Here is a 52,311-nt window from a genome sequence, read left to right as displayed (position 1 = left end):
GTGGAAGAGAAAGTCCGCGAATGCCTGGAAGCCGACCGCGCTCGCGTGCAAGTCGGTCGCATCTCGCGCTTCGGCCTGCTGGAAATGTCCCGTCAACGCCTGCGTCCATCGCTTGGCGAAAGCAGCGGCATCGTTTGCCCGCGTTGCAACGGCACCGGCATCATCCGCGACGTTGAATCGCTGTCGCTGGCGATCCTGCGCCTGATCGAAGAAGAAGCCCTGAAAGACCGCACCGCCGAAGTTCGCGCACAAGTGCCGATCCCGGTGGCCGCGTTCCTGCTCAACGAAAAACGCAACTCGATCACCAAGATCGAACTGCGCACCCGCGCTCGCATCGTCATTCTGCCGAACGATCACCTCGAAACGCCGCACTTCGAAGTTCAGCGTCTGCGTGATGACAGCCCGGAAGCCCACATCAACCAGTCCAGCTACGAAATCGCTGCTGCCGCTGCCGAAGTGGAAGAAGTCCAGCCAGCCGCCGCGACCCGCACCCTGGTTCGCCAGGAAGCCGCGGTCAAGACTGCACCGGCCCGTGCCAACGCACCGGTGCCGACTGAAGTCGTCGCTGCCGCGCCAGCACCTGCACCGGTCGCCGCGCCAGAGCCAAGCCTGTTCAAAGGCCTGGTGAAGTCGCTGGTCAGCCTGTTCGCTACCAAAGAAGAGCCAGCTGCTCCGGTTGTGGTTGAAAAACCTGCGACCACCGAGCGTCCGGCCCGTAACGAAGAGCGTCGCAACGGTCGTCAACAGAGCCGCAACCGTAACGGTCGCCGCGATGAAGAGCGCAAGCCTCGTGAGGAACGTGCACCGCGTGAAGAACGCGCACCACGTGAGCCACGCGAAGAGCGTGCACCGCGCGAAGCCCGTGAAGAGACCACCGCTACCCCGGTAGTCGCTCGCGAAGAACGCGCACCACGCGCCCCTCGTGAAGAACGTGCACCGCGCGCTCCTCGTGAAGACCGCAAACCACGTGGCGACCGCGAAGAGCGTCCGGTACGTGAACTGCGCGAGCCACTGGATGCTGCTCCTGCCGCACCAGCCGCTGCCGTTGCCGTTGCCGCGACCACTGAAGAGCGTCCAGCCCGTCAGCCACGTGAAGAACGCGCGCCACGCCCACCGCGTGAAGAGCGTCAGCCACGTGCCGAACAAGCGGCTGCCGCCTCTGAAGAAGAACTGCTGACCAGCGAAGAGCAGCAACAGGAAGACGGTCAGGAAGGCGCCGAAGGCGATCGTCCACGCCGCCGCTCCCGTGGCCAGCGTCGTCGCAGCAACCGTCGCGAGCGTCAACGTGATGCCAACGGCAACGTGATCGAAGGTTCGGAAGAGTCCGAGTCCGCCGACGGTAGCGAAGCCAGCGAAACCAACGAAGCGCCAAGTGCTGCCGATCTGGCCGCCGGCCTGGCTGTTACCGCAGCCGTTGCCAGCACCGTGATCAGCGCGCCTGCCGAAGCCCAGGCTCACGAGCAAGCCGAACGCGCCACTGCTACTGTTCAGGAAACTGCACCAGTAGAAGCGCCGGTCGTTGAAGCGACTACTCCGGTAGAAGCAACAGCCGCTCCGGAAGTTGAAGTAGCGCCGGTTCGTGAAGCACAGCCTGAATTCCAGGCCGCTGCCGAGCCTGCTTTCGTCGCCGAGCCAGTGGTTGTCGCAGAATCGGTTGTCGAAACATCGACCGAAACCGTGACCGAAGCTGTCCGCGAAGTGCGCGAAGAGCAAACCGCGTTCAACTGGGTTGCCGAGCCAGTAGCCGCCGAGCCAGTCGTCGAAGCTCCAGCGCCAGTCGCTGAAGCACCGGCGGTTGAAGCGATGGTCTCCGAGCCAGTGGTTGCCGCTGCCGAACCTGCTTCAGTGGTCGAAGCTCCGGTTGTCGCGCAGGTCGCTGCACCGGTGGTCGAAGCCGCCCCTGCCAGCGCCCTGACCGAAAATGGCCGCGCGCCGAACGACCCACGTGAAGTGCGTCGCCGCAAGCGTGAAGCCGAGCGTCTGCAGAAAGAAGCCGAACTGGCTGGCGCTGCTGCTCCGGCTGTTGCCGAGCCAGCACCGGTTGTAGCTGAAGTCGTCGAGGCAGCTCCTGCCCCGGCCGCTGAAGTCGCTGCCGACCCGGTTGAATCCGCGATCGACGAAGCACCTCGCTCCGTTCAGGAAGCGGTACAGCAACACGAAGAAGCCCAGGAAAAAGAACACGAGCCTAAACCCCTCGTCTGATTCCATCGGCTACTAAAAAGCCCCGCCTGGTGATCCAGGCGGGGCTTTTTTTATGCTCGTGATCCTCAGCGCAATCCCCTGTGGGAGCGGGCTTGCTCGCGAAAACGGTTTAACATTCAACATTCATGCAGGCTGATCCACCGCATTCGCGAGCAAGCCCGCTCCCACAGGGAATCTATGCCGGCGGGTAGATCAACTTCTCGGGCACATCCACATCCCACAACACACCGGGATCGTCCACCGCTACCTCGACCACCCTCGCCTGCGCGAACAACGGCTTGGCCCCGCGATCACCGGACAACCCCATCAGCCCCGGCCCAAAGCGCCGGCCGAAACCCACCGGATGCCCGAACTCGCCCGCGTGCACCGGCACGCTGATGCAATCATCCGCAATCGCCGCGACTACTTGCTCGATGCTCGACGGCAAGATGAACGGCATATCACCCAACACAATCAGCCACCCGCCGAGCTGCGAACAAGCCACCACACCCGCCGCAATGCTGTCGCCCATGCCGGTGGACTCGATCAGCACAATCTCGTAACCGTAAGCCTGAGCCATGCGAATCACCTGGGGGCGATCCTCGGTGGTGACCAGCACGCGCTTCTCAATGCTGGGCGGCAGGTTTACCAACACCTGCTCGATCACCGAGCGTACGGCGCCGTCGCGACCGGTGCAGTCGGCCAGCAACTTGTCCTTTTCGGCGCCAGCGACCTGTCGAAAGCGGCTGCCCTGCCCCGCCGCCAACACGATGACACCGATGGGCTCGCTCATACGTCCTCCCGCAACGGCTTCTTCTGCTTCAGCTCGACGCCGTTCTTGATCGCCACGATTTCGGCCAGCAACGACAAGGCGATTTCCGCCGGGGTGTGGCTGCCGATGTGCAGACCGATCGGGCCGTGCAGCCGCTCGATGGCCTGTTCTGACAAGCCTAGCTGAGCCAGGTTGTCCCGGCGCTTCAGGCTGTTGACCCGCGACCCCAGTGCGCCGACGTAGAACGCCCTGGAATCGAGGGCTGTCAGCAGCGCCATGTCATCCAGCCGTGGATCGTGGGTCAAGGCGACGATGGCAGTGCGTTCGTCGGTCTGGATGTTCAACACGGCTTCGTCGGGCATGCCCGGCACGAAACGACCGTGCTGTTCTTCCCAACCGTAGACGAACTCGGTACGCGGATCGCAGATCAGCACTTCGAAATCCAGCAGTCGCGCCATTTCCGCGACATAGCGCGACAGTTGCCCGGCACCGATCAGCAACAAGCGCCAGCGCGGACCGTAGATCGCGCGCAAGGTGTTGCCGTCAAAACTCAGCACATCGGTCTTGTGCGCCGGTTGCAAAACCACTTCGCCGCTCGTCAGATCCAGCGAACGGGCGACGATTTCATGGGCTTCGCAGCGGGCCAGCAACTCGGCGACCCACGCCGGGTCACCGACTCGCTCTTCAGTCAGGCGCAAGGTGCCGCCGCACGGCAAGCCGAACCGCGCCGCCTCTTCGCGGGTGACGCCGTAGGTGATCAATTGCACGGGCGGCCCATCAGCCGGGATCCGGCCATCGTGCAGCCGCGCGATCAGATCATCCTCGACACAACCGCCCGACACCGAGCCGATCACTACGCCGTCCTCACGCAACGCCAACATGGCGCCCGGTGCCCGGGGCGCGGTGCCCCAGGTCTGGACCACGCTGTACAACACCACCCGCTGACCGGCGCGACGCCAGTCGAGCACGCTGCGCAGGACGTTCAGATCGACGCTGTCCATCAGGCCTGCGCCTTCTGCCAGCCCTGCAGTTGATAGCGAACCGGCAGACTGCGGATACGTTTGCCGGTGGCGGCAAAGATCGCGTTGCACAGCGCCGGCGCAATCGGCGGCACACCCGGCTCACCGACCCCGCCCAACGGCACTTCGCCCGGCGGCGTGACCAGATGCACAGCGACTTCTTTCGGCGCGAGGGACATGCGCGCCACTTCGTACATGTGGAAGTTGTCCTGCTGGACCTTGCCGTCCTTGAAGCTGATTTCGCCGAGCACCGCGTTGCCCAGGCCCATGACGCAGGCACCTTCGAACTGCGAGCGAATCCGCTCGGGATTGATCTGCGGACCGCAATCCACGGCGATGTCGGCCTTGTGCACGATCAGGGTGCCGTCGTCCTTGACTTCGACTTCGATCACCGCCGCCACATAGGTGACGAAGCTGTAATGCACCGCCAACCCCAGGCCTCGGCCCTTGGGTAGCGTGCGCCCCCAACCAGCGGCTTTGGCGGCGGTTTCCAGTACGGTGCGCATGCGGGCGGTATCGATCGGATAACGCTCGGGAGACTCGCCGTAGTTCCACTCTTCACTCAAGGTGCGCGGATCGATCTGACGGTCCGGGCCGAGCAACTTGATCTGATACTTCAGCGGATCCTGCCCGGCTTTGTGGGCCAATTCATCGACGAAGGTCTGAATCGCGAAGCCGTGGGGAATGTTCGACACCGAGCGATACCAGCCGACCCGGGTGTGGACTGTCGCTTCCGGGTTTTCCAGGCGCACGTTGGGGATCGCATACGCCATATTGGTGAAACCCATGCCCAACTCGAACGCCGCCTCGTGGTTCATCCCCGGGGCGAACAGCGCGGTGATGCTCGGCGCCACGGTGCGGTGCAACCAGCCGGAGGGCAAGCCGTCCTTGTCGAGGCTGGCCTTCAGGTATTCGGCGGACACGGTGTGGAAGTAGGAACAGTGGATGTCGTCTTCACGGGTCCATTGCACGCGCACGGCCTTACCGGGGAATTCCTTGGCGAGGATCGCGGCTTCGATGACGAAATCCGGTTTGGATTTACGCCCGAAACCACCGCCGAGCAAGGTCACGTTGAAGGTGACGTTATCGAACGGCAGGCCCAGGCGTTCGCCGATCCGCTCACGGGTAACTTGCGGCGCCTGACTCGGTGCCCAGGCTTCGCACACGCCATCCTTAAAGCGAGCGATGGCGACCATCGGTTCCATCGGCGCCTGTGCCAGGTGCGGCAGATAGTAGGACGCTTCGAGGGTGCTGCCGGCGCCGGCCAGGGCCTTGTCGATATCGCCGGTGTTGCGCACCACTTTGCCGGGTTTGAGCGAGGCCGCTTCCAGTTCCTTGCGGTAGGCAATCGAGTCGTAACTGGCGTTGGGGCCGTCGTCCCACTCGATGTTCAGCGCTTCGCGGCCCTTGATCGCGGCCCAGGTGTTGCTCGCGACCACGGCCACGCCACCCAACGGCTGGAACTCTGATGGCAGCGGACGGCTTTCGATCTGCAAGACCTTGATCACACCCGGGACTTTCATTGCCGCATTGGCATCGAAGGATTTGACCTTGCCGCCATACACCGCAGGACGTGCGATGGTCGCGTAAAGCATGCCGTCGAAATGCACATCCGCGCCGTAGACCGCACGACCGTTGACGATGTCGGCACCGTCGATGGCGCGCACGCCTTCCTTGCCGATGTAGCGAAATTCCGACGGCTGCTTGAGCCGCAGGCTGTCACGGGCCGGCACCGCCAGCGCACTGGCTGCGGCGGCGAGTTCGCCGTAACCGAGTTCACGCTTGGTCGGTTGGTGAATTACTTTGTGCAGTTGCGCGCGGCACTCACCGACCGGCACTTTCCACTGCTCGGCCGCAGCCTGTTCCAGCATGGTCCGCGCGGCGGCACCGCAACGCCGCATCGGCTCGTACCAATGACGCATGCTGCGCGAACCGTCGGTGTCCTGGTTACCGAAGCGCACTTCGTCACCCGGCGCCTGTTGCACTTTGACCAGCGCCCAGTCGGCGTCCAGTTCATCGGCCACCACCATGCTCAGGCTGGTGCGCACGCCCTGGCCCATTTCCGAACGGTTGCACACCACGGTCACCGTGCCGTCGGCAGCGATGCTGACGTAGACCTTCGGATCGTCGACCCAGCCATTGGGCATGCCATCGGCGCCGAATTTCTTCGGTTTGTCTTCAGCGAAAGCGTCTTGCCAGCCCCAACTCGCGGCGATTACCAGCGCACTGGTGGCGCCGACGCCTTTGAGAAAACCGCGACGGCTGAGGTTGCTCAGATTGCTCAGGGCGAAATCATTCGGGAGCTGGCTCATGCCTTGGCCTCCTTCAGATGAGTGGAGGCCTGGCGGATGGCGGTCTTGATGCGGTTGTAAGTACCGCAACGGCAGATGTTGCCGACCATCGCCTCTTCGATTTGCTCGTCGCTCGGGTTGGGATTGGTCTTGAGCAACGCAGTGGCGGACATGATCTGCCCGCCCTGGCAGAAACCGCACTGGGCCACGGCGGTGTCGAGCCAGGCTTGCTGGACGATTTGCCCGACCGGGTCGGCGTGCAGATTGTCGATGGTGCGCACGTCCTGGCCGACCACCGAACCAATCGGCGTGATGCAACTGCGCGCCGGCAAACCGTCGATATGGATGGTGCACGCGCCGCACAGGCCCATGCCACAGCCGAATTTAGTACCGTTGTAACCGGCCACGTCGCGGATCGCCCAGAGCAGCGGCATATCCTCGGTCACGTCGAGTTGATGGTCTTGGCCATTGAGTTTGAGGGTAATCATGGGCACGCCCGCATAGTTGTTTCGGTTATGGGGTCGAGCAATCTGCCGCCAGGGGGTAGCGGTGGGTTCACGCAGATCGGCTCAGGCTAATCGGCTCTCTTACGCGGACGGCAATGTCTGCGTCGGGCCTTTGGTGGAGCAAATGCTTGCATCGTTAGGTGGCTAAGTTAACCCAGCATTAACAAAAAAGCCCTGCACAATTGAAGTTGTGCAGGGCTTCGAAATTCGCCTGTTTAAAGCGTAGCTTCAATATCGATTGGGTTCCATTTCCAGCTCGACGCTGAAGCGTTGCGCAATGTCTTTCTGGATCCGTTGCGCCAAATCCAGTAACTGCAAACCGGTCGCGCCGCCGTAGTTGACCAGCACCAGTGCCTGCAATTTATGCACGCCAGCATCAGCCTCACGGAAACCTTTCCAGCCAGCCTTCTCGATCAACCAGCCCGCCGCCAGTTTCATTTGCCCGTCGGCTTGCGCGTAGGCCACCAGATCCGGGTATTCAAGCTTGAGCCGAGTCACCAGCGCCGCTGGCACCAACGGGTTCTTGAAGAAGCTGCCGGCATTGCCAAGCACGGCCGGGTCCGGGAGTTTTTCGCTGCGGATGCTGCAAATCGCCTGGCTGACATCGGTCGGCGTCGGGTGGTCGATGCCCTGCTCGGTCAGGCGCTGGCGCACCGGGCCGTATTCCAGATGCAGGTGCGCAGTGCGATTCAGGGTGAAGCGGACCCGCAGGATCAACCAACGCCCCGGCTGCTGTTTGAACAGGCTATCGCGGTAGGCGAAGTTGCATTCTTCCAGGCCGAAATCCCGCAGCTCGCCGGTCTGGCGATCCAGCGCGGTGAGGCCGGCGAATACGTCCTTGATCTCAACGCCATACGCGCCGATGTTCTGCATCGGTGCCGCGCCAACAGTGCCTGGAATCAAGCTGAGGTTTTCCAGCCCCGACAAGCCTTGGGCCAAGGTGTGTTGCACGAACGGATGCCAAGGCTCGCCGGCCTCGGCTTCGATCACCACCTGACTGCCATCATCGCTCAAAACACGAATGCCACGCGTGGCCATGCGCAGCACCAACGCCTGGATATCCGCAGTCAGCAGCAAGTTGCTGCCGCCACCGATCACCAACAGCGGCACCGCGTTCGAAGCGGCATAAGCCAGTGCTTCACGGACCTCGGTGTCGTTATGGGCTTCGGCAAACAGCTGCGCTCGAACGTCCACGCCAAAACTGTTGAACGGCTTGAGGGAAACCCCGGGGTGGACCTGCAAACTCATAACCGTCCCTTCAACTCGATCACCAGTAAATCACTGGCGCGCTCGATCAAATCCAACACTTGCTCAAAGCCTTGGTCGCCGTCGTAGTACGGGTCCGGCACTTCATCGATTTCCGACTGATAGCGACGCAGGAACAGGTCCAGCTCAGCCTTGCCCTTGGCCGGTTGCAGGGCCTTGAGGTTGCGCAGGTTGCTGTTGTCCATGGCCAGGATCAGGTCATACGTGGCGAAATCCGCACGGCTGACTTGTTGGGCACGCTGGGCCGACAGGTCGTAACCGCGCAGTTTGGCCGCGGCCTGGCTGCGCTTGTCCGGGGCCTTGCCGACGTGCCAGTCACCGGTGCCGGCGGAGGCCACTTCGACTTGATCGGCCAGACCGGCCTCACGCAATTTATGCCGCAACACGCCTTCGGCCGTGGGCGAACGGCAGATGTTGCCCAGGCAGACGAACAAAACCCGCATCAGGCCTCCAGCAGGCGACGAACGCGCTCGAGGTCTTCGACGGTATCGACGCCGGTCGGCGGTGCGATCAACGCATCGGCAACGTGAATCCGCACGCCATGCCACAGGGCGCGCAGTTGTTCCAGGGATTCGGTGTTTTCCAGCCAGCACGGGCCCCAGCTGACGAAGTCATGCAGGAAACCTGCGCGGTAGGCATAAATGCCGATATGGCGACGATACGGCACGCCTTGCGGCATTTGCTCGCGAGTCTTGGCAAATGCGTCCCGGGCCCATGGCAGCGTGGCGCGGCTGAAGGTCAGCGCCAGGCCATTGAGGTCGCTGACGACCTTGACCACGTTGGGATTGAACAGGGTTTCCACATCCTCGATCGGCTCGGCCAACGTGGCCATGCGCGCTTCGGTGTGGGCGGCCAGGTTGGCGGCGACCTGATCGATCACGCTCGGCGGGATCAGCGGCTCGTCACCCTGGACGTTGACCACGATCGCGTCGTCCGCCAGGCCGAGTTTCGTCGCCACTTCGGCCAACCGGTCGGTGCCGGAATTATGGTCTTCACGGGTCAGCACCACTTCGGCGCCAAAGCCTTTGCAGGCCTCGACGATGCGTGCGTCGTCCGTGGCGACCACCACGCGCTGGGCGCTGCTTTTGCTCGCCTGTTCCCAGACGTGCTGGATCATCGGCTTGCCGGCGATCAGCAGCAGCGGTTTGCCCGGCAGGCGGGTGGAGGCGTAACGCGATGGAATCACAACGGTAAAGGCTGTGGTCATTTATCCAGGCGCTCGTCGGTAGTCAGGGTGCGCGCTTCGGTTTCGAGCATTACCGGGATGCCGTCGCGAATCGGGTACGCCAGGCCGGCGCCCTTGCTGATCAGCTCGGTCTTGTCGGCACTGAGCTTGAGCGGGCCTTTGCAGACCGGGCAAGCGAGGATATCGAGCAATTTGGTGTCCATGAGCATTCCCTGGATAAAAACGGTTTTAAGGCAAAAGACGATTCGGCAACAGGCGCATCAGCTGCGTATCGAACCAGGCCACGAAGGCCGGCGAAGGCACAGCATCGACTGCCAGGTACCACCAGTCGGCAGCGGCAAAGGTACGGCACTTCACCGCATCCTTTTCGGTCATCACCAACGGCAATGACGGTGTGAAATTCAAGGCCTGCACGCTGTATTCGGCGTGGTCGGCAAACCCATGGGGGATCGGCTGCCAGTGTAGCGTTTCGAGGGTGTTGAAGAAACGCTGGGGATTGCCGATCCCGGCCACCGCGTGCAGCGCCTGGCCTGGGGGGAAATGCTCGAACGACTTGCGTTCGCCGCTTTTCAGATTGATCAGGGCGGTGGGTTGCAGTTGAAAGGCAAAACCGTCGTCGCTGTCATGGGCCGCGCCGTTGTAGAGCACGGCATCGACACTTTGCAGACGCTCGATCGGTTCGCGCAACGGCCCGGCGGGCAGGCAACGTTTATTGCCCAGGCCACGGGCCGCGTCGATGAGCACCAGCTCCAGGTCCCGGGCCAATCGATAATGCTGCATGCCGTCGTCGGACAGGATCAGGTCCAGCGGTTCACTGGCCAGCAGGGCTTTGACCGCACTGCTGCGGTCCGGGTCGATCATCAAGGGCACGCCGGTGCGCTGCACGATCAGCAACGGCTCGTCGCCAGCAATGTCGGCGCCTTGATCGGCCTCGACCCGCCACGGCAGTTGCGGCGGCTTGGCGCCATAACCACGACTGACAACGCCGACCCGCAAACCACTGCGCTGGCAATGCTCGATCATCCACAGGATCATCGGCGTCTTGCCGGTGCCGCCGACGGTGATATTGCCGACCACGACCAGCGGCACCGGTGGCTGATAGATCTCACCCTCACCCGCGAGAAAGCGATTGCGCTTGCCGATGACCACCCGCCGATACAGCCATTCCAGCGGCTGCAACAGCTTCAGGGCCGGATGACCGGCATACCACGCGGCGAGCAATCGATCGGACATGGCCATCAGTGCGTCGGCGCTGCCTCGACGGTGGTCATGCGCAGATGGCTGAAACCGAGCTTGCCGGCGGCGTCCATGGCGGTGATGACGGATTGATGCTGGGTCTTGCCGTCGGCGGTGATGGACAGCGGCAGGTTGGTGTCGCCGTTGGATTCTTTCTGCAACGCGTCCATCAGGCTGCTCAGGTCATTCTTCGGCAACAACTGATTGTTGACCGAAAACACCCCTTCGGCGTTGATGGCGATGTCCAGTTGCTTGACCTGCTGGTCTTCAGCCGGCGAACCGCTGACCGCTTCCGGCAGTTCGACGCGCAATTGGGTTTCGCGGGTGAAGGTAGTGGTCACAACGAAAAACAGCAGCAGGACAAACACCACGTCGATCAGCGACACGAGGTTGATGTCCACATTCTCCCGTTGCTTGCGGCGGAATTTCACGCTTTTTTGCCCTCGGACAGGTCCACGTCACGGTCACCCTGCACCACCTCAACCAGCTTGATGGCTTCCTGCTCCATCCCCACCACCAGCTCATCAATGCGCCGTTGCAGGAACCGGTGGAAGAATACCGACGGGATACCGACGATCAGGCCCGAAGCCGTGGTGATCAAGGCTTTGGAAATACCGCCGGCCAGCACGGCCGCGTTGGTGGTCATGCCCGTGCCCATGAACGAGCTGAAGATATCGATCATGCCCAGCACCGTCCCCAGCAACCCGAGCAACGGGGCCATGGCGGCGATGGTGCCCAGGGCGTTGATGTAACGCTCCAGTTCGTGGATGACCCGGGCAGCGGCCTCTTCGATGCACTCTTTCATGATCTCGCGACCATGCTTGGAGTTGGCCAGGCCTGCCGCGAGGATTTCGCCCAACGGCGAGTTGGCGCGCAGTTCCTTGAGTTTTTCTTTATTGAGCTGTTTGTCTTTGATCCAGACCCAGACTTGCCCGAGCAAATGCTCCGGGGTGACTCGGCTGGCACGCAGGGTCCACAGACGCTCGGCGACGATCGCCATGGCCACGATGGAACTCAAAATGATCGGCAGCATCATCCAGCCGCCGGATTTGACCAATTCCCACACAGTGACAGTCCCCTCGAAAAAGTGCGCCACTCTAACATAGGGGGTCGGCGCACCGAAGACCGCGATGTCGCATCCCGTCCGGCCGGTTATTTATTCAGCGCAGGCACATCACGCCAGAAGCGCCGTTGTTGACGCATCGTTCGCGGTGGCTTGAAGCTGCCCAGTTGCAGACGGACGGCGCCGTGCTCGGCGCTGTCATAGATGTGCAAGCCCCGTTTGCGATACCGCGCCATGACCGTGGGATGGGGATGCCCGAAGGAGTTGCCGTGGCCGCGCGAGATCAGCACCGCTTTGGGTTGCAGCGTGCTGAGCAGTGCCATGGATGACGAACTGCGACTGCCGTGGTGTGGCGCCGCAAGCCAATCGGTGGGCACCGCCAACGGGCTGTCCAGGAGCGCACGTTCGGCGTGGGTATCGATGTCGCCGGTCAGCAGCAGGCGTTCACCATTGGCTTCGATTTGCAGGACGCAGGATTTCTGATTGCTTTCGCTGGCTGCTGACCATTGCCAGAGCCGGAAGGTCACTCCATCCCAGGTCCATTGCTGGCCACTTTCGCAGCCCTCGGCCTGTAACTCTGTTGGGAGCGCCAGCGGATCGCCACTGATCACCCGCGCTACTTTCAGCCCCTGTGAGACAGCCCGCGCACCACCAGCGTGGTCGGCATCGGCGTGACTGAGCAGCATCAGATCGACTCCGTTCACGCCGAGTTTGCGCAGTGCCGGCAGCACCACCCGTTCACCCAGGTCAAAATCACCGAACCGCGGGCCGGCGTCATACAGCAGTGTGTGCTGGCGAGTACGCACCAGGATTGCCAAACCCTGGCCGACATCCAGTTGCCAGATCTCGGCCCGGCCTTCGGGCAGCTCTTCGCGCGGGGGAAATGCCAAAAGCAGCAACATCGGCCAGCCCAACGGACGCAACGGAACGCCTCTCGGCATTAATAGAAGAAAGGCGCCCAATGCGCCGATAGCCCCGATCCATGGCGGCACTGCCACCGGGACCCACGCGGGCAATTGATTCGCCATGAGTGCCAGGCCCTTGAACAGCAGGTCGATCAGCCCGCCGGCCAACCACAACAACCCTTCCCCCACGTAAGGCAGGGGCAACAGCACTGTTCCGAGCAAGGCTGGCGGCAAGACCACCAGACTGATCCACGGCACCGCGAGCAGATTGACCAGCGGCCCGCTGACACTGATGGGCAACCCCAGCATCAGCAGCAGCGGGCACAGGCCGATTGCAATCAGCCATTGGGCGCGGGTCCAGGTTTGCCACCAACGCCAAGGGCCCAGCCGACCGCCAAAAGTGAAGATCAACACCGCCACCGCCGCAAAGGACAGCCAGAATCCAGGTTGCAGGCTTGCGAGTGGTTCCAACAACAAGACGCCATCCAGCGCCAGCAACAACGGCCACCACGCGCCGAGATGACGAAAGCGCAGCCGCCACAACAGCACCAGGCCAATCATCACGCAGGCCCGCCGCACCGGCACTTCAAAACCCGCCAGCAGCCCATAACCGAGCGCCGCCGCGAACGCCAGCCCACACGCCCACGGCAACCAGGGCCAACGCACCGGCCACAGGCCATATCGGGCGAGCCCTGCGATCAGCAAATACACCAACCCCGCGAGCAAACCGATGTGCTGTCCGGAAATCACCAGCAGGTGCACGGTGCCGGTGTCTTGCAGCACCTGCCAGTCCTCGCGACTCAACCCGGCGCCATCGCCCAGCACCAACGCCGCCAGCGCTCCGGCTCGCCCTTGGGCATCGACACTTAGCAAACGCTGGCGAATACCGTCGCGCCAGGCCCAGCGGGCGGATGACAGGCGCTGGCCATCCTTGACCGTGCCGGTCGCGCCGATGCCTTGTGCCAGCAGCCAGGCGTCGTAATCGAAAGCGTGGGGATTGAGCAGGCCGGTCGGGCGCTTCAACTTCACCGCCATCCGCCAGCGTTCGCCGCTATTGACCGGCGGCCCGCCGTACCAGGCCAGGCGCATCAGCGGCGGCACAGATCCGTGTCGCGAACGCGCGTCTGCCAATTCGAAACGCAGCACTTTCTCGCTGCTCTGCGGCAAACCCACCACTCGACCTTCGACCCAGCGGGTTTCACCGTCCAGATTCGCTGGCAGTCGATCGTCCAGCGCCGATTGCGCCTGTCCACAGGCCCAACTGAAGCCAAACAGAAAAAATGCCAACGGATACGTGGGAAAGGGCAGCAACATCAAACCCACCACCGGCAGCAACAACCATAACCAGACCGGCGGTAACACCGGTAAAAAACGCAACGCCAATAACCCGAGCGCCAGCGCCACCATCCCTGTGCGCATAAGCCCGTCCTTGAGAGTTCCCTCGTTAGGCATAGACGACCCGGCGCACGGACGTCGTTATCAATTGTCACAAAGTCTGAATGGGTCGCTAATAGAATCCAGACATACTTGCCGCCTGAACCGACCGAGAAGCCTTATGCCCCGGCGCTTATTCAAACGCTACATGCCAGACCCGACCAGCATCAAGGAACACAAATCCTTACGCTTTCTCGGCACCCTGCTGCATGACCCGAACCTTTGGCACCTCAACCGCCACTCGGTAGCCCGGGCGATGGCCGTCGGCCTGTTCGCGGCGTTTCTGCCGATTCCGCTGCAAATGCTGGTGGCTGCGGTGCTCGCGATCATGGTGCGCGGCAACATGCCGATCGCGGTGAGCCTGGTCTGGCTGACCAACCCGATCACCATGCCCGCCGTGTTCTTCTGTACTTACCAGACCGGCGCCTGGCTGATGGATGTGCCCGCCCGACATCTGCCCGACGAACTGACCTGGGAGTGGATAAGCGGCGAACTCTCGACCTTGTGGCAGCCATTTTTGCTGGGGTCGGTGGTGGTGGGACTGGTGTTGGGCGCCCTCGCCTATTGCCTGACGATGATGTATTGGCGTTGGTGGGTGGCGCGGCAATGGGCGCGGCGCAAGAAGAACCGGATGTGAGAATGCAAAACGGCCTCCAATTTTGGAGGCCGTTTTTTTATGCGATGTCTGGGCTGGCGTCTTCGCTGTAGGAGCGAGGCTTGCCCGCGAAGGGGTCGACGCGGTCCCGAATCAGGTACGCATCCCGCGCCCACTCACCAGCAACCGCGCACAACCGATGTACAACGCGACGGTCGCCACCAGCATGAAGGTAATCGCCACGCTGATCTTGATGTCCGAAACGCCAAGGATGCCGTAACGGAAGGCGTTGACCATGTGCAGCACCGGGTTGGCCAGGGACACGGTCTGCCAGAACGGAGGCAGCAACGAGATCGAGTAGAACACCCCGCCCAGGTACGTCAGCGGTGTCAGCACGAAGGTCGGGATGATCGAGATGTCATCGAAGTTGCGCGCAAACACTGCGTTGATGAAGCCCAGCAACGAGAAGATCGTCGCCGTCAGCACCACCACCAAAATGGTCACGCCCAGGTGATGCACCTGCAAATCGGTGAAGAACAGCGACAGGATCGTCACGATGACCCCGACCATCAGCCCGCGCAGCACGCCGCCCAGGGTGTAGCCGATCAGAATCGTATGCGGCGACACCGGCGAGACCATCAATTCCTCGATGGAACGCTGGAACTTGCTGCCGAAGAAGCTCGACACCACGTTGCCGTAAGAGTTGGTGATCACCGACATCATGATCAGCCCCGGCACGATGTACTCCATGTAGGTGAAGCCACCCATGCCGCCAATCTGCTTGCCAATCAGGTTGCCGAAGATCACGAAGTACAAAACCATTGTGATCGCCGGCGGCAGCAGGGTTTGCGGCCAGATCCGGGTAAAGCGCTTCACCTCGCGGTAAACGATGGTGTTGAGGGCAACGAGGTTGGGTTGCAGCTCGGAACTCATACCGCCACCTTCGACAGATTTTTCTCCACCAGGGACACGAACAACTCCTCGAGGCGATTGGTTTTGTTACGCAGGCTCAGCACTTCGATGTTCTGCTGCGCCAACTGGGTAAACAGCGCGGTGATGCCCATGGCCTTGTCCACCTGGACTTCCAGGGTGTGACCGTCGATCAGCCGGGTCGGGTAACCGAGTAACTGCGGCACCACGTTGAGCGTGTTCTTGGTGTCGAGCAGGAAGGTTTCCACATGCAGTTGGCTGAGCAACTGCTTCATGCTGGTGTTCTCGACGATGGTGCCGTGGTCGATGATCCCGATGTTGCGGCACAACTGTTCAGCCTCTTCCAGATAGTGCGTGGTGAGGATGATGGTGATGCCTTTCTGATTCAGCTCGGTGAGGAAGGTCCACATCGAGCGACGCAATTCGATGTCCACCCCCGCCGTCGGTTCGTCGAGGATCAACAGGCGCGGTTCGTGAACCAGAGCGCGGGCGATCATCAGGCGACGCTTCATGCCGCCGGACAGTGAGCGAGACGGCACATCGCGTTTGTCCCAAAGGCCCAGTTGCGTCAGGTATTGCTCGGCGCGTTCCTTGGCGATTTTCGGCGGGATGCCGTAATAACCAGCCTGGGTCACGACGATGTCGAAAGTCTTTTCAAACTGGTTGAAGTTGAATTCCTGCGGCACCACGCCAATGGAGCGCTTGAGCTGCGCAGGATTCTTGTCCAGGTCATGGCCGAAGATATTCACCGTGCCCGTGGTCTTGTTCACCAGGGTCGAGAGAATGCCGATGGTCGTGGATTTGCCGGCGCCGTTAGGGCCGAGCAAGGCGAAAAAGTCACCTTCGGCGACATCCAGATCAATACCACTCAGGGCCTGGAAACCGTTGCCGTAGGTTTTGGTTAGCTGCCGGATGGACAGAGCGGAACTCATATCGGGATACGCACCAAGAAGGGAGGAAAGGAATAAATAAGGGCGGGCGGCGATCAATACAACCACGGCGCATGAGGGCAATGGTGCTTGTCGCCGCCACACAAGTACAGTCAAGTGTGTCGATAGTGAGTATTAAGTCAACGCGGTCATGACCGCTTTTTGATACGCCGGACGCTGTTTCAATCGCGCGTACCAGGCTTGCAGATGCGGTTGCGGCGCACGCTCGATCGGCATCTCGAACCAGGCATAAATGAAGCTACCCAAGGGAATGTCACCCATGCCGATTTCATCGCCGGACAGGTACGGTTTCAGCGCCAGTGCCTGATCGGCCATCGACAGCAGACCATCGCATTCTTTGATCGCCGCATTGATAGCGGTCCAGTCCTGCTGCTCTTTCGGGGTGCGCACCACGCCCCAGAACACCGTGCGGAACGGGCTGGCAAAACTTGAGGAGGTCCAGTCCATCCACTTATCGGCAGACGCTCGGGCCTGGAGGTCGCGCGGATACCAGGCCGTGTCGCTGGCGTGGCGAGCCATCAGGTAACGCACGATGGCGTTGGATTCCCACAGCACGAAGCCGTCGTCCTGAATCACCGGCACGCGGCCATTCGGATTCATCGCACGGTATTCCGGCGTGTCCACCACGCCGAACGCGCCACCGGCATCGATGGCTTCATAGGCCAGGCCCAGTTCCTCGGCGGCCCACAGTGGTTTCCTGACATTCGACGAGTTTTTCCGACCCCATATCTTCAGCATGACTGCCTCTTCTTGGATGAATGCGCAGGCAGCATACGCCGGATCAGGCGCGACTCAAATCACTCTGCATGTCCCCCAACAACACGGGCAGTTGCTCGCCGAACAGATGCGGATAGCATTTTTCCAGGTGTTCGAAAAAGAACGTTTCAGGCACATCAGGAAACTGGCCATGGTCCACCAGATATTCCATCAGTTGCTCGCCGTCGCGGTTGAAGGGATGGAAAACGCTGTCGTTCAGCCCATCGAACTCCAGCGGCGCGACATTGAACAATTCGCACAAACCTTGATTGAACGCCGGAGTGGCCTTGACCCAGCGTTCGTTCAGGTACAGCTCGGTATAACCGTGCATAGCGAACACGTCACTCCTGAGCAGTTCCAGCAGGCGCGGGGTCGACAGGTGATTGCGCACGTCCGCCAGACCAATGCGCGCGGCAATCCCGCAATGCCGGGCACATGCCGCCAGCAACGTGGCCTTGGGCACACAATAACTTTCGCCGGCCGCCAGTGCATAACTGCCACGCAAGGTGTCTGGGTCGCGGCTGAAGGTGTAAGGGTTGTAGCGCACGGCCTCACGCACCGCGTAATACAGATTGATCGCCTGCTCGCGCGGATCGAGACTGACACCGCGATGTTTTTCGGCGAACTCCACCACCGCAGGGTGGTCACTATCGATGAAGCGGCCGGGATTCAGATACTCGTGCATGAGGGCGATCTCCTGGGGGAGCCTCGAGTCTAACGACACCTTCAGCACAGAGATAACGACGATTCGGCCAAACATGGGCGCTTTGCCGCTCACCTTGCGAACGATTTCCGAGGCCTGATGCCAACAGGTCTTACAAAACCCATCCAAGGTTTCCCACGATTTCTATCCATTGCTCTGACCACCCGATTTTGCGGATGCCGTCTAAGCTCTGAAAGTTGGTTTTGCCCTGGCTTCACGGAGGATTAAATATGCTGTTGTTGTGGATACTGGTTCTGATCGTTGGAATAGCTTATTTGGCCCACCGCCGCATCGCCCCGCTGCCTGCCTTGGGCATCGTTGCGGTGTACGTGGTGGCGATGGGCGCGTTCAGCCATGCGCCGGGTTGGCTGCTACTGCTTCTCTGGGTCTTGATCGCGGCGGTCGCAGCACCATTGTTGCTGCCTGATCTGCGCCGCAAATTCTTCAGCGCGCCGCTGTTCAGCTGGTTCCAGAAAACCCTGCCGCCGATGTCGCAAACCGAACGCGATGCCATCGACGCCGGCACGGTCTGGTGGGACGGCGAACTGTTCAGCGGTCGTCCGGACTGGGACAAATTGCTGTCCTATCCAAAAGCGCAGTTGAGCGAAGAGGAACAGGCCTTTATCGACGGCCCGACCGAAGAACTCTGCGCAATGGTCAGTGACTGGCAGATCGGCCAGGACATGGACCTGCCACCGGAAGCCTGGGCCCACATCAAGGAAAACGGCTTCTTCGCCCTGATCATCCCCAAAGAGTTCGGCGGCAAGGGCTTCTCCGCCTATGCCCACTCCCAGGTTGCGATGAAACTGGCGACCCGCAGCGGCGACCTCGCCTCCACCGTGATGGTCCCCAACTCACTCGGCCCGGCCGAACTGTTGCTGCATTACGGCACCGACGAACAACGCAACCATTACCTGCCAAGGCTGGCTCGCGGCGATGACATCCCGTGCTTCGCCTTGACCGGTCCGTTGGCCGGCTCCGATGCCGGCGCGATGCCCGACACCGGGGTTATCTGCAAAGGCGAATGGGAAGGCCAGGAAACCTTGGGCCTGCGCCTGAACTGGGAAAAACGCTACATCACCCTGGGCCCGGTGGCCACCCTGCTCGGCCTGGCCTTCAAGGCCTATGACCCGGATCATTTGCTGGGCGACAAGGAAGACCTGGGCATCAGCCTGGCACTGATCCCGACCGACACCGCAGGGGTTGAAATCGGTCGTCGTCACCTGCCGCTTGGCGCCGCGTTCATGAACGGCCCGAACTCCGGCAAGGATGTATTCATTCCGCTGGACTTCCTCATCGGCGGTCAGGAAATGCTCGGCAAGGGCTGGATGATGCTGATGAACTGCCTGTCGGTGGGGCGTTCGATCTCCCTGCCGGCGGTGGGCACCGGCGCGGCGAAGTTCACCAGTCTGGTGACCGGCCAGTACGCTCAAGTGCGCGAGCAATTCAACGTACCGCTGTCGGCGTTCGAAGGTATTCAGGAAGCCATGGCGCGTATCGGCGGTAATGCCTGGATGATGGACGCCGCACGGATGCTGACTGCCAACGCGGTGGATCTTGGCGAAAAACCGTCAGTGCTGTCGGCAATTCTCAAATACCACCTGACCGAACGCGGCCGCGAGTGCATCAGCCACGCCATGGATGTGCATGGCGGCAAGGCGATCATCATGGGACCCAACAACTACCTGGGTCGCAGCTGGAATGGCGCGCCGATCTTCATCACTGTGGAAGGCGCGAACATTCTCTCGCGCAACTTGATGATCTTCGGCCAGGGCGCGATCCGCTGCCATCCATTCGTGCTCAAGGAAATGGCCCTCGCCGGTCGTGAAGACAAGGATCAGGCACTCACCGAGTTCGATGGCCTGTTGCTCAAGCACATCGGTTTCGCCGTGAGCAACGCCGCCAGCACGCTGGTGTTGAACCTCGGTTTCGGGCACTTCGAACACGCGCCGGGCAACAAGCTCAGCCAGGGTTACTTCCGCGCTCTGAATCATCAGGCCGCCGCGTTCGCCATGCTCGCCGACCTGAGCATGATGTTGCTGGGCGGCGAACTGAAACGCCGTGAACGCCTGTCGGCGCGTCTGGGGGATGTGCTCAGCAACATGTACCTCGCCTCCGCCGCGCTCAAGCGTTACCACGATCTCGATTCACCGGATCACATGGCACCGCTGTTTATCTGGGCCATGGAAGAAAGCCTGGGCCAGTCCGAGCGCGCACTGGATGAACTGCTGAGCAACTTCCCGAACAAGGTGCTGGGTTGCCTGTTGCGGGTGATCGTGTTCCCGTTCGGTCGTCGCCACAAAGGGCCGTCGGACAAACTCGGTGCCGAAGTGGCAGCGGTGATTGGCCGGGCCAAGGGCGATCCGACCCTCGAAGAGTTGCTCGGCGGTTGCTACCGTCCGCAATCGGCCGACGACGCCGTCGGCGCCCTGCAACATGCCTGCAACCTGCTGAACGCAGCGCAACCGTTGCAGAAAAAGCTGCATGTGGCGCTCAAAAGCGGCCAGGTCAAACCGGCCGCCGGGGAACACGCCATCGATGCGGCGCTGGAAGCCGGGGTCTTGCAACCGGGTGAAGCGCAAACCCTGCGTGACGCCGAAGTGGCGCGACGCAAAGTGATCGATGTCGATGATTTCGACAAAGAGGAGCTGGCGCTGGCGGCAGGAAAAGTCCGCTGATCCAGCCATCGATGTAAAAATGGGCGCGGGAGCTTTATACTCCCGCGCCCGTTTTGCTCTTGAGGACTTATCTCGTGTCCAATGTCGTTGCCGATCATCTCGTCTTGCTTGACCACTTGCGCAGCATCCTGGTCGCCGTGGGTGAGGCCGAACAGGTTCCCGAAGAAAGCCATGCCTTGTTCCTGGAGCGCTTCGACGAACTGCGTGCGTTGCTGCCGGTCGATCCGATCGAAAGCCAATACCTGGGCCAGGACATCCTGTGCCAGGTAATCACCCGCTACCCACAAATCGCTCACTTGGTGCCGCGCGACCTGCTGTGGTACTTCGCCGGCGACTGCCTGCACTACATGCCCGATGATGAAATCGACTTGTATCAGGCGCTGGAAGAGCGTCGTTTTGAAGCCGAACAGAACGACGAACCGTTCGACTGGAACCAGGAAAAACAGCTGCTGGCAATGTCGCAGGACGACAGCAAGCACTGATCCACGGTTGGAAATGCAAAAGGCCCGCATGGTGATTCATGCGGGCCTTTTTTTGTGGCTTCAGTGAGGACGCCTTCGCGGGCAAGCCTCGCTCCTACAGGGATCGCGCTTTATTTGTAGGAGCGAGGCTTGCCCGCGAAGGCGTTCTTCAAAGCAACCCATCACTCTCCGGCAACTCATACTCCGCCGCCACCTTGCTCAACGCACTGGGCTTACCCGGTTTGCTCAGGGTCGGTTCCTTCTCCAGACACTCCACCAGATAATCGATAAACACCCGCAGCTTGGGCGGCAGATAACGGGTCGGCGAATGCAGCAGCCAGGCGCCGCCATGGTAAGAAGCGAGGAAGGTCCAGTCCGGCAACACCTGCACAATCAGCCCCTGCTCCAGCGCATAACGGGCGGTGAAATACGGCAGGCTGCCGATGCCGATGTGCTGCAACACTGCGCCCAATCGCACGCCGGTGTGATTGGCCGCATAACGTCCGCGCACGCCGACGGTCACGGCTTTGGTGCCTTTCTTGAATTTCCAGCGCGCATCGCTCGGGGTTTCGCCCAGGTAGATGCAACTGTGATTGAGCAAGTCGTGGGGATGGCTCGGCGTGCCGTGTTCGGCCAGGTACTGCGGCGTCGCGCAGAGCAAATGGTCGATGGTCAGCAATTGCCGACCGACCAGTCCTGCCGGCGGGCGATCGGTAATGCGGATCGCCAGATCGACGTTGTCATCGATCAAATCCACCTGCCGATCTTCGAGCAACAACTCCACATCCACTTTGGGATAACGCCGCAGAAATTCCGGCATATGCGGGTGAATCACAAATCGCCCCACCGCTTTGGGCACGCTGACCCGCACCAGGCCTTCGGCTTCGTGGGTGAACTGACCGCTGATTTCCATCACCGATTTGGCTGCACTGACCATTTCCTGGCAACGCTTGAACACCTCTTCACCGCCGTCGCTCAGCCGCAGCTTTCGCGTGGTGCGCTGCAGCAAGCGGGTGGCCAGGGCTTTTTCCAGGCGAGAAATGCTGCGACTGACCGCCGACGGCGACGAGCCTAATTGACGTGCCGCTTCAGAGAAGCTGCCGGTCTCGACAACCTTGACGAAAATCGCCATTTCCCCGAGCAGCGGCAACGGTAGATTTATGCTCACAGCGCAACAGTCCTTTGATGTTTGAACGGATTATCACGCAATTCCACGCTTCATATAATAAAAATAGAAACTTTAATAAGGGCATGGAATATGACGCTTCGCCTCTTTTTCCATAGTGATGACCTCAAGGCCAATGTGGAAGTCCTGGATTGCACGCCCCACGAGAATGAATTCGCGGTTGTTTTGCGCGCCACACTGTTTCACCCCCAAGGCGGCGGCCAGCCTTTTGATACCGGCTGGATCGGTGAAAGCCGGGTGTTGCGGGTGGCTCAGGATCCAGACCGGATCGTCCATTACGTCGACCAACCGGTAGCACTCGGCATGACCCAGATCCGGGTCGATGAACCACGTCGCCAACTCAATACCCGCCTGCATTCGGCTGGTCACCTGATCGGCCACTTCGTCCAGGCGATGGGCTGGATGCCGATCAAGGCCCATCACTGGCCAGGCGAGGCCCGCGTGCAGTTCAAACCGGCAGAGTCGGCTACCGAAGTGGATATCCAAACCGTGCAGAACGGCATCGAGCAGTGGATCGCCGACGACCTGCCACGCCTGATTTCATTGCGCGAAGGCGCCCGGGAAATCGGTTTTGGTGAACTGCCCGCCTACGGTTGTGGCGGCACCCATGTACGTAGCCTGAAGGATTTGGGCACGGTCACGATCGACTCCCTTTCACAGAAAAAGGGCACGTTGTCCGTCCATTACCACGTGGATTGAGCTTTTTGGCGATGGCGACACTGCCATCGCCTGACGCCGGGGGAGCCTGCATTCACGAGCTCCGTTGACTACTCGATAGATGGACCTAAACCATGATGCTTGACGTCGAGCGTCTCGATGAGACGTGCATAAAAAAACTGGCCAACGAAGAAGTCCTCGCTATCCGCGTCAAAGGCTTTTTGCCTCAGCCGCTGGCGGTGCAGATTGGCGACAAGATCCTTGCGCCGGGCTTCGAGGGCTACATCAATGCTCCGAGTATTGGCCGGATTGGCATGGCGTTTTATGAAGCGGAAAACCAGCCGCTGCTGATCGAAGACTATTTCGAGCGCGCCACCAGCAATATCGAGGAACTGCGCAATCGCTGTGCGCCCTACTCATCCCCGGTCGACACCTTGCGCTGCATGCTCGACGAATCGTGGCCGGCAGGCGCGCATCTGGAAAACCTCTATGGCCGCAAGATGTACGTCGGGCTGTCCAGAGTGGTGAAGCCCGGCGTGTGCTTCCTCGCCCATCACGACATCTTCGCCAAGGATGCCCCGGACAGTTTTCAGGCTCGCAGCCTGGAGGCGCAATTTGCCTGCAATGTTTACCTGAACATGCCCACCGAAGGCGGCGCATTGCAGATGTGGGACCACGACATTTCCCCTGACCAATTCGACGAAATGCGTGGCGACAGTTACGGCATTGACCCGTCCCTGCTTGGCCCTCCGGCCCTGGAGGTACGCCCTGATCCGGGTGATTTCATCATGTTCAATTCGCGCTGCATGCACTCGGTAACCCCGGGCGTGGCGGACCCGCGGTTGAGCCTTTCGTTCTTTGTCGGCTATCGCGGTAATGCTTCACCCCTTACTTTTTGGAGTTGAGATGCTTTCGAATTACCTGGGCGAGTTTCTGGCGCTGGCGACCATTCACTTTCTGGCCGTAGTCGCCCCCGGACCGGACTTTGCCGTGACCATCCGCCAGAGCGTGCGCTTCGGTCGCCTGGTCGGGATTTGCACGGCACTGGGGATTGGCGCGGGGATTTCCGTGCACGTGCTGTACACCCTGCTCGGCGTCGGCGCATTGATGCACACCGTGCCTTGGTTGCTGACCGTGGCCAAGGTCGTGGGTGGTGCCTACATTCTGTACCTCGGCGTCAGCCTGTTGCGCAGCAAACCCAAGACCGCACTGGAAGGCGACAAGCCGGCTGACGAGCCCGTGGTCGAACAAACCCTATTGAAGGCGTTCACCACCGGTTTTCTGACCAACGCGACCAACCCGAAAGCCACGCTGTTTTTCCTGGCGATCTTCACCACCATCATCAGCGCCACGACCCCGTTGCAGATCCAGGCGCTGTATGGCCTGTGGATGTGCTTCGTCAACGCACTGTGGTTCGTGATCGTCGCGCTGTTCTTTTCCAGCACCCGGGTGCGCCTACTGTTTATGCGCATGGGGCACTGGTTCGAACGCACCATGGGGGTGATTCTGATCCTGTTTGCCGGGCGCCTGATTCTGTCGATGTAAGCCCGCGCCCACGCAAAAGGCCCGCTCAGTCAGACTGGCGGGCCTTTTTCGTTTGTGCGTCGCTTTTGCGTTTCTGTGCGACAGTTCCCACTTAAGGGGCTCCCCTACTGCTTCCCCGTGGTGTTAGTTTGGGAACCTTTCTGATTACTCGATCAGATATTTCCTACTCACTACCTGCGAAGGAATGCCCCCAGCAATGGATTTTTCTCTCAAGCAACTGGCCGCGACCACTCTTGTATTGGCGAGCCTTGCGTCGTTCACCCCACTGGCCCACGCCAACATCACTGCGCAACAAAGCGCGACCATCCTCAAGACCTTCAGTGATGCATCGGCCACGGATTTCCGGCAGTTCCTCGGCAGCGTGAACAAGAGCGACCTGGCCAAAACCGCCAACCTCGGCCCGGCCATCAGTGCGTTTCTCGACAACAAAACCCTGTCTGCTGAACAGCAAAACGAAATCAATCGCCTGCTGGGTATTTATGCCCGGGTGAAATATGGCAGCGCTGCCACCGAGACCCTGCGTGAGCTGGTGGCCATTCCGACGTTCCAAGTGGAAGGCGTCGCCCAGCATGACAACCCTGAATTCATCAAGATCGCCGACAAGATCAAGGGCCTGGCCCAGGCGTTCAACCTGAACTTCCGCAACATCGACAACCGCGTCTACGAAATATCCCTGGAAGGCAGCGGCGATGAAGTCGTGGGCATCCACGCCCATGCCGATGTGGTGCCAGTGACACCGGAAAACTGGGTACTGAAGGACGGCACCAAACTCGACCCGTTCAAGGTCACCCTGATCGGCGACCGCATGTACGGCCGGGGCACCGAGGATGACAAGAACGGCATCGTCGTGGCGATGTACGCGATGAAAGTCATCAAGGAAGAGAAGCTGCCACTGGCCCGTAACTTCAAGTTGTTGGTCGACACCACTGAAGAAACCAGCGGCGACGCCATTCCTTATTACTTCGAACACAACCCGACGCCGAACTACAACCTGGCGCTGGATGGCGGCTACCCGGTAGTGATTGCCGAGAAAGGCTATGGCACGGTCATGGGCAACTTCCCGCGGCGTGATGGCGAGGGCAAAGGCGCCGAAATCATTTCGATGACTGGCGGGATGGCCACCAACCAGATTCCGTCGGCTTCGGTCGCCGTCCTTGTCACTGACAAACCCGCCGAACTGGCCGCCAGCCTGCAGAAGGCCGGGGCTGATTATGCCAAGCGCAATGGCGGTAACTTCGAAGTGAACGCCAAGGTCGACGGCAAGGACGTCAAGCTGACCGTCACCGGCGTGTCCGCGCACTCCTCCGAACCCGAGTCCGGCGTGAACCCGGTGGCGAGGATGCTGGACTTCATCCACAGCATCGACGGCAAAGTCGCACTCAAGCACAACCACATCACCGACGCCGCGCGTTACGCCGCCGATAACTGGGGCCTGGATTACCTGGGTGGCAAATTGGGCGTTGGCTTCTCCGATGCCTTCATGGGTCCGCTGACCACGTCCCTGACTTTCGTCGGCATGGATGACAAAACCTTCAAGCTCGCGGTCAACCTGCGCGTACCGAAGGGCGAATCCCCGGAAGCGCTCAAGGCGAAAATTGCTGACAAGATTGGCGCCTGGAGCAAGAAGACCCACGTCCCGGCGACCTTCACCTACTCGATCGCCGAGCCGATGTACCGCAATCCTGAGGGCGAATGGGTCAAGGCCCTGCTGGCCGTGTCCACTGAAAACCTGGGCATGGAACACAAGTTCGGCTCTTCCGCCGGCGCCACGTCGGTGCATGAACTGCCTAACGGCGTGCAATTCGGCCTGGCCCGACCTGAGGTCAAATACACCGGCCATACCGACAACGAGTTCAAGACGGTCGACCAGTTCCTGCTGGACCTGCAGATCGTGACCGAGATGATGGGACGCGTCGGGCAGTTGCCGAAGCTCTGATCGCTGTTGCGGGCCCGCTATCTTGGCGGGTCCGCTACTTTGATGCTGGCGTGAAATACAAAATAATGCACAAACAAAAACGCCGCTCATTGCTGAGCGGCGTTTTCGTTAAATATGGAGCGGGAAACGAGACTCGAACTCGCGACCCCGACCTTGGCAAGGTCGTGCTCTACCAACTGAGCTATTCCCGCAAATGGCGTCCCCTAGGGGACTCGAACCCCTGTTACCGCCGTGAAAGGGCGGTGTCCTAGGCCACTAGACGAAGGGGACACGCTAACTGAAACACATGGTGTGTATTTCAGTGCCCAAATACGTATCCGAAGATATCGTTTCTGGTTTCACTCAGCCCCGCCCGAAAGCAGTGCTGTTTAAAAATGGAGCGGGAAACGAGACTCGAACTCGCGACCCCGACCTTGGCAAGGTCGTGCTCTACCAACTGAGCTATTCCCGCAATGGCGTCCCCTAGGGGACTCGAACCCCTGTTACCGCCGTGAAAGGGCGGTGTCCTAGGCCACTAGACGAAGGGGACACACGTACAACATTCACTTCCTACCGCGTTTCGCTGTGTGCTTTACGCTGTAAGTGGCGCGCATTCTATGGATGGATTGAGGGGTCGTCAACCCCCTGATATAAATTTATTTAAATCAATGACTTCGCCGTGCTTTGACAGGCGAATCCGGGTTTTCCGTCGCCCGGTGTTTGACGCCTATATTCTGTCACCCGCCAAGGCGCTATAGTCCACCCACGCCACAAGTGATGGCAATGTGCACCTCGCACGTTGTTACTTATATAAGCGGGGTCTCGGCCGATACAAGTAGAGTCGCGGCCGATCCAACTCGTCGAGCGGCCCTATGCGCCCCCAGGCCAAGCCACTACACTCGCACGCGAACCCTATAAAGAGGTCTTACCGGTGACACCACTCATGATCACCCTGCTAGTTGTAGCCGGGATCGCACTATTGATCGCCATTGGCTACATGAACCATGTGGTGGAAAACAATAAGCTGGAAAAGGCCCGCACCAAGGTTGAACTCAACGACCGCCTGCGTCGCTGCGGCGAAATCACCGAGACCTTCCCCGGCCAGTTGATGACGCCAGCGCTCAAGCTGCTGCTGACTCGCCTGGAGCTGAACGTCTGCCAGCGCCTGTTGAACCTTGAAAAAACCAATGCCACTGTAAAGGCGCGAATTGCCGAACTGAACGCGCTGGTAGCCCAAGGCGAATCGATCCCGGTCAACAACCCGCCGGCACCGATCCAGACCGAAGCCAAAGCCAAGGACGTACGCTTCCTGCTCGAAGCCTTGCACGGCCAAATCACCCGCGCGGCACAAGACGGCTTCCTGCCGACCAACGAAGCCAAACGCTGGATCCGCGAAGTTCGCCACATCCTGGTACTGCTGCACATCGAGTTCTTCAACAACCTCGGCCAGCACTCCCTGCAACAAAACCAACCCGGCCAGGCTCGCCTCGCGTTCGAACGCGGCGTGCAATACCTGCGCAAACAACAGGAACCCCAGGTCTACGCCGAACAACTCGAATACCTGGAAAAACTCCTGGCCCGCGCCAACGCCCAAGTCATGGACCAGACAGCCCCGGCTGAAGGCGAAGTCAACCAACTGACCGAAGGCTTGAAAGACGTCGAGGCAGATGCCGATTGGAAGAAAAAAGCGATTTACGACTGACCAAAACAGTCAGAAAAAGCCACCGAGAGGTGGTTTTTTTTGGCCTTGGATTTGAAGATCAAAAGATCGCAACCTTCGGCAGTTCCAATTTGATCGAGTGTATTCGGGAGGGATCGGTTGGCTGTTGGGGCGCCTTCGCGGGCAAGCCTCGCTCCTACAGTTTGACTGGGTACATTCGGGAAGGATTGGTCGGCTGGCAGGCCGCCTTCGCAGGCAAGCCAGCTCCCACAATTTTGACCGAGTACAGCCGGAAGAAATGGGTCGGCTGTCAGGCCGCCTTCGCGGGCAAGCCAGCTCCCACAATTTTGATCGAGTGTATCCGGGAGAGATTGGTCGTCTGTCAGGACGCCTTCGCGGGCAAGCCATGCTCCTACACAAGCGGCCCAGCGCACACCGCCCCGCTTCTAACCACTCAAGGCCGAGCGTTAGCTCGCCTGCCCTTGATCTTGCTCTACCCGCCCCTTCGGGAGGCTGAGTGGAGGTGTTCATCTGGGGGTGGGCGCGTAGCGCCGTGCGGCGAAGCCGCACACATCGAGAGGAGGTCGAAGCGAAGCCGACCGTAGGCGATGCCCCCAGATGAACACCGGAACGAAGGCACGCCGAGCCTAAGCGAGGGGCCGGACGCCGGGGCGAGACCTTTTGGTTCCTTTTGGGGCGTTTGCCAAAAGGGACTCGCCGTAAGGGCGAAACCTCAAGCAGCCGTTACCGCAGAAACGGATATACACCCAAATCACCAACAACATGGTCGGCCCAAAGGCCGCCAAGTCAAAGCGTCAAAGCCGAAAATGCCCAACCATCCCCTTCAACTCAACCCCCAACTGCGCCAACTCAATACTCGAAGCCGCATTCCCCTGCATCGCCAACGAAGACTGATCCGCACTCGCCCGAATACTCGTCACACTGCGATTAATCTCCTCAGCCACCGAACTCTGCTCCTCAGCCGCCGCCGCAATCTGCTGATTCATCTGCTGAATCAACGACACCGCCGCCGCAATACTCCCCAACGCACTCTCAGTCTGCAGAGCATCACTCACCGCCAATTTCACCAACTCACCACTGTTCTGAATCTGCTGCACCGACGACTGCGCCGCCGAACGCAAAGCACTGACCAACCGCTCAATCTCCTCAGTCGACTGCTGAGTACGCTTGGCCAACGCCCGCACCTCATCAGCCACCACCGCAAACCCCCTGCCCTGCTCACCCGCCCGCGCCGCCTCGATGGCCGCGTTGAGCGCCAACAAGTTAGTCTGCTCAGCCACGCTCTTAATCACACTCAGCACCGTGCCGATATTCTGAATCTCCGCACTCAAGCTCTCGATGCTGGAACTGGCCGAGGTCGCCGAATCCGCCAATTGCTCGATCCGCGCCATACTCTGACGCACCACCTGCTGACCACTCTCAACCTTGTCATCCGCCGTCTGCGCCGCCGTAGCCGCCTCTTCGGCATTGCGCGCCACATCGTGCACAGTGGCGGTCATCTGATTCATCGCCGTGGCGACCTGCTCGGTTTCTTCCTTCTGGCTACTGACCTCCAGGTTGGTCTGCTCAGTCACCGCCGACAGCGATTGCGCAGAACTGGCCAACTGCTCAATGCCCGCCTGCAAACCACTGACGATACTGCTCAGGCCTGCGCCCATCTGCTGCATCGCCAACATCAACTGGCCGATTTCATCACGGCGGGTCACTTCCACCGTCGCACTCAAATCACCCGCGGCAATCTGCTGCGCAACACGGATCACACTGCGCAGCGGCGCCACGATCAACCGGGTGATCACCCACGCCGCGATCAGGCCGACCAGCAGCGCCAGCGCCGAAGAACCGACGATCAACAAAGAGTTCTTTTTCAACTCGGCCTGCATCGCACCGTCTTCGGCCACATAGGCTTGATCCACTCGCTCCACGACCTGGGCGGCGCGCTGATGCAATTGCTCGTAGACGGTTTTTTCCTGTGCCAGCAGCCCGGTGTACTCAGCCAGTTTTTCGCTGAAACTGGCGATGTGGCCGGCGACTTCATTAAGGACGGTCTGATAGCCTTCGTCCTTGACCGTGGTTTTCAGCTGTTCGGCCTGAGCCAACGCTTGATCGGCCTGTTCGATCTTGCCTTTGCCGGCGCTGTCGTCGTCGCCCTTGCGGCTCTGATCGAGGCGCACACGGGCTTCGTTCATGGCCTGCAACATCAACCGTGACACCTGGCTGACCTGGTTGGCCTGTTCGATGAATTGCGCGCCGTCCTTGCCTTCAGAATCCTTCAAGGTATAAGCGCCATCGTCCGCCAGACCGGCCTGCAACACGTCGAGGTTATTCGCCACGCTGGACACCGACCAACTGGCCATTTCCAGCGCCAGGTCCTTGGCCTGGGTCAGCGAGACAAATTCGTCGAAGGCCTTGCGATAGGCCGCCAGCGACTGCTCGACATCGTTCATCACCGGCACGTTGGCCGCCGATTGCGCCTTCAACTGATCCGCCAACGCGACCAGTGCATCAACCCCCTGTCGCAAGGCGTCGGCGGTTTTCGGGTTGCCGTGCAAGGCGTATTCCTGTTCCAGCAAACGCACCTTGAGCAGGCCGCTGTTGAGCGAAGACATCTGCTTGAGCCCGTCGAAGCGCTGACTGATGGTTTGCAGGGACCATACGCCAATGGCTGCCACCAAGGCTGTCAACAACAGCACCAGGACAAACCCGATACCCAGTTTTTTCGCCATACCGAGGTTGGCAAAACGTCCTTGCACGGCCGAAATCATTGCTCGTAGTCCCCTGCCATAGTCTGTAGATGGAGATTCGCAACGGGCCTGTGTCAACACAAGTCTCTGGCGTCGGAATAATGGCAAAAAGCTACGCCCACGTCGTTTTCAGAACGTTTTAGGTCGATTCAAAGCAGTGGCCTGGAAAAACCGGCGGGCCCGCGGATCACAGGCATAAGCCACATTGATTCGCTGCCAGTCATAGGTTTCGCCAGTCGGGCTGAATGCCGTCGGGGAAGACAGCAGGACACCGAAACGTTGTGCCTGCGTGCGCAACTGAGCGTAGTCGGACATTGGCGATCGCGCCCAGATGAACAAGCCGCCGGCCGGCTCGCCGAATACCTCCCATTCGGCATCTTCAAGCACCTGCAATGCCGCGGCCCGGTCCACGTTCAGGCGCTGGCGCTGGCGTTGCACCAATTTGCGATAGGCACCGTTGGCCAACAGGCTGGCCAGCACCGACTCGCAAAACCGTGACCCGCCCATGCTGCTGATCATCTTGACCTCGGCCAGCCGCGCAATCAGCTCGGCGCCGGCCACTACAAACCCGACGCGCAGTGAGCTGCTGAGGGTTTTCGAGAAACTGCCGACGTAGATCACGCGGGCGTCGTCATCCAGCGCCGCGAGGCGTGTGCCGGGAGCATTGTGAAAATCCGCATAAACGTCGTCTTCGATCACCAGCACGCCATGCGTCTTGCTCAGCTCCAGAACCCGTTGCGCCACCACGGGGGTCATGCAACTGCCCGTGGGGTTGTGGTGGAAGCTATTGATGAATAACGCACGCGGACGGTGCGTGATCAGTACACGTTCGAGCGCTTGCGTGTCGGGGCCTTGTGGGGTGCGTGGCACTTCAAGCATCTGAACGCCGTGCAGCCTGAGCAAATCGAACAGATGCGAAAAACCGGGATTTTCCACCACCACGCAGTCTCCCGGCCTGAACAGCGTGCGCACGATCAGGTCGAGCCCTTGGCTGGCGCCGGCGGTGGTCAGGACGCGGTTTTCGTCCGCCTCGATATTGAGCGGTTTCAAGCGCTTGAGGATCTGCTGGCGCAACGGCAGCAGGCCCAGCGGCGTGCTGTAGTTGAACAGTCCGGCCATATCGGTGCGGGCCACCTGGCGGATGGCGTAGCTGAGGTCGTCCGTCTCGCGCCAGCTTTCAGGCAAACCGCCACACCCCAGCATCAGTTCACCCGACAAGCTGTCGGCGCATCCCCTTTGCATTAACTCTGCGCCTTCGAACCCGGGAAGCTCCCATGCGTGCGGCGCAGCGGGTGCCGCCGCGGCGACACAGAATCCCGACCCGGGGCGCGACGCCAGAATCCCCTGGGCGACGAGGCGCTCACAGGCTTCGACGACGCTGGATTGACTGAGCAAATTGAGCCGTGCCATTTGTCGCACGGAAGGCAAACGCGTCGCGGGCGGCACTTCGCTTTGACGGATCCAGTTCGCCAGTCCGTCGACGATTTGCTGTACGACGGGCACCATTGCCTGTCGATCAATTCTCAATTCCATGAGCAAGCAAACTCCTGTCCATTTTGCTGACAGCAGTTAATCACAGGAGCGCGCATCAGACTGTGCGACAACGCCGCCAAAAGCGGCGGTTCTAACCATTTGAAACACATTCCCCATGGCAAGCCCGCTCCCACAGGGGGGATTGCGTTATCGACTTTCAGAACGCGGTAACGCCTCCGTCCACGGCCAGCGAATGCCCGGTGGTGAAGGCCGCGCCGTCGCTGCACAGGTACAACACCGCGCTGGCGATTTCCTCGACCTTGCCGATGCGGCCGACCGGGTGCATCGCGTTGGCAAACTCAGCCTTCTTCGGGTCGGCTTCATAGGCGCGGCGGAACATGTCGGTGTCGATCACCGCCGGGCACACCGCGTTCACGCGGATCTTCTTCTTGGCGTATTCGATGGCCGCCGATTTGGTCAGGCCGATCACCGCGTGCTTGGAGGCCGCGTAGATGCTCATCTTCGGTGCCGCACCGAGGCCGGCCACCGACGCGGTGTTGACGATCGCGCCGCCGCCCTGGGCCAGCAGCAACGGCAACTGATACTTCATGCACAGCCAGACGCCTTTGACGTTGACGCCCATGATCGCGTCGAATTCATCGAGGGTGCCGTCGGCAAGTTTGCCTTTTTCGATCTCGATACCGGCGTTGTTGAAGGCATAGTCGAGACGGCCGTAGGTATTGATCACCTCGTCCATCAGATGTTTTACCTCGCTCTCCACGGTAACGTTGCAACGCACGAAGGACGCTTCGCCGCCCGCCGTACGAATCAGCGCTACCGTGCCCTCGCCTCCTGCCGTGTCCAGATCGGCGACCACGACCTTCAAGCCTTCGGCCGCAAAGGCCTGGGCGGTGGCGCGGCCAATACCATTGGCGGCACCGGTCACAACGGCTACCTGGCCGGAAAACGTCATGCTCATTGTTCAGTCCTCGAAGAGAAGATGGCGGGGGATCGCGTGTTTGCAGTCTATCCACGGGGCGGTAAGCGCGGCAGCACTATCAGAAGGCCGGTTGAGTGCCCATGACTCACAGTGATAGAACCGCCCAACCGACTATCACTGCACTGGATCGGCCTGCATTCGCCGCATCAGCCAACCTTGCGGCATCGGCCCTGAAGGTCTATCAACAAGGCTTCATTCATCTTGAGTGCCTGTCATGACTACCCAGACCAATCGCCAATTCCTGCTTGCCAAACGCCCGGTCGGCGCGGCGACCCGCGAAACATTTACCTTTCAAGAAGTACCGGTCGGCGAGCCGGCGGCGGGTCAGATCCTGGTCAAGAACGAATACCTGTCCCTGGACCCGGCCATGCGTGGCTGGATGAACGAGGGCAAATCTTACATCCCGCCGGTCGGTATCGGCGAGGTCATGCGCGCGTTGGGCGTAGGCAAAGTCGTTGCATCGAATAATTCAAGCTTTGCAGTCGGGGACTACGTCAACGGTGCACTGGGCGTGCAGGATTATTTCCTCGGCGAGCCACGGGGTTTCTACAAAGTCGATCCGAAACTGGCGCCGCTGCCGCGCTACTTGTCCGCACTGGGCATGACCGGGATGACCGCTTACTTCGCCCTGCTCGACGTCGGCGCACCGAAGGCCGGCGACACCGTGGTGCTGTCGGGCGCGGCCGGTGCGGTGGGCAGCATTGCCGGGCAGATCGCCAAGATCAAAGGCTGTCGCGTGATCGGCATCGCGGGCGGCGCGGACAAGTGCAAGTTCCTGATCGACGAACTGGGTTTTGACGGGGTCATCGACTACAAAAACGAAGACGTCGCCGCCGGGCTCAAGCGCGAATGCCCGAAGGGCGTGGACGTGTATTTCGATAACGTCGGCGGCGATATCCTCGACGCGGTGCTGAGTCGCCTGGCCCAGAAAGCCCGGGTGGTGATTTGCGGCGCGATCAGCCAGTACAACAATAAGGAAGCGGTCAAAGGCCCGGCGAACTACCTGTCGCTGCTGGTCAACCGCGCACGTATGGAAGGTTTTGTGGTGATGGACTACGCCGCGCAATTCGCCGCCGCCGGGCAGGAAATGGCCGGCTGGATGGCCAAGGGGCAATTGCAGAGCCGCGAAGATATTGTCGAAGGCCTGGAGACGTTCCCGGAGACGCTGATGAAATTGTTCAGCGGCGAGAATTTCGGGAAGTTGGTGTTGAAGGTTTAAAGCGGTTTTTCAACACACCCCAAAACCACTGTGGGAGCGGGCTTGCTCGCGAAAGCGGTGTGTCAGTCAACATTGTTGTCGACTGATACACCCTCATCGCGAGCAAGCTCGCTCCCACAGGTTTTAGCGGTGTTTAGGCGATTTCGGCTACGACGTCGGCCAACGCTTTCGCAGGATCCGCCGCCTGGCTGATCGGACGGCCGATCACCAGATAGTCGGAACCGGCATCCAGGGCCTGGCGCGGGGTCAGGATGCGGCGTTGATCGTCCTGAGCGCTGCCCGCCGGACGAATCCCCGGGGTCACCAGTTGCAGCGACGGGTGGGCCGTTTTCAGGGCCTGGGCTTCCAGGGCCGAGCACACCAGACCATCCATCCCGGCTTTCTCCGCCAGTGCGGCCAGGCGCAGCACTTGCTCCTGCGGCTCGATGTCCAGGCCGATACCCGCCAGATCTTCACGCTCCATGCTGGTCAGCACGGTCACGCCGATCAGCAGCGGCTTGGGGCCGGTACGCTGGTCGAGCACTTCGCGGCACGCCGCCATCATGCGCAGACCGCCGGAGCAGTGCACGTTGACCATCCACACGCCCATCTCCGCCGCCGCTTTTACCGCCATCGCGGTGGTGTTCGGGATGTCGTGGAACTTGAGGTCCAGGAACACTTCGAAACCCTTGTCCCGCAGGGTGCCGACGATTTCCGCGGCGCAACTGGTGAACAGTTCCTTGCCGACTTTGACCCGGCACAGTTTCGGGTCCAACTGGTCGGCCAGCTTCAGTGCGGCGTCACGGGTGGGGAAATCCAGGGCGACGATGATAGGAGTCTGGCAGACGGACATGTGCGGGCTCTCAGGCAGGACGAAATCGGCGCGCATTGTAGCGGAACCAGCGCCGATGCGGGACCCGATGATCGGTAAATCGTCCCGCATACTCCGGCAAGCCTAGCGGGTGCGCCAATTGTGTCGAGCCCGATACACACAGGACACGCCCCCAACAAAGGGCATCGCTACCCTCGGCAGCCGCAACACGTCCTTACAGCACTTCCCGCCTTCGGGCTGGACGCCTATGCTGAAGCCACAACCTCGCAGCCCATCTTTGTGGTTGGCAGCCTACCTGGCAGATGAACGCACGCATGCACAACACCCCTGCACCTGTGAACGATGATCAAAAAGCGCCCGGCGACGACAAACGCTGGAGCATTCGCGCCCTGATCGTCGACGATGACGTCCCGATCCGCGAATTGATGATCGACTACCTGGCCCGGTTCAATATCCACGCCAGCGGCGTCACCGATGGCGCGGCCATGCGTCTGGCGCTGCAAGCGGAACATTTCGACGTGGTGGTGCTCGACCTGATGCTGCCCGGCGAAGACGGCTTGTCGCTGTGCCGCTGGCTGCGCGCCGAGTCGGACATCCCGATCCTGATGCTCACCGCGCGCTGCGAACCCACCGACCGGATCATCGGCCTCGAACTGGGTGCCGACGACTACATGGCCAAGCCGTTCGAGCCACGGGAACTGGTGGCGCGGATTCAGACGATTCTGCGGCGGGTGCGCGACGATCGCACCGAACAGCGTGCGAATATTCGCTTCGACAACTGGCGCCTGAACAGCGTGCTGCGCCAGTTGATCGCCGCCGATGGCCTGGTGGTGCCGCTGTCCAACGCCGAATTCCGCCTGCTCTGGGTATTCATCGAACGTCCGCGCCGGGTGCTCAGCCGCGAACAATTGCTGGATGCCGCCCGGGGTCGCTCGATCGAAGCGTTTGATCGCAGCATCGACCTGCTGGTCTCGCGTCTGCGCCAGAAACTCGGGGATGACCCGAAGAACCCGCAGTTGATCAAGACCGTTCGCGGTGAGGGTTATCTGTTCGACGCGAGAGACATCGGCTGATGCGTGCGCGCTTCGATACGCTGTTCGGCCGCCTGTTTGGCGTGCTGCTGATCGCGATCATCCTGGCGCACCTGCTGGCGTTTTTCTGGTTTCACCATTACGGCCCGCCGCCCCCTCCACCGCCGCCCGGATTTTCCGAGGACTTCGAGGGCCCGCGCCCACCGATGGACCCGCGCTTCGAAAAACGTCCGCCGCGACCGTGGTTCGGCGGGCCGTTGGTGCCGCTGACGTTTCAACTGGTCTCGCTGATCATTGCTGCGTGGTACGGCGCCAAACTGTTGAGTCGGCCGATCCAGCGCCTGAGCGATGCCGCCGAGCGCTTGAGCGAAAACCTCGACAGCCCGCCGCTGGACGAGTCCGGTCCACGCGAGGCGCGGCAAGCGGCCCACACCTTCAACAAGATGCAGCGCCGAATCATCGAACAAGTGCAGCAGCGCTCACGGATGCTCGGTGCGGTGTCCCACGACCTGCGCACGCCGCTGTCGCGGCTCAAGTTGCGCTTGGAACAGATCGACGACGACAAGCTGCAAGGCCAGATGCGCCAGGATCTGGACGACATGATCGGCATGCTCGACGCCACCCTTACCTACCTGCACGAACAACGCACCAGCGAAGCGCTGCAATGGATGGACGTGCAGGCGCTGGTCGAATCCTTGAGCGAAAACGCCCAGGACCAAGGGGCCGATGTGCAGGCCACTGGGCATTGCTCGCCGCTGCAAGTGCAGCCGATGGCCTTGCGCTCGTGCATCAATAACCTGATGGACAACGCCCTGCGTTATGCCGGGGAGGCGCTGATCAGCCTCGAAGACAGCCGTGAAAACCTGGTGATCCGGGTGATTGACCATGGTCCAGGGATTGCGCCGGACAAACGCGAAGCGGTGTTCGAACCGTTCTTCCGGCTGGAGGGTTCGCGTAATCGCAACTCCGGCGGCGTCGGCCTCGGCATGACCATCGCCCGGGAAGCGGCGGAACGGTTGGGTGGGCAACTGAGCCTGGAAGAGACGCCGGGTGGTGGTTTGACCGCTGTCATCAAATTGCCTCGCAACTGAAGCCCTACATAAATCCCCTTGTTAAACATAAATCCCCTTGTTAAACATAAATCCCCCTGTGGGAGCGAGCCTGCTCGCGAAAGCGATTTAACATTCAACATCTATGTCGACTGTCAGATTGCCTTCGCGAGCAGGCTCGCTCCCACAGGGGATATTGGTCTGGCCTGCTGACTCTGTGTACCAACCGGTACAAACGCCACATACCCACGACAACTTGCCCCTTGAGGCTGCATAAGCCGGTGCACTCACCGGTTTTCCGTCCAAAGGAGTGAGCCCAATGATCGGTAGCGTCAGCAGTAACTACACGAGCTATACCAGCACGAGCACCAGCAACACGGCGGCCAACGCCGCCCGCCGTGCAGAGTTCCAGAAACAACTGTTAACCAAGCTCGACACCAATGGCGACGGCTCGGTGAGTCAGGACGAACTAAAAACCGCCCAGACCGAGAAACCCGACAATCGTCTGTTGGCCGACCTGAGCAAGAACTTCACCGACCTCGACAGCGACGACAGTGGCAGCCTGAGCAGTGAAGAAATGGCCGCGATGGCGCCGCCCTCTCCCCCGCAGGATCAGGCGCCGAATACTGATCTGGCCGACGCACTCCTTGGCGCACTGGACGCCGATAGCGACGGCAATCTCAGCAGCGATGAGTTGAGCACTGGCCTGACCGCCGCCGGCAGCACTGCCGACAGCAAGGAAATCTTCTCGGCGCTGGACAAAAACCAGGACGGCACCGTCAGCAAGGATGAACTCGCCGCTGCGATGAGCCCACCGCCACCGCCGCCGCAACAAGCGTCCAGTGACCAGTTCTTCAGCCAACTCGACACGGACAGCGACGGCAGCGTCAGCGCCACCGAACTGAGTAGCGCGTTGCAGGCCAGCACCAGTAGCTCATCGACCTCGACCGACACCAGCGCCGCGTTGCTGAAAGTGCTCGATAGCGACAGCAGCGGTGGCGTCAGCAGCGATGAACTCAAAGCCGCGCTGCAGGCGGGTCGCGAGAAAAACAGCGACAGCTCTACCGATCAGTCGAATGTCAGCGAAGCGTTGCAAAAAATGATCGCCAATTTGAGCAAGCAGTATTCGCTGGATAACGTGGCGAGCGTGGGTAAGTACCTGAACGTTACGAGTTGAGGCAAAAAGCTTCGCGGGCAAGCCTCGCTCCTACAGGGTTCGTGCCCGACACATATCCAATGTAGGAGCGAGGCTTGCCCGCGAAGAGGCCATACGCCCCAACAAAAAATCCCACTGACCGTCGCCGGTTCAGTGGGATTTATACAAGCAGGGGAACTTCAGCGGCGATCTTCAACCCGCGCCTGACTCTTGCTCCAGTCAGTCAACAGACTGTAAGCCACCGCCAACAACGTCGGCCCGATGAACAACCCGATAAACCCGAACGCAATCAACCCGCCAAACACCCCCAGCAGCACAATCACCAACGGCAGATTCCCGCCGCGACTAATCAGGTACGGCTTCAGCACGTTGTCCACACCGCTGATGATGAACGTGCCCCAGATCCCGAGGAACACCGCCATTCCGTACTCGCCCTTCCAGGCCAGCCAGGCCGTAGCCGGAATCCAGATCAGCGGCGGCCCCATCGGGATCAGGCTCAACAGGAATGTCACGATCCCCAGTACCAGCGCCCCGGGAACCCCGGCAATCAGGAAGCCGATCAGCGCCAGGATTGCCTGGGCTGCCGCTGTACCAATCACCCCGTTCACCACCCGTTGCACCGTGCCGGCAACCAATTCGATGTAGTACCCGGCGCGGTCACCGATCAGGCGTGAGAGCAAGCTGTGGACAAACGCCGCCAGGCGCGGCCCGTCGCGGTAGAAAAAGAACACGAAGACAATGCTCAGGGTCAGTTCGAGAATGCCGCCGCCGATCTGCGCACTGCGCGCCAGCAACCAGTTGCCGACCTGTCCCAGGTAAGGTTTGACCGCCAGCATCATTGCCGCGCCCTGCTCATCGATGCTGTTCCAGATTCCGATAAGCCGTTCACCGACCAGAGGAACACTGCCCAGCCACACCGGCGCTTCCGGCAGGCCATCGACCTGCACGTCTTTGATGAACGCCGTAGCATCGCGCACATGGTCCGCCAGGTTGAACCCCAGCCACACCAATGGCACCGCCACCAGCAACATCCAGCCCAGGGTCAGCAAGGCGGCGGCGAGAGATTCCCGGCCATTGAGCCAACGGGTCAGTAAACGCATCAGCGGCCAACTGGCAAACGCCAGCACCGCCCCCCAGAACAATGCCGACCAGAACGGCGCCATCACCCAGAAGCTCGCGCCAAACAGCACCAGGAGCAGAATCTGCACCAACAGCCGATCGTTATTGATCATGCAAATCTCGAAAAAAGTCAGTCAGCCAAAGAGTAGGCGAACGCGCGGGACGCGTTCGCCGGATGCAGCTTACCGCAACAGTTCGATGTGCAGGCCAGAGCCCTCGGCGCTGCCGGTTTCCATGCGCGCTGCACGTACGCCTTGAGCGATCAGCGACTGGCGCCACGCTTCGGCCTTCGCCCCGGAAACACTGACCCGCAGCGTGGTGTCCAGGTTCAGGCCACGAGAAATCAAGCGCAGCCAGGTGTCATCAGGATCGGCATTCAGTTTCGGGAAATCCAGCTCGCCGGTGCTTTTGAGCTGGCGCAGCAAGGTTGCCGAAGTCGGCAGCAAATCCCCCAACGGCGTAGCGGCTTCAAACTGCTCGACGTGCAGGTAGGCTTTGCGATTACCGCGGGTGATGCTGTAAAGCGCCACCAGCGAGTTGTCCTTGGGCGCCGCCAGCCGTAACAGCAAATACGCCTGTTGATCGTCAGCGCCGTAGAGCTTGGAATTGCCAAAGACTTCGTTGGCCCACAGGCTGCTTTCGCCGCAATCACGGGCCTGGCACCAGAACAGCAACTCGGCGCCCTGCTTCTGCAAGGCTTCGCGGGCGGCGGTAAAGGCTTCGGTGGAGGAATGTTCCGGCGGCAGCTCGTAGGTCACCGAGGTGGTTTGCCCACGGGCGCTGACCTGACCATCGAAGCGCAACTGGCCGCTGATCTTGCGGATCGAGCCCAGCGGATAGATCCGTTCAAGCTCCACCGGCGGGCGATAGTCGACAATCTGCGCATCGGCCAGACGCGGCACGATCGGCAGGTCCTGGCTGCCCGGAACATCGGCAGCAAACAACAAAGGACTGAAACAACACAACGCCAACAGGCTGAGTGAACGCTTAGGCAGGCTCATCGGATCAGCATGGCCTGGGCGACCGCGAGGCCATTCGGGGTCGCAGCGGTATAGAGATTTATCATGGTTGTCTCCCTTTTCAACCCGCTCAGCCTCGACAGTTGCCCGACGCAAGTCAAGGAACGGCGAAGAACCGATTGAAACAGTCTGCGACAAGGTCGGCGCCGGCTTCATCATTCAGGTGCAAATGATGGCCGCCAGGCAGCTGTTCACGGCTAAAGGGTAGACGCTCCAGCAACTCGGGATGTTTGGCGAGCATGCCGTCAGCCGCCACCACCAGCAGCGCAGGACAAGTGATGCGCTGGACGAAGGCCATGGCTTGTTCTTGTGTCAGACGCAGCGGCGATGGCAGCGTCAGACGGCTGTCGGTGCGCCAGGTATAACCGCCCGGCACCGGCATCAAACCCCGCTGCGCCAAGAGTTCGGCGGCTTCGCGACTGACCGCCACCAGGCCTTTCATCCGAGCTTCGATGGCCCGGTCCTGCGTGTTGTACACCGGTTTGCGTTTCTCCCGCAGGTCCAACTGCGCTTGCAGGGCCATGCCCATGCGCTCGGCCGCATTTTCGCCTTTGTCTGTAGGAGGAATGACACCATCGATCAGGGCCAGATGCGTCACTCGTTCCGGCATCGAGCCGGCGATGATCAACGAAGCAATCGCGCCCATGGAATGGCCCAGCAGCGCAAACTTCTTCAGCCCAAGTTGTTCGGCGACTTGCAGCACGTCATGGGCGTAATCCCACATCGCGTAACCGGCACCGATCGGCCGATGCCCGGAGTGACCGTGACCGGCCATGTCCAGGGCGATGATGCGCAAGCCTTTGAGCTTGGGCGCCAAGCGGGCAAAGCTGTTGGCATTGTCGAGCCAGCCGTGCAAAGCGATCACCGGCAAGCCGTCTTCTGGACCAAACAGATGCGCCGCCAACTCGATGTGCGGCAGGCTCAGGCGGACTTCTTCGACGACGCTGCTCATGCGCAATCCTGCTGGCGACGACCTTCCCAGCGGCTGAATAGGTTCTTCAACAGCGTGGCGGTGTCTTGCGGACGTTCGAGGGGAAACATGTGGCCACCGGGCATGGTCAGGGACTCGCCCAACGGCATGCGCCCGACGGAGCTGGCGTGATGGCGCATGACCACGCGGCTGTTGTTCCCGCGCACCACCGCCAGCGGCACTTTCAACTGCCGTGCGCGACCGGGACTGGTGTGGGGCACGCCGCGATAGATGCTGATTTCCGTGGCCGGGTCGAAGCGCAGGCGCAGCTTGTCGCCGACTTTGTGCAAGCCGTGTTGCAAGTAGGCGTCGAAACATTCCGGATCGAAACCGCGAAACAGGGTTTTGCCCGCGAAATAGCGGCGAGCGCTGTCCAGGTCGGCGAACTCTTCGCGCCGGCCCAAGGTACGACCGGCCGGCGTCAGGCGATCAATGAAACCGAAGCGCTTGGCGGCGAGGATCACCCATTGATCGGCGCGGGTCAGCACTGGCGAATCGAGCATCACCACGCCGCGATACAACTCGGGGCAACGCAGGGCGGCGTGCAGGTGCAGCACACCACCGAAAGAATGGCCGACGCCCCAGACCGGTTCCGGCTGGCGCTTGAGGTGATGGATCAGTTCGTCCACCAGGTTGCGCCAGTTGTCATCGGCCGGAAAACGCGGGTCATGGGCGTGCTGCTCCAGATGCGTCACCTGATATTCAGGCGCCAACGCCGCGAACAACTTGCCGTAGGTCCCCGAAGGAAAACCATTGGCGTGGGCGAAAAAGATCTGCTGCGACATACCGGTCAATCCATGGGCGGGAAACGTGCGTTGATTGTCCGTAAGACGGTGGACTACAGCAATGACTGTAACTGACAGGAAGGGTGACAGTCTGGCCATGACGCACGCCCCTGTAACAACTGGCGTTCGGCTCATGTAGCAGCTGGCGAAGCCTGCGTTCGGCTGCGAAGCAGGCGCCAATTAAGATTACTCGGTGTATCTGATGCACCGCGTACTCAGGTTCTACGACTGCTTCGCAGCCGAACGCAGGCTTCGCCAGCTGCTACATGAGCAAAACGCAGGTTGCGCCAGCTGCTACACAGGGCCGCGTATCAACGGGAGGGCGGTGTTTCACCCAACGGCACCACCGCCATGGTCAACCGCGACACGCAACTGGCCTTGCCTTCGTCGCTGGTCAAGCGGATATCCCAGACATGCGTGGTGCGGCCGATATGAATCGCCTTCGCCACCGCCGTCACCCGCCCACTGCGCAAGCCGCGCAAGTGGTTGGCGTTGATTTCCAGGCCCACGCAGTAAAACTTGCTCGCATCGATGCACAGGTAACTGGCCATCGAACCGACGGTCTCGGCCAGCACCACCGAGGCGCCGCCGTGCAGCAGGCCGTAAGGCTGGTGCGTGCGATGGTCGATGACCATGCTCGCGGTCAGGGACTCGTCGTCGAAGGCTTCGAAGCGGATATCCAGCACTTCGCCGATGGTGTTTTTCTGGATGGCATTCAATTGTTCAATGTTCGGAGCGGTACGCCACAGACTCATCGCTGACTTCCTTTATTGATGTTGTTCGTCACTCAATCCTGCCACAGCACTGCTTCGTTGCGCTCGCTCCATTCTTCGAAACGCGCGCCATACGCCGCTTCGATCACGTTGCGCTTGATCTTCAGGGTCGGCGTGAGGAAGCCGTTCTCCACCGCCCAGCTGTCCTTGACCACCACCAGCCGACGCAAGCGTTCATGTTTGTCGAGGGCGCCGTTGACCTCTTCCAGAAGTTTTTCCAGGCTGGAATGCAAGGCGTTGCGAGCCGAACTGGCCGCGTCCTGCAAACCGACCGCCGACAACACGCAAAGCCCCAAAGGCGCACTCAAGCCATCGCCGACCACGCACACTTGTTCGATCCGCGAATGCACCGCCAGCCGATTCTCGATCGGCGCCGGGGCCACGTATTTGCCTTTACTGGTCTTGAAGATTTCCTTCAGGCGCCCGGTCAGGCGCAGGTTGCCTTCGGCGTCTTGCTCGCCCTTGTCGCCGGTGCGCAGGAAGCCGTCCTCAGTGATGGTCTCGGCGGTTTTCTCCGGATCCTTGAAATAGCCGAGCATGGTCGCACCGCTGCGCACCATGACCTCGCCCGTCTCGGCGATCCGCACTTCGACTTCCGGACAGGGCTTGCCGATCCAGCCGGGTCTGTCGTCTCCCGGCCGGCCGATGTGCGAGTAACCACAGCTTTCGGTCATGCCGTACACCTCCAGCACGTCCAGCCCCAGTTTGCGGTACCACAACAGCAAGGTCTGCGGCACCGGGGCGGCGCCAGACAAGGCGATGCGCAACGCATCCAGCCCCAGCCCGGCGAGGACTTTATGCCCGACCCGCTTGCCGATGATCGGCAGGCCGAGCAGGAAGTCGAGGCGCTTCGCCGGGATCTTGCTGTACACGCCCATCTGGAATTTGGTCCAGATCCGCGGCACGCCGAACATCGCGGTCGGCCGGGCGCGCTGTAAGTCGGTGAGGAAGGTGTCGAGGCTCTCGGCAAAGAACACGGTTTGCCCGGTGTAGATCGAAGCGAGTTCGACGAACATCCGCTCGGCAACGTGGCACAGCGGCAGGTAGGACAGCAGTCGGTCCGACTCGTTAAGACCGAACAATTGCGTGCCACGGGTGGTGGCGAAACCGAGGTTGCCGAAACTGTGCATCACGCCTTTGGGAAGGCCGGTGGTGCCGGAGGTGTAGATGATGGTCGCCAACTGGTCGGCGGTCGGTTTCGGGTCATCCTGTATCGGCGAACTCTTGAGCAAATCGTCCCAGCTGAAAGCGAAGGTGCCGGGCGGATGCAGTGGCAGGCTGATGGTCGGCAAGTCCGGGCTGACCCCGCGCGACATGCCGGGCCAGTCATCGAGTTTGCCGATGAACGCCAGTGCGGCTTCGGAGTGCCCGAGCACCTGGGCCACGGATTCGGCGGTGAGGTTGGGGTACAGCGGCACCGACACGTGGCCAGCCATCCAGATCGCCAGGTCGGCGATGATCCAGTGGGCACAGTTTTTCGAGATCAGCGCGATGTGGCTGCCTTGGGGCAGTTCCCGGGCGCGCAACCAGTGCGCGGCGCAACGGGCCTGATGACCGACGTCCGCCCAGGTCAGGGTTTCGACCTGGCCACCGCCCAGCGGCTGGACCAGGAACCGTTGGCGGGGATGGCGGGCTTCACGCTCGTAGAACACGTCCAGCGGCAAACGAAAGGCAGCAGACATGCGGCTTGCTCCTGTGTTTTTGGTCTGGAGCAAGCGTAGTCAACCAAGCAAGTGCTTGGTTAATTATTTGTGAGCAAATGCGAACCTGTAGGAGCGAGGCTCGCCCGCGAAGCTTTTGGCATTCTTGAGGGCCCCTTCGCGGGCAAGCCTCGCTCCTACAAAAGCAAAAAGCAGAACTCAGGGATGCTTGATGCCGTTGAGTTTCATCGCCCCCGCCAATGGCAGGTCGCCTTCGAGTTCGGCCAGGCCGGCGGTTTTGACCGCTTCCGGTTGCTGCACATGACCGTGCTGCAAGTAGCCCAACAGGTTGCCCACCAGCGGGTTATGGCTGACCAGCAACGCGTAATCCACCGACACCAACTGCTCCGACACCGCTTGCGGGCTGAAACCGGGGGTCAGCCATTCGACGGTGCGAATGTCCGGCTGGAAACCCAGGGCTTCACGGACCAGTTGCGCAGTCTGCTGCGCTCGCAAATAGGGGCTGGCGTAGATGGCCGTGATCGGCTGGCCGATCAACTCGGCGGCGCTGCGCAACACTTCCTCACACCCGTGCGGGGTCAGGGCCCGTTCGGAATCGGGACGCGAGCCATACGGCTCGGCTTCACCATGACGTAATACCCAGAGTTTCATAGCTTGGGTTCCTCATCTCGAACCGGATGCGGAGCAGGCGCCACCGCGTGCGGTGCTTCACCTTCCGGTGTACGCGGCGCCGGCCAGTCGGCGAACGGCCAAGGCTTCTGGTCGCTGTGAAACGTGCCGAAACGACCGATCTGCGCCAGGAACTGGCTCAGGCTGTCGCCGAAGTTCATCAGGCTGGCGCTCGGGGCGCCATAGATCAAACGATAGATCAACTGCACCAGCACCACCGCGCCGAGGATGAATTGCGCCACTTGCCAGACCAGCAAGAACACGATCATCCACAGCACCCGCAGCAGGATGGATTCGTACTTGGCTTCCACTTTCGGATCATTCATATCCCGTTCTCCCTGCCCTTGGATTAAGTAATCAGTTGAAACCGCTGGTGGAGATAAAGTCGACGTCGGTCTTCGGCTCGGCACGCATTAGCAGTTCGATCACCTGCTCAAGCGTGCGCCCTTCAAACAGAATCGCGTGCAGCCCGGCGACCAGCGGCATGTACACCCCCGCTTCCTGAGACTTGGCCTTGAGCACTTTCAGCGTGTTCACGCCTTCAGCGACTTCGCCCAGGCGCGTCACCGCGTCTTCCAGGCTCAGGCCTTGGCCGAGGGCGAACCCGACCTGATAGTTGCGGCTTTTCGGCGACGAGCAAGTGACGATCAAATCGCCGACGCCCGCCAGGCCGAGGAAGGTCATCGGGTTGGCGCCCTGATTCACCGCGAAACGGGTCATTTCGGCCAACGCCCGGGTGATCAGCATGCTCTTGGTGTTTTCACCCATGCCCAGCGCCACCGCCATGCCGGCGATGATCGCGTAGACGTTTTTCAGCGCCCCGCCCAACTCCACGCCATAACGGTCGGCGCTGGCGTACACACGAAAGGTGCGGCCGTGCAGCGCTTCCTGGACCCGCGAGCACAACTCTTCGTCTTCGCTGGCAACCACCGTAGCGGTCAGCGCGTGCTCGGCGATTTCCCGGGCCAGGTTCGGCCCGGACAGCACGCCGATGCGGGCTTGCGGCGCGATCTCTTCGAGAATCTCGCTCATCAGCTTGAAGGTGTGGGCTTCGATGCCCTTGGTCAGGCTCACCAGCAATTTGCCGCTCAAACGTTCGGCGTGCGGAGCCAATACCGAGCGCAATGCGCTGGAGGGCAGCGCGACGAAGCACAGGTCGCAGGCTTCCAATGTCGCTTGCAAGTCAGTGACGGCTTCCACGCCCGGCAAAATCTTGATGCCTTTGAGGTAACGCGGGTTCTCGCGATTGACCCGGATGGCCTCGGCCTGTTCGGGGTCACGCATCCACTGCCGGACCTGAAGCCCGTTCTCGGCCAGAAGATTTGCCACGGCGGTACCAAAACTTCCGCCTCCCAGGACCGCAATAGGGCGCTGTTCAGTCATATGCAATCCGTTAATCCATACCAGTGGCGATGCCGGCATTATACGGAGCGGCCCAGTCGCGGCCAGCCCCTGCATCAATTACCGGCACTTGTAGGAAGAAGACCAACAAATCCTAGGAAAATGCCCGTAACGTGACTGGAAAAGTCACTGAGCTCGGTTAACATGCGCGCCACTTAATCGCTACCAAGGCTGTGTCGTGTCTTTTGGCTCTCCCTCACCTCGCTCGTCGCTGGTCCTGGCGCTGATGTTCAGCCCGGCCTTGCTGGCTGACGATCTGTTCCTCGACAACGATCCGCTGCCGCAAGTGCTGACGGCCACGCGGCTGAAACAGTCGCCGGCCGCCGTGCCGGGGAGCATGACGGTGATCGACAGCGAACTGATCAACGCCAGCGGCGCCCGGGACATCAGCGAATTGCTGCGACTGGTGCCGGGGATGATGGTCGGCAACATCAATGGCAACCAGGCGGCGGTGAACTACCACGGCACCAACGCCAGCGAAGCCCGGCGCATGCAGGTGTTGATCGATGGCCGTTCGGTATACCGCGCCGGCCTGGCCACGGTGGACTGGAGCGATATTCCGGTGGCCATGGAAGACATCGAGCGCATCGAAGTCTTTCGCGGCCCGAACACCGTCAGCTACGGCGCCAACGCGCTGATGGCGGTGGTCAACATCATCACGCGCAACCCGGCGGACAGCCACGGCACGCGGCTGAAAATCACCCGGGGCCAACGCGGCATCAATGATTTCTATGCCAGCCAGGGCACCGGTTGGGACGGCGGCGATCTGCGTTTATCGTTGTCCGGGCAGCAAGACGATGGCTTCGATTCCGACCGCAACGGCGCCGATTACCGTGACAGTCGTCGCCTGGATCGCTTCAACCTCGCCGTCAGCCAGACACTCAACGAAAGCCAAAGTATCGACTGGCAATTGAATGCCAAGGACGGGACCAATCAGCGGCCCTACACCTACCGTCCGGTGTTTTCGGGGATTACTGCCGCCGGGAACAATTCCGACGTTGTCGCCAAGGATTACGCCGGTTCCCTGCGTTGGAATCTGGACATCAATCCCGATCACAGCCTGTATATCCAGGGCTCGGCGCAACACTGGGATCGCCAGCAGACCTGGCGCGCCTGTGATGCCGAAGTGTCGTTCAGTCCGCAGTTGACGGACCTGTGGCAACTCAACCCGAACTACGCCGAACGCCTGGCGCGCAATATGGAGCGCTACACCGGTTCCGGCGCACCGGCCGGGACCCCGGCGGAACAGGCGTTGGGCAATCAAGTGCTGGAGCAATGGAAAAACGGCGCCCGGCAAACCCTGTGCGGCGACATCGACCAGAGCGCCCGGGAATCGCGCTACGACCTCGAACTGCAGGACACCTTGAGCCTGTCCGATAGTCTGCGACTGGTCAGCGGCATGAACTATCGTTACGACCGGGCAGATTCCGAGACCTACTTCAATGGCACGCTCGACGACACCACGTGGCGCACGTTCGGCCAACTCGAGTGGCGCGCCAGCGAACACTGGCTGCTCCAGGGCGGCGCCATGTTCGAAGACACGCAATTGACCGGCAGCTCGTTGACCCCTCGGGTGGCGGTCAATTACCTGATCAACCCGCGCCATGGCCTGCGCGCGGTGTATTCCGAAGCCATTCGCTCGCCGGACATGTTCGAGAACAATGTGAACTGGAGCTATCAGGTGACCAACCTGCGGCCCAGCGCTTATGGCCAGACCAGCGCCCGCTACTTCGTCAAGACCCGTGGCCCCGGCGACCTCGATAAAGAGCACATGCGTTCCCGGGAACTGGGCTACAACGGTTCCTTCGCCGAGCTTGGCCTGGCGGTGGACGTGAAGCTGTTCTACGACGAAATCACCGGCATGATCAGTGAGCCGTTGCGCAACAACCAATACATCGCCAGCAACGCCAACAATTCGCGGTTCACCGGGACTGAAACCCAGCTGGACTGGCACGTCAGCAACGTCGATCGCCTGCGCCTGACCTATGCCTACGTCGATGCCAAGGCCAGCAATCCGCTGGATCAGCAACAGACCGCGCGCAACAGCGGCTCTGCCGGTTGGCTACGCAACTGGGGCCAGGGCTGGAACAGCGCGCTCTTCTACTATGGAGACGACGCGCTGAACGGCTACCGCTTCGAACGGATCGACACACGCATCGCCAAGCACATCGGCCTGGGCAAGGCCAACCTGGAACTGGCCGGCGTGCTGCAACAGCGTCTCGACAATCAGCCCACCACCTTCGTCGACAATAATTACGACGAACGCCGGGTGCTTTACTTCAGCGCGGAGCTGGCGTTCTAGATGCAGCCTCAGTCACGGAAGACGCCAACCTTTGGCAGCCTGCTGGCCGGGGTGTGCCTGATCGTCGGTCTGCTGTGCAGTCTGTCATCCAGTGCCGTGGAAATTCTGTTGACCGGCGCCGATGACAGCCCCGGCGTGCAATCTTTCACCCAGGCCCTGAGCGAGTTACGCCCCACTGACAGCGTGCGTTTCCAGCCGCTGGCCAGTCTGCCGGCGCCGGGCAAATTGCCCAGCGGCACGCGCCTGATCCTGCTTGACCTGCCGAGCCTCGACTGGCGCCTGCAAGACAGCCAGGGCCCGGCAACGCTGGTGCTGCGCATCAGCCGCCTGCAAGCACGGCAACGTTTGAACAATGAACTGCCAAACCACCTGAGCCTGCTGTGGAGCGATCCGCCATTGGAACGGCAATTGCGCCTGACCCGGTTGATCCTGCCGCAGGTCCGCCGCGTCGGCGTGCTGTATGACCGGCACAGCGAGTTCCTACTGAAAGAACTGCGCCTGGCCGCCCTGCCCCTCGGTCTTGAGATCGTCACCGAGCCTTGGGACGACACCAATGACAGCCGCCCGTTGCAGACACTGCTGAAAAACAGCGACGTGCTGCTGGGCCTCGACGACCCCGACCTGTACAACCCGAAAACCGCGAAAAACCTGCTGCTCAGCAGCTATGCCCGGCAGATGGCGCTGATCGGCCCCAACGCTGCTTTCGTCAAGGCCGGCAGCCTGGCCAGCACCTACAGCGACCAAAGCGACTGGCTGGCGATTCTCGATGATCTGCTCGACCGGCCGCCGGCCAGTTGGCCACGTTCGCTCTACCCCAGACAATTCAAAGTCTTAAGCAATCCACAGGTGGCTCGTTCATTAGGTATTGAACAGATGAATGAAGCATCTGTCGCAACAGAGTTGGCCGAAGGAGAAAGCCGCCCATGACCTTCCGACGCCGTTGGGACATCAACACTCGAACCCAAATCATCAGCCTCGGCCCTGCCCTGTTGCTGACGTTGCTGTTGATCAGTTTTTTCACGTTCGTGCGGATCCAGGACTTGCGCCAGGAACTCAACCACACCGGTCAACTGATCGCCAACCAACTGGCACCGGCCACTGAGTACGGGGTGATTTCCGGCAACAACGACGTGCTCGAAAGTTTGCTCAAAGCCACGCTGGCCACGCCCAACGTGCGCTTCCTGGAAGTGCAGGACAACGCCAACCGGATTCTGGTGTACGTCGAACAACCGTCGGAATCCCACAATCGCTCGCAGCAGGTCGAGGTGTTCCAGGCCCCGGTGCGGCTGCAACGGATTGCGCTGAACAATGACTTTTTCCAGAACACCCGCACGTCGATCAGTGCGCCGAGCGAGGATTATCTGGGCCGGGTGATCGTCGGCCTGTCGAACGACGCCTTCAGCCAGCGCCAGCAAGAAATCCTGTTCAAGGCCGGGATCCTCGCGCTGTTCGCGCTGCTGTTCACTTTCCTGCTGGCCCGGCGCCTGGCGGGCAGCCTGTCGCAACCGATCCGCGACATCGGCAACGCGGTCAAGGCGATCCAGAAAGGCGACTACACCACGCCGCTGCCGATCGTCGATGACACCGAACTCGGGGCCTTGTCGCAGCACATCAACAACCTCGCCGACGGTCTCGAACAGGCCAGCCGCGAACAACATCAAGCGATGTCGCAGTTGATCCAGACCCGCGAGGAAGCGGAAAAAGCCAACAACGCCAAATCCGATTTCCTGGCGATGATGAGCCACGAACTGCGCACACCGATGAATGGTGTGCTGGGCATGCTGCAACTGCTCGAAACCACTGACATGACCGAGGAGCAGGTCGAATACGCGGCGTTGGCCTCGGAGTCCACCGAACACCTGTTGAAGGTGATCAACGACATTCTCGACTTCTCGCGCATCGAGCGATCGGAACTGGAGCTGGAGCATATTCCGTTCAACCTCGCAGACCTGATCAGCAGTTGCGCCCAGTCGTTCCAGCACAGTGCGGTGCAACGCAAGCTCGACCTCCAGCTGCTGATTCCCGACGACATGCGCGCCTTGCAGGTTCAGGGCGATCCGACGCGGATCCGGCAGATTCTGGTCAACCTGATCGGCAACGCGCTGAAATTTACCGAACAGGGCCGCGTGACCATCGAACCGCAGTGGCAATCGCTGGATCACGAATTGCTGTGGTTCACCTGCAGCGTGCGCGACAGCGGCATCGGAATCTCGCCTGAAAGCCTGGAATTGATGTTCAACGCGTTCCAGCAGGCCGACAGTTCCATTTCAAGACGTTACGGCGGCACCGGGCTGGGTTTACCGATTGCCCGCACCCTGGCCGAGCGCATGGGCGGCACGTTGCGCGCCCAGAGCGAAGAAGGTCGCGGCTCGGTGTTTACCCTCGAAATCCCCTTGGCTCTTTATAAGCAGGCGCTGCCGGAACTGGCGCCACCACGGGCGCCGATGGGCAATGGCCATGGCGAAGGACGCAATGTGCTGCTGGTGGAGGACAACCCGGTCAATCAGACGGTGATCGAAGCAATGTTGCGCAGCCTGGGCTTTACTGTCAGCGTCGCCACCGATGGGGCGCAGGCTGTACGCAGTGCCGAGAGTCTGATTTTCGAGGCGATTCTGATGGACTGCCGGTTGCCGATCATCGACGGCTACGAAGCCACCCGACAGATTCGCCAACTGCCCGGCTGCCTGGACCTGCCGATCATCGCCCTGACGGCCAATGCCTTGCAGGGCGACCGCGAAGCCTGTTTGTCGGCGGGCATGAACGATTACCTGGCCAAGCCCTTCAAACGGACTGATCTGCAGCAAATTCTGCAGCGTTGGGTGCAGTAGTGCTGTCCTTTCGGCTATCTGCGACTGGCGTGAAAGGCGAAAGTGCGGCAGTCTTAGGCACCCGAACAGGCCCGAAAAGGGGCTTGAATAATAATTTCAGTGCACAAGTGTACATTCATGTCCTTGGTGCTGTGACTTTCACCACAACGCAATAGTCTATGAGTAGGCTGTCGACTCGAGGCATGAACGCTTCGATCGGCCGGGAAGATTTGCCCCACCCTGCCGCACGGGACTATTGAGGAGCTCGCATGACCAAACAAAACGCCTTTACTCGGGAAGATCTGCTGCGCTGCAGTCGCGGTGAGCTGTTCGGCCCAGGTAACGCGCAACTGCCCGCCCAAGCCTGATACAACCAAATCAACGGCCATATCGCTGCAGCTATAAAGAC

At 60.9% G+C, this 52,311-nt stretch carries 46 protein-coding genes, 4 tRNA genes and 2 pseudogenes; 17 read left to right on the top strand and 35 right to left on the bottom strand.

The features are described 5' to 3' along the window. The coding region (locus ACIOYV_RS28700; protein WP_401329207.1) for a ribonuclease E at nucleotides 1–2,202 on the top strand (2,202 nt) is incomplete at its 5' end. Between the two features lie 175 nt (nucleotides 2,203–2,377). Here ACIOYV_RS28700 and ACIOYV_RS28695 read toward each other — a convergent pair. The 12 genes from ACIOYV_RS28695 to ACIOYV_RS28640 all read right to left on the bottom strand — a co-directional run bounded on the left by ACIOYV_RS28695 (nucleotide 2,378) and on the right by ACIOYV_RS28640 (nucleotide 13,844). Then, nucleotides 2,378–2,974, bottom strand: coding sequence for an NTP transferase domain-containing protein (locus ACIOYV_RS28695; RefSeq protein WP_401329204.1), 597 nt, complete (start codon nucleotides 2,972–2,974; stop codon nucleotides 2,378–2,380). Beyond that, nucleotides 2,971–3,954, bottom strand: a complete 984-nt coding sequence (locus ACIOYV_RS28690) for an XdhC family protein (protein WP_401329201.1) — start codon at nucleotides 3,952–3,954, stop codon at nucleotides 2,971–2,973. Before ACIOYV_RS28690 ends, ACIOYV_RS28695 begins: the two co-directional genes overlap by 4 nt. Next, on the bottom strand, nucleotides 3,954–6,284 hold the full coding sequence (locus ACIOYV_RS28685) for a molybdopterin cofactor-binding domain-containing protein (RefSeq protein ID WP_401329198.1): 2,331 nt from the start codon (nucleotides 6,282–6,284) through the stop codon (nucleotides 3,954–3,956). Before ACIOYV_RS28685 ends, ACIOYV_RS28690 begins: the two co-directional genes overlap by 1 nt. Then, nucleotides 6,281–6,751 (bottom strand): (2Fe-2S)-binding protein, encoded by a 471-nt coding sequence (locus ACIOYV_RS28680; RefSeq protein WP_054051753.1) that lies wholly within the window; start codon nucleotides 6,749–6,751, stop codon nucleotides 6,281–6,283. Before ACIOYV_RS28680 ends, ACIOYV_RS28685 begins: the two co-directional genes overlap by 4 nt. Before the next feature lie 246 nt (nucleotides 6,752–6,997). Further along, complete coding sequence (gene murB / locus ACIOYV_RS28675; protein ID WP_401329195.1) at nucleotides 6,998–8,017, bottom strand: UDP-N-acetylmuramate dehydrogenase; 1,020 nt, start codon at nucleotides 8,015–8,017, stop codon at nucleotides 6,998–7,000. Beyond that, nucleotides 8,014–8,478, bottom strand: a complete 465-nt coding sequence (locus ACIOYV_RS28670) for a low molecular weight protein-tyrosine-phosphatase (RefSeq protein WP_054613853.1) — start codon at nucleotides 8,476–8,478, stop codon at nucleotides 8,014–8,016. The genes murB and ACIOYV_RS28670 overlap by 4 nt, the downstream gene beginning before the upstream one ends. Further along, nucleotides 8,478–9,242 carry a 3-deoxy-manno-octulosonate cytidylyltransferase gene (kdsB, locus tag ACIOYV_RS28665; RefSeq protein ID WP_401329192.1) on the bottom strand — a complete coding sequence of 255 codons (765 nt, stop codon included), beginning with the start codon at nucleotides 9,240–9,242 and terminating at the stop codon, nucleotides 8,478–8,480. Before kdsB ends, ACIOYV_RS28670 begins: the two co-directional genes overlap by 1 nt. Then, nucleotides 9,239–9,424: a Trm112 family protein gene (locus ACIOYV_RS28660; RefSeq protein ID WP_007945752.1), complete on the bottom strand. Its 186-nt coding sequence runs from the start codon at nucleotides 9,422–9,424 to the stop codon at nucleotides 9,239–9,241. The genes kdsB and ACIOYV_RS28660 overlap by 4 nt, the downstream gene beginning before the upstream one ends. A gap of 25 nt (nucleotides 9,425–9,449) precedes the next feature. Continuing rightward, a complete protein-coding gene (gene lpxK, locus ACIOYV_RS28655) occupies nucleotides 9,450–10,460 on the bottom strand; it encodes a tetraacyldisaccharide 4'-kinase (RefSeq protein ID WP_401329189.1) in 1,011 nt (336 codons plus the stop codon). Further along, nucleotides 10,460–10,888, bottom strand: a complete 429-nt coding sequence (locus tag ACIOYV_RS28650; protein ID WP_054051743.1) for a biopolymer transporter ExbD — start codon at nucleotides 10,886–10,888, stop codon at nucleotides 10,460–10,462. The genes lpxK and ACIOYV_RS28650 overlap by 1 nt, the downstream gene beginning before the upstream one ends. Continuing rightward, a complete protein-coding gene (locus tag ACIOYV_RS28645) occupies nucleotides 10,885–11,523 on the bottom strand; it encodes a MotA/TolQ/ExbB proton channel family protein (protein ID WP_054051742.1) in 639 nt (212 codons plus the stop codon). Before ACIOYV_RS28645 ends, ACIOYV_RS28650 begins: the two co-directional genes overlap by 4 nt. Nucleotides 11,524–11,609: 86 nt before the next feature. After that, the gene (locus ACIOYV_RS28640) at nucleotides 11,610–13,844 is read right to left on the bottom strand and encodes a DNA internalization-related competence protein ComEC/Rec2 (protein ID WP_401329184.1); all 2,235 of its coding nucleotides are present in this window, start codon (nucleotides 13,842–13,844) and stop codon (nucleotides 11,610–11,612) included. A gap of 136 nt (nucleotides 13,845–13,980) precedes the next feature. Here ACIOYV_RS28640 and ACIOYV_RS28635 point away from each other — a divergent pair, with 136 nt between their 5' ends. Then, nucleotides 13,981–14,496 carry a DUF2062 domain-containing protein gene (locus ACIOYV_RS28635; protein ID WP_163913001.1) on the top strand — a complete coding sequence of 172 codons (516 nt, stop codon included), beginning with the start codon at nucleotides 13,981–13,983 and terminating at the stop codon, nucleotides 14,494–14,496. 111 nt (nucleotides 14,497–14,607) lie between these two features. Here the strand turns inward: ACIOYV_RS28635 and ACIOYV_RS28630 are convergent, their stop codons facing one another. The 4 genes from ACIOYV_RS28630 to ACIOYV_RS28615 form a co-directional block, all read right to left on the bottom strand. Next, nucleotides 14,608–15,387 (bottom strand): ABC transporter permease, encoded by a 780-nt coding sequence (locus tag ACIOYV_RS28630; RefSeq protein ID WP_054051736.1) that lies wholly within the window; start codon nucleotides 15,385–15,387, stop codon nucleotides 14,608–14,610. After that, complete coding sequence (locus tag ACIOYV_RS28625; protein WP_054051734.1) at nucleotides 15,384–16,316, bottom strand: ABC transporter ATP-binding protein; 933 nt, start codon at nucleotides 16,314–16,316, stop codon at nucleotides 15,384–15,386. The genes ACIOYV_RS28630 and ACIOYV_RS28625 overlap by 4 nt, the downstream gene beginning before the upstream one ends. A 132-nt stretch (nucleotides 16,317–16,448) precedes the next feature. Beyond that, a complete protein-coding gene (locus ACIOYV_RS28620) occupies nucleotides 16,449–17,072 on the bottom strand; it encodes a glutathione S-transferase family protein (RefSeq protein ID WP_401329179.1) in 624 nt (207 codons plus the stop codon). Nucleotides 17,073–17,115: 43 nt separating this feature from the next. Then, the gene (locus ACIOYV_RS28615) at nucleotides 17,116–17,775 is read right to left on the bottom strand and encodes a transglutaminase family protein (RefSeq protein WP_401329176.1); all 660 of its coding nucleotides are present in this window, start codon (nucleotides 17,773–17,775) and stop codon (nucleotides 17,116–17,118) included. A gap of 248 nt (nucleotides 17,776–18,023) precedes the next feature. Between ACIOYV_RS28615 and ACIOYV_RS28610 the strand changes: the two genes are divergently transcribed. Continuing rightward, a complete protein-coding gene (locus ACIOYV_RS28610) occupies nucleotides 18,024–20,471 on the top strand; it encodes an acyl-CoA dehydrogenase (RefSeq protein ID WP_401329173.1) in 2,448 nt (815 codons plus the stop codon). Nucleotides 20,472–20,545: 74 nt separating this feature from the next. Then, complete coding sequence (locus ACIOYV_RS28605) at nucleotides 20,546–20,953, top strand: PA2817 family protein (protein WP_054051726.1); 408 nt, start codon at nucleotides 20,546–20,548, stop codon at nucleotides 20,951–20,953. 148 nt (nucleotides 20,954–21,101) lie between these two features. On the opposite strand, the gene ACIOYV_RS28600 is transcribed toward ACIOYV_RS28605, so the two are convergent. Then, a complete protein-coding gene (locus tag ACIOYV_RS28600; RefSeq protein ID WP_401329169.1) occupies nucleotides 21,102–22,100 on the bottom strand; it encodes a LysR family transcriptional regulator in 999 nt (332 codons plus the stop codon). 90 nt (nucleotides 22,101–22,190) lie between these two features. Between ACIOYV_RS28600 and ACIOYV_RS28595 the strand changes: the two genes are divergently transcribed. From ACIOYV_RS28595 to ACIOYV_RS28580, 4 genes are all read left to right on the top strand, one after another. Then, complete coding sequence (locus ACIOYV_RS28595; protein WP_401329166.1) at nucleotides 22,191–22,817, top strand: alanyl-tRNA editing protein; 627 nt, start codon at nucleotides 22,191–22,193, stop codon at nucleotides 22,815–22,817. Nucleotides 22,818–22,909: 92 nt separating this feature from the next. Beyond that, the gene (locus ACIOYV_RS28590; protein WP_401329163.1) at nucleotides 22,910–23,680 is read left to right on the top strand and encodes a 2OG-Fe(II) oxygenase; all 771 of its coding nucleotides are present in this window, start codon (nucleotides 22,910–22,912) and stop codon (nucleotides 23,678–23,680) included. A gap of 1 nt (nucleotide 23,681) precedes the next feature. After that, nucleotides 23,682–24,320, top strand: a complete 639-nt coding sequence (locus ACIOYV_RS28585; protein WP_290028789.1) for a LysE family translocator — start codon at nucleotides 23,682–23,684, stop codon at nucleotides 24,318–24,320. A 196-nt stretch (nucleotides 24,321–24,516) separates the two neighbouring features. Next, nucleotides 24,517–26,256, top strand: a complete 1,740-nt coding sequence (locus ACIOYV_RS28580) for a dipeptidase (RefSeq protein WP_290028787.1) — start codon at nucleotides 24,517–24,519, stop codon at nucleotides 26,254–26,256. Nucleotides 26,257–26,371: 115 nt separating this feature from the next. On the opposite strand, the gene ACIOYV_RS28575 is transcribed toward ACIOYV_RS28580, so the two are convergent. From ACIOYV_RS28575 to ACIOYV_RS28560, 4 genes are all read right to left on the bottom strand, one after another. Continuing rightward, nucleotides 26,372–26,447: transfer RNA gene (locus ACIOYV_RS28575), tRNA-Gly, on the bottom strand. Nucleotides 26,448–26,450: 3 nt separating this feature from the next. Beyond that, nucleotides 26,451–26,526 (bottom strand) — tRNA-Glu (locus ACIOYV_RS28570). Nucleotides 26,527–26,631: 105 nt separating this feature from the next. Beyond that, a tRNA-Gly gene (locus ACIOYV_RS28565) sits at nucleotides 26,632–26,707 on the bottom strand. Nucleotides 26,708–26,709: 2 nt separating this feature from the next. Next, a tRNA-Glu gene (locus ACIOYV_RS28560) sits at nucleotides 26,710–26,785 on the bottom strand. Nucleotides 26,786–27,178: 393 nt separating this feature from the next. On the opposite strand from ACIOYV_RS28560, the gene ACIOYV_RS28555 reads away from it, so the two are divergent. Next, on the top strand, nucleotides 27,179–27,937 hold the full coding sequence (locus tag ACIOYV_RS28555) for a hypothetical protein (protein ID WP_401329158.1): 759 nt from the start codon (nucleotides 27,179–27,181) through the stop codon (nucleotides 27,935–27,937). A gap of 773 nt (nucleotides 27,938–28,710) precedes the next feature. On the opposite strand, the gene ACIOYV_RS28550 is transcribed toward ACIOYV_RS28555, so the two are convergent. The 4 genes and pseudogenes from ACIOYV_RS28550 to ACIOYV_RS28535 form a co-directional block, all read right to left on the bottom strand. Next, complete coding sequence (locus ACIOYV_RS28550; RefSeq protein ID WP_401329210.1) at nucleotides 28,711–29,574, bottom strand: methyl-accepting chemotaxis protein; 864 nt, start codon at nucleotides 29,572–29,574, stop codon at nucleotides 28,711–28,713. Beyond that, a pseudogene (locus ACIOYV_RS28545) lies at nucleotides 29,572–29,796 on the bottom strand (HAMP domain-containing protein); the annotation flags it as partial. The pseudogene ACIOYV_RS28545 and the gene ACIOYV_RS28550, both read right to left, overlap by 3 nt. 990 nt (nucleotides 29,797–30,786) lie before the next feature. Further along, entirely contained in the window at nucleotides 30,787–32,190 is a 1,404-nt protein-coding gene (locus ACIOYV_RS28540; protein WP_401329155.1) for a PLP-dependent aminotransferase family protein, read from the bottom strand. Between the two features lie 157 nt (nucleotides 32,191–32,347). Further along, the gene (locus ACIOYV_RS28535) at nucleotides 32,348–33,109 is read right to left on the bottom strand and encodes an SDR family oxidoreductase (RefSeq protein ID WP_163912977.1); all 762 of its coding nucleotides are present in this window, start codon (nucleotides 33,107–33,109) and stop codon (nucleotides 32,348–32,350) included. A gap of 235 nt (nucleotides 33,110–33,344) precedes the next feature. On the opposite strand from ACIOYV_RS28535, the gene ACIOYV_RS28530 reads away from it, so the two are divergent. After that, the gene (locus ACIOYV_RS28530; protein WP_401329152.1) at nucleotides 33,345–34,349 is read left to right on the top strand and encodes an NADP-dependent oxidoreductase; all 1,005 of its coding nucleotides are present in this window, start codon (nucleotides 33,345–33,347) and stop codon (nucleotides 34,347–34,349) included. A gap of 133 nt (nucleotides 34,350–34,482) precedes the next feature. On the opposite strand, the gene pyrF is transcribed toward ACIOYV_RS28530, so the two are convergent. After that, a complete protein-coding gene (gene pyrF / locus ACIOYV_RS28525; protein WP_185066885.1) occupies nucleotides 34,483–35,181 on the bottom strand; it encodes an orotidine-5'-phosphate decarboxylase in 699 nt (232 codons plus the stop codon). A 293-nt stretch (nucleotides 35,182–35,474) separates the two neighbouring features. On the opposite strand from pyrF, the gene ACIOYV_RS28520 reads away from it, so the two are divergent. From ACIOYV_RS28520 to xopAW, 3 genes are all read left to right on the top strand, one after another. Next, complete coding sequence (locus tag ACIOYV_RS28520; protein WP_054054921.1) at nucleotides 35,475–36,233, top strand: response regulator; 759 nt, start codon at nucleotides 35,475–35,477, stop codon at nucleotides 36,231–36,233. Beyond that, nucleotides 36,233–37,282, top strand: coding sequence for a sensor histidine kinase (locus ACIOYV_RS28515; protein ID WP_401329148.1), 1,050 nt, complete (start codon nucleotides 36,233–36,235; stop codon nucleotides 37,280–37,282). The genes ACIOYV_RS28520 and ACIOYV_RS28515 overlap by 1 nt, the downstream gene beginning before the upstream one ends. Nucleotides 37,283–37,559: 277 nt before the next feature. Further along, nucleotides 37,560–38,417: a XopAW family type III secretion system calcium-binding effector gene (gene xopAW / locus ACIOYV_RS28510; RefSeq protein WP_401329145.1), complete on the top strand. Its 858-nt coding sequence runs from the start codon at nucleotides 37,560–37,562 to the stop codon at nucleotides 38,415–38,417. A gap of 158 nt (nucleotides 38,418–38,575) precedes the next feature. Here the strand turns inward: xopAW and ACIOYV_RS28505 are convergent, their stop codons facing one another. The 9 genes from ACIOYV_RS28505 to ACIOYV_RS28465 form a co-directional block, all read right to left on the bottom strand. Next, the gene (locus ACIOYV_RS28505) at nucleotides 38,576–39,628 is read right to left on the bottom strand and encodes an AI-2E family transporter (RefSeq protein WP_054054917.1); all 1,053 of its coding nucleotides are present in this window, start codon (nucleotides 39,626–39,628) and stop codon (nucleotides 38,576–38,578) included. A 69-nt stretch (nucleotides 39,629–39,697) separates the two neighbouring features. Continuing rightward, entirely contained in the window at nucleotides 39,698–40,516 is an 819-nt protein-coding gene (locus tag ACIOYV_RS28500) for a DUF4892 domain-containing protein (RefSeq protein WP_054613836.1), read from the bottom strand. Between the two features lie 115 nt (nucleotides 40,517–40,631). Continuing rightward, nucleotides 40,632–41,486, bottom strand: coding sequence for an alpha/beta hydrolase (locus ACIOYV_RS28495; RefSeq protein ID WP_401329140.1), 855 nt, complete (start codon nucleotides 41,484–41,486; stop codon nucleotides 40,632–40,634). After that, nucleotides 41,483–42,289 (bottom strand): alpha/beta fold hydrolase, encoded by an 807-nt coding sequence (locus ACIOYV_RS28490; protein ID WP_054613834.1) that lies wholly within the window; start codon nucleotides 42,287–42,289, stop codon nucleotides 41,483–41,485. Before ACIOYV_RS28490 ends, ACIOYV_RS28495 begins: the two co-directional genes overlap by 4 nt. A gap of 311 nt (nucleotides 42,290–42,600) precedes the next feature. Then, on the bottom strand, nucleotides 42,601–43,044 hold the full coding sequence (locus ACIOYV_RS28485; RefSeq protein ID WP_401329136.1) for a hotdog fold thioesterase: 444 nt from the start codon (nucleotides 43,042–43,044) through the stop codon (nucleotides 42,601–42,603). A 32-nt stretch (nucleotides 43,045–43,076) separates the two neighbouring features. Continuing rightward, entirely contained in the window at nucleotides 43,077–44,744 is a 1,668-nt protein-coding gene (locus ACIOYV_RS28480; protein ID WP_401329133.1) for an AMP-binding protein, read from the bottom strand. Nucleotides 44,745–44,921: 177 nt separating this feature from the next. Next, on the bottom strand, nucleotides 44,922–45,374 hold the full coding sequence (gene sixA, locus ACIOYV_RS28475; protein ID WP_054054906.1) for a phosphohistidine phosphatase SixA: 453 nt from the start codon (nucleotides 45,372–45,374) through the stop codon (nucleotides 44,922–44,924). Then, nucleotides 45,371–45,718 carry a DUF4389 domain-containing protein gene (locus tag ACIOYV_RS28470; RefSeq protein ID WP_054054904.1) on the bottom strand — a complete coding sequence of 116 codons (348 nt, stop codon included), beginning with the start codon at nucleotides 45,716–45,718 and terminating at the stop codon, nucleotides 45,371–45,373. The genes sixA and ACIOYV_RS28470 overlap by 4 nt, the downstream gene beginning before the upstream one ends. Before the next feature lie 31 nt (nucleotides 45,719–45,749). Continuing rightward, nucleotides 45,750–46,775: an NAD(P)H-dependent glycerol-3-phosphate dehydrogenase gene (locus ACIOYV_RS28465; protein WP_054054902.1), complete on the bottom strand. Its 1,026-nt coding sequence runs from the start codon at nucleotides 46,773–46,775 to the stop codon at nucleotides 45,750–45,752. Between the two features lie 196 nt (nucleotides 46,776–46,971). On the opposite strand from ACIOYV_RS28465, the gene ACIOYV_RS28460 reads away from it, so the two are divergent. The 4 genes and pseudogenes from ACIOYV_RS28460 to ACIOYV_RS28445 form a co-directional block, all read left to right on the top strand. After that, nucleotides 46,972–49,095, top strand: a complete 2,124-nt coding sequence (locus ACIOYV_RS28460; RefSeq protein WP_401329129.1) for a TonB-dependent receptor plug domain-containing protein — start codon at nucleotides 46,972–46,974, stop codon at nucleotides 49,093–49,095. Further along, a complete protein-coding gene (locus ACIOYV_RS28455; RefSeq protein ID WP_401329126.1) occupies nucleotides 49,096–50,022 on the top strand; it encodes an ABC transporter substrate-binding protein in 927 nt (308 codons plus the stop codon). It abuts the gene before it with no gap. Further along, entirely contained in the window at nucleotides 50,019–51,923 is a 1,905-nt protein-coding gene (locus tag ACIOYV_RS28450) for an ATP-binding protein (protein ID WP_401329123.1), read from the top strand. The genes ACIOYV_RS28455 and ACIOYV_RS28450 overlap by 4 nt, the downstream gene beginning before the upstream one ends. Nucleotides 51,924–52,171: 248 nt before the next feature. Then, nucleotides 52,172–52,249 (top strand): annotated as a pseudogene (locus ACIOYV_RS28445) (beta-hydroxydecanoyl-ACP dehydratase); the annotation flags it as partial. Nucleotides 52,250–52,311 lie beyond the last annotated feature (62 nt).

The sequence above is a fragment of the Pseudomonas sp. NPDC087342 genome, from assembly GCF_044744265.1.
Taxonomy (GTDB): Bacteria; Pseudomonadota; Gammaproteobacteria; order Pseudomonadales; family Pseudomonadaceae; genus Aquipseudomonas; species Aquipseudomonas nunensis.
Note: the sequence above shows the minus strand (reverse complement) of the source record. Positions and strands in the feature narration are given on the sequence as shown.

Bases quoted from the DNA above. Each gene is read 5' to 3' on its own strand.
- ACIOYV_RS28535 (WP_163912977.1), bottom strand. From the start codon at position 33,109: ATGAGCATGACGTTTTCCGGCCAGGTAGCCGTTGTGACCGGTGCCGCC.
- ACIOYV_RS28550 (WP_401329210.1), bottom strand. From the start codon at position 29,574: ATGGGCGCAGGCCTGAGCAGTATCGTCAGTGGTTTGCAGGCGGGCATT.
- ACIOYV_RS28630 (WP_054051736.1), bottom strand. From the start codon at position 15,387: ATGAGTTCCGAGCTGCAACCCAACCTCGTTGCCCTCAACACCATCGTT.
- ACIOYV_RS28520 (WP_054054921.1), top strand. From the start codon at position 35,475: ATGCACAACACCCCTGCACCTGTGAACGATGATCAAAAAGCGCCCGGC.
- ACIOYV_RS28530 (WP_401329152.1), top strand. From the start codon at position 33,345: ATGACTACCCAGACCAATCGCCAATTCCTGCTTGCCAAACGCCCGGTC.
- ACIOYV_RS28680 (WP_054051753.1), bottom strand. From the start codon at position 6,751: ATGATTACCCTCAAACTCAATGGCCAAGACCATCAACTCGACGTGACC.
- ACIOYV_RS28540 (WP_401329155.1), bottom strand. From the start codon at position 32,190: ATGGAATTGAGAATTGATCGACAGGCAATGGTGCCCGTCGTACAGCAA.
- ACIOYV_RS28505 (WP_054054917.1), bottom strand. From the start codon at position 39,628: ATGATCAATAACGATCGGCTGTTGGTGCAGATTCTGCTCCTGGTGCTG.
- ACIOYV_RS28585 (WP_290028789.1), top strand. From the start codon at position 23,682: ATGCTTTCGAATTACCTGGGCGAGTTTCTGGCGCTGGCGACCATTCAC.
- ACIOYV_RS28695 (WP_401329204.1), bottom strand. From the start codon at position 2,974: ATGAGCGAGCCCATCGGTGTCATCGTGTTGGCGGCGGGGCAGGGCAGC.
- ACIOYV_RS28580 (WP_290028787.1), top strand. From the start codon at position 24,517: ATGGATTTTTCTCTCAAGCAACTGGCCGCGACCACTCTTGTATTGGCG.
- ACIOYV_RS28490 (WP_054613834.1), bottom strand. From the start codon at position 42,289: ATGTCGCAGCAGATCTTTTTCGCCCACGCCAATGGTTTTCCTTCGGGG.
- ACIOYV_RS28660 (WP_007945752.1), bottom strand. From the start codon at position 9,424: ATGGACACCAAATTGCTCGATATCCTCGCTTGCCCGGTCTGCAAAGGC.
- ACIOYV_RS28480 (WP_401329133.1), bottom strand. From the start codon at position 44,744: ATGTCTGCTGCCTTTCGTTTGCCGCTGGACGTGTTCTACGAGCGTGAA.
- xopAW (WP_401329145.1), top strand. From the start codon at position 37,560: ATGATCGGTAGCGTCAGCAGTAACTACACGAGCTATACCAGCACGAGC.
- ACIOYV_RS28670 (WP_054613853.1), bottom strand. From the start codon at position 8,478: ATGCGGGTTTTGTTCGTCTGCCTGGGCAACATCTGCCGTTCGCCCACG.
- ACIOYV_RS28465 (WP_054054902.1), bottom strand. From the start codon at position 46,775: ATGACTGAACAGCGCCCTATTGCGGTCCTGGGAGGCGGAAGTTTTGGT.
- ACIOYV_RS28620 (WP_401329179.1), bottom strand. From the start codon at position 17,072: ATGCTGAAGATATGGGGTCGGAAAAACTCGTCGAATGTCAGGAAACCA.
- ACIOYV_RS28500 (WP_054613836.1), bottom strand. From the start codon at position 40,516: ATGAGCCTGCCTAAGCGTTCACTCAGCCTGTTGGCGTTGTGTTGTTTC.
- pyrF (WP_185066885.1), bottom strand. From the start codon at position 35,181: ATGTCCGTCTGCCAGACTCCTATCATCGTCGCCCTGGATTTCCCCACC.
- ACIOYV_RS28690 (WP_401329201.1), bottom strand. From the start codon at position 3,954: ATGGACAGCGTCGATCTGAACGTCCTGCGCAGCGTGCTCGACTGGCGT.
- ACIOYV_RS28450 (WP_401329123.1), top strand. From the start codon at position 50,019: ATGACCTTCCGACGCCGTTGGGACATCAACACTCGAACCCAAATCATC.
- ACIOYV_RS28515 (WP_401329148.1), top strand. From the start codon at position 36,233: ATGCGTGCGCGCTTCGATACGCTGTTCGGCCGCCTGTTTGGCGTGCTG.
- lpxK (WP_401329189.1), bottom strand. From the start codon at position 10,460: ATGGCCATGTCCGATCGATTGCTCGCCGCGTGGTATGCCGGTCATCCG.
- ACIOYV_RS28635 (WP_163913001.1), top strand. From the start codon at position 13,981: ATGCCCCGGCGCTTATTCAAACGCTACATGCCAGACCCGACCAGCATC.
- ACIOYV_RS28555 (WP_401329158.1), top strand. From the start codon at position 27,179: ATGATCACCCTGCTAGTTGTAGCCGGGATCGCACTATTGATCGCCATT.
- kdsB (WP_401329192.1), bottom strand. From the start codon at position 9,242: ATGACCACAGCCTTTACCGTTGTGATTCCATCGCGTTACGCCTCCACC.
- ACIOYV_RS28470 (WP_054054904.1), bottom strand. From the start codon at position 45,718: ATGAATGATCCGAAAGTGGAAGCCAAGTACGAATCCATCCTGCTGCGG.
- ACIOYV_RS28610 (WP_401329173.1), top strand. From the start codon at position 18,024: ATGCTGTTGTTGTGGATACTGGTTCTGATCGTTGGAATAGCTTATTTG.
- ACIOYV_RS28590 (WP_401329163.1), top strand. From the start codon at position 22,910: ATGATGCTTGACGTCGAGCGTCTCGATGAGACGTGCATAAAAAAACTG.
- ACIOYV_RS28595 (WP_401329166.1), top strand. From the start codon at position 22,191: ATGACGCTTCGCCTCTTTTTCCATAGTGATGACCTCAAGGCCAATGTG.
- ACIOYV_RS28495 (WP_401329140.1), bottom strand. From the start codon at position 41,486: ATGAGCAGCGTCGTCGAAGAAGTCCGCCTGAGCCTGCCGCACATCGAG.
- ACIOYV_RS28485 (WP_401329136.1), bottom strand. From the start codon at position 43,044: ATGAGTCTGTGGCGTACCGCTCCGAACATTGAACAATTGAATGCCATC.
- ACIOYV_RS28685 (WP_401329198.1), bottom strand. From the start codon at position 6,284: ATGAGCCAGCTCCCGAATGATTTCGCCCTGAGCAATCTGAGCAACCTC.
- ACIOYV_RS28625 (WP_054051734.1), bottom strand. From the start codon at position 16,316: ATGAGTTCCGCTCTGTCCATCCGGCAGCTAACCAAAACCTACGGCAAC.
- murB (WP_401329195.1), bottom strand. From the start codon at position 8,017: ATGAGTTTGCAGGTCCACCCCGGGGTTTCCCTCAAGCCGTTCAACAGT.
- ACIOYV_RS28615 (WP_401329176.1), bottom strand. From the start codon at position 17,775: ATGCACGAGTATCTGAATCCCGGCCGCTTCATCGATAGTGACCACCCT.
- ACIOYV_RS28640 (WP_401329184.1), bottom strand. From the start codon at position 13,844: ATGCGCACAGGGATGGTGGCGCTGGCGCTCGGGTTATTGGCGTTGCGT.
- sixA (WP_054054906.1), bottom strand. From the start codon at position 45,374: ATGAAACTCTGGGTATTACGTCATGGTGAAGCCGAGCCGTATGGCTCG.
- ACIOYV_RS28455 (WP_401329126.1), top strand. From the start codon at position 49,096: ATGCAGCCTCAGTCACGGAAGACGCCAACCTTTGGCAGCCTGCTGGCC.